The organism is Lichenibacterium minor (assembly GCF_004137685.1).
GTDB lineage: Bacteria > Pseudomonadota > Alphaproteobacteria > Rhizobiales > Beijerinckiaceae > Lichenihabitans > Lichenihabitans minor.
This window is the reverse complement of sequence record NZ_QYBB01000014.1, coordinates 1-53,231: the sequence shown is the minus strand read 5'-3', so window position 1 is coordinate 53,231 and position 53,231 is coordinate 1. Positions and strand designations below refer to the sequence as shown.

Genomic DNA, 53,231 nt, shown 5'->3' with positions numbered 1-53,231 from the left:
CGGCCACCTGCGCATGCAGGGCAAGGACGTGTTCCGCCACGCGGTCGGCCAGGTGACGGACGTCGTCGTCGACGCCTTCGCGGCGGCGGGGATCGGCCCCGACGACCTCGACTGGTTCGTGCCGCACCAGGCCAACCGCCGCATCATCGACGCGTCGGCGGCGAAGCTCGGCATCGATCCCGCGAAGGTGGTGACCACGGTGCACCTGCATGCCAACACGTCGGCGGCCTCGGTGCCGCTTGCGCTCGACGAGGCCTGCCGCGACGGGCGTATCCGCCCGGGGCACCTCGTGATGCTCGAAGCCGTGGGCGGCGGCTTCACCTGGGGGTCCGCGCTGCTGCGGTGGTGAACCGTATCGCGGTCGCAGGGCCGTCGTCGCGGCTTCCGCGCCCGCCCCGCAAGCGTTAAGCTTCCCCGCACGGCCTCCCCCGCCGGGCGGATCCAGGGAGATGATCGAGAGCGCCCATGGCCAGACCTCCCGGCACACCCGACGGCAAGACCATCACGCGGGCGGACCTGTCCGAGGCCGTGTACCAGCAGCTCGGCCTGTCGCGCAGCGAGTCGGCCGAGCTCGTCGAAATGGTGCTGCAGGAGATTTCCGGCGCCATCGCCCGGGGCGAGCCGGTGAAGCTGTCGTCCTTCGGCTCCTTCGTGGTGCGGTCCAAGGGCGAACGCATCGGCCGCAACCCGAAGACCGGCATCGAGGTCCCCATCACGCCGCGCCGCGTGATGGTGTTCAAGCCGTCGAACATCCTGAAAAGCCGCATCAACGGCGCGCCGCTGCCGCAGGATGATTGAGCGGCCCGTCTCGCAGAAGAGCGCCGACGCCTATCGCACCATCGGCGAGGTGGCGGAGGAGCTGCGGCTGCCGCAGCACGTGCTTCGGTTCTGGGAAACGCGGTTTCCGCAGGTCAAGCCGCTCAAGCGGGCGGGCGGGCGGCGGTTCTACCGGCCCGAGGACGTGGCGCTGCTGCGGGCCGTGCAGGCCCTGCTCTACGGCGAGGGCTACACCATCAAGGGCGTGCAGCGTTTGCTGGCCGAGTTCGGGGCGCGACACGTCGCCGACGCCCTGGCCCGATCGCGGGCCACGCCCGCGCCGGCAGCGCCCGAGCCGGGACACGACGGGGACGCCGCGGCCGGCCCGGACCGAGGCGAGCACAGCGGAGCCACGATGCCGAGTGATCAGCCGCCCACCCGCCGCGACCCCGTGCTGGCGGTCCCGCAGGCCCCGGTCAGGGCCGCCCCGCGGCGTCAGGAGGGGCGCGCCGCGCCCGGGTCCGACATCCCCGGCGGCATGGCCGACCGCCTCGCCGACGTGGCCGCCGACCTCGCCGAATGCGCGCGGCTGCTCTCGTCCGTCGGCCGCACGTGAAGGCCGCCGTCCTCGCGTCGACGACGGACTTCGCCGCGACGCCTCACCTTCGGGCTTGCAGGCTTCTTCCGAACGTCCTATACGGCCTTACCGCATCGCGGTGTCGGAGTGTAGCGCAGCCCGGTTAGCGCACTAGTCTGGGGGACTAGGGGTCGTAGGTTCGAATCCTATCACTCCGACCATTCATTCAGCCGTTTGTCGGCTTTCCCGTCAGCAGATATATTTGGTTTTCGGTTTTCGTTCCGAGGTTTGTTCCGGATCGATCGCTGTCGAGCATCCTGCGCGACGGCGGAGCGATGGCTTCCGAACGCCGCGATCTCCCGAGCCGGGACCTTCCGTCTTCCCCAACATCGTGACGGCCGTCCCGCTCGTGTCGCGGAAGCCGCGTCCTCCCATGGCCGGCCCGAATCGTCGACGACGTCGTTTCCGAGAAGGCGTCGAGCCTGTTGTCCTGTGCCGACGGGCCGGGGCAGGGACGCGGGTGCCGCCTTTGCCCATGCTTCAGCGTGAGATCGCCCGCCTCGCAGACGAGGGAGCCCGCTCGACTTGGCGGGCGGTCGGGGGCCGTCGGCGTCCTCGTCGCTCCTCGAAAGGACGGGTGAGACGATTCGCATAGAAATCGGGACGCTGAGGCATGGCGTCTTCTACCGGCGAAGGGCAGTTCTCCATCAGTCATGGCAGATGGAGGCGGCCTTGGAGCCTGTCGATTTTCACGCGAAGCGCAGCCAGCATCGTCGATCCGGCCGAGCCGCCAAGCAGCCGAGCGCCATCCAGGAGAAGCTAGCGAAAGTCCTCTACGATCACGACGCGATGCATGCGAGCGTGACGTGGCTTCCCTGGGAGCATGCGGTGCAGCCCAAGCGCCTACGCTATCTCGCCCGGGCGGCAGCCGTGCTGATGGCGCTCATGATCGGCGACGCATGTGAAAGGCGGGCCGGCTGACGGGACGCCCGGCCCAGTCTCCACCCGACCATTTCGGGATCGGCGCCCTCCCGCCGGGAGCGATGCGGGAGGGCTCGGACCGCGACCGGGCTCCGGGAGGGCCTTTGTGCTGTCAGCCGGTCTTTCGCATGCTGCCGAGCCCGATGCTCTTCGCCAGCTCAGACCGCTTCCGGGCGTAGACGGGGGCCACCATCGGGTAGTCGGGCGGCAAGCCCCACTTGGTCCGGTACTCGTCCGGCGTGAGGCCGCGGCCGGCGAGGTGGCGCTTCAGGCTCTGGTAGTGGCGTCCGTCCTCCAGGCTGACCAGGTAGTCGTCGGTCAGCGATTTCTTGATCGATACGGGCGGCACCAGTTTGGCGGGCTCGGGCGCCGCTTCGGGCGCATGCGCCAGGCGGGCCAGCGCGTCGTGCACCGTCGAGATCAGGTTCGGCACGTCGGACGCTTGAACGTGGTTGCGGGTCACGTAGGCGGCGACGACTTCGGCCGTCATCTCGGCGAGTGCGGTGGGATCGAGGTCGGACATCGGTTCTGTCTCCGAAAACTTCAGTTGGAACGAGGTGGAGCCGGGAGAGGACCCTCGCCCGGGGTGACGCTTTTTTAAGACATCGCTGGTGGCATTAACGTCTCCTTAACCACACTTGCACGATGGTTCAGTTGTGGCTTGCGAGGAGGTTACCGTGAACGAAGGTGGCACGACGCAGCGGGAAGCGCGGCAGGACAGCGGAGTTCTCGACCTCGCCAACTTGGCAGAAGTGGGGGAGTTCATGAGCCGTGTCTTCAGCAAGCCGGAAGCTCAAGATCGTTTCCCCGTGCAATCTGCAAACCTCCAGCGTCATCTGGAGGAAGCTGTAGAGCCTGAATGCGCGGAAGTCGATATGCTGCTGAGCAAGGCGGCTAAGGCGATCGAGTTCCTGTCCTCCCGGTGCCAGATCCTGGAGCATGAGCTTTCCGACCGGGCCGAGCAGCTGGTTGAACACGAGCGGGCGTCCACACAATGGATGCAGTTCTCGACGAGGCTGCAGGCGCAGGCGGCGGCAGATCAGAACAGGCTCGCCGAACTGGCCGCCCGGGCCGAGGCCGCCGAAGCGCGCGTGATGGCGTTGGAATCGGACGCGTCCGAAGCCAACGAGCGGTCCGTCGCCGCGGACGCGAGGTCGACGGTCCTGCATGGGAAGGTCCTGGCCGCGTTCGGCCGTAAATCCTCCATCCATTCGGTGCTGCAGGCGGTGTCGCTTCAGGAAGCGGCCGAGTAGAGACGCGGGCAGGTCGAACGGCCGGCGACGCCGGTCCCGTCGGCGCCCACGCGCCGCGACCAGCCGAACAGCGGGAGCCGCTCGCAGCCGGTCCGTCCGTACCGGAAACAGCTTCTATAGCGCGGCCGCGAGGCTTGCCGGGGCGCCGCGACAGGCGCAAACCTAGCCCGCATGCGCCTGATCCTCTGCTTCATCGCGGCCCTCGCGGCTGCCTCGCCCGCCTGCGCGGCGCCGTCGCTCGCCATCCCGCCCGAGCTTCGGCGATCGGCGATGCTGTGCCTCGGCGAGGCGCTTCGCCTGTGCCCCGACGCCCTCGCCGCCAAGGACCACGGCGTGTCCTGCATCCTGGGCAAGCGTCGCCTGCTCAGCGCCCCCTGCCGCAGCGTCTACGACCGCGGCGTGCGCCTGCTCGGAGGCGGGGACCTCCACCTTCGGCTGAGGCCGCCGAGGACGCCCTGATGCGCCGCACCGCCGTGTCGGCCGGGAACGGGCGGAGCCTGCCCGGCGGTCAGACCGGTTCGGGCGCTCCGTCGGGATCGGGGAAGCTCGCCGCGAAGGCGGGCCACCAGCTGCGGCGGGCCGCGAGGGCGAAGCGGGCCGCGTCGCCGTAGGTGGCGACCCCTCGCGCGGGCGCCGTCCCCCGGCCGCGCAGCAGGGCGCGCACCGTGTCCGGCGGGACGCGGCCGTCGTCGTCCAGCAGCGCCGTCGAGACGCGCTCGAACAACGCCATCAGATCGCCGGCCCGCGCCATGCCCCGGATGCCGCTGGCGCCGTCCCATCTCACCAGGGCGTCGAACGCGTCCCGGATGTCCTCCGGTTGGCCTCGGGCGAGATCGGCCTCGATGTCGTCGCGATCGAGCATGCTCCACCTCCTCGGGCCCGCGGTCGTCCGGTCGGGCGCGGCCCGCGCCATCCTGCCGAACCGCGCGCCGAGGCAAAGCGGATTTTCGCGGGCCGGTCCACGAGCGCCCGACAGGGACCGATCGGTCGGGGACCCCGTCGCCGCAGCGCGGCGAACGGGCCGGCGCCTTACACCCCTCGTTAACCATCCAAGGCCGAAAAACGCCGCTCCCAGGCAGGCCGGGGCAGGAGACAGCGCGACATGATGATGACCTTCGCCACCGAACTGGTCAGGTTCCACGATCAGGCCGCGGCGGACGACGAGACAGCGAAGCCGGCCAAGATCAAAGGGTTGCGGGCGAATACGGAAGCCTTGCGCGAAACCATGCTCGACAAGATCGAGCCGGACTGGAAGGTCGAGGAAGCGTTCGGCAAGCTGCAGGACGCAGCGGCCCTCTACAGCCGCACCGCGCCGTCCAACCCGGCGCAGCGGGAAACGCGCTTCGCCGCCTTCAACGCGGCGCTGGCGGCCTTCGCGGCGGCGCTCGACGGCGCGGAAGCCGACCGGTCCCAGCCCGCCGGGCAGGCCTTCTGCGCCGACCAGGTGCCCAACCCGCTCGCCGACCTGCTGTGACGCCGGCGCCGCCCGGCGGCGCCGTGCGGCACGGCCCGGGGACCGACGACGCTCCGCGCCCGGCCGCCCGCGACCCGTCGGCGGGGCCGCACGGCGGCCCGGAGCGGGACGCGCGTCCCGGGCCCGTCGCTTGACGCCGCTGGCCCGGCGCGGTTTCTCCGCCGGGACCGCATCGGCGAGGCCAGGGCATTCGGCGCCGGCCGCGACCGGGCCCACGAACGAGCCCATGCTCCCATCATTCTCCGCCTGGATGCCCCGCACGACGCCGATCAGCGCCAAGGAGCGGTTCCGGTCCGCGGTCGGCGCGCTCCTCGGCGTCCTGGCGACGGGGAGCCTGTGCCGGCTCGCCGTCGGCGACGGCGGGACGCTGCCGACCCTCATCGCCCCGATCGGGGCTTCCGCGGTCCTGCTCTTCGCCGTCCCGTCGAGCCCGCTGGCCCAGCCCTGGTCCATCCTCGGCGGCAACGTCGTGGCGGCTCTTGTCGGCGTCACCGCGGCGACGCTGGTGCCCGAGCCCCTCGTCGCGGCCGCGCTGGCGGTCGGTCTGGCGATCGGCCTCATGGCGAGCCTGCGCTGCATCCACCCGCCCAGCGGCGCGGTGGCGCTGACGGCGGTGCTCGGCGGCCCGGCGGTGCGCCACCTCGGCTACGGCTTCGTGCTGTGGCCCGTGGCGGCCAACAGCGTGCTGCTGCTGGCGGTGGCGCTGCTGTTCAACAACCTGCTCGGCCGCTCCTACCCGCACCGCACGATCGGCCCGGCGGCGGAGCGCGACGCGCGTCGCCCCGCGCCGGCGGCGGGCCTGGGCTTCAGCTCCGCCGACATCGACGCCGTGCTGGCCGAGAACGATCAACTGCTCGACGTCGACCGCCGAGACCTCGAAGCGATCCTCCGGCAGGCGGAGATCCGCTCCTACCGCCGCCGCGCCGGGCTGGCCACCTGCTCGGCCGTGATGCGGCGCGACGCCGTCGCTGTCGCACCCGGCGCCCCGATCGCCGAAGCCCTGCGGCTGATGCGCGACCGCGCCGCGGACGCGCTGCCGGTGACGGACGAGCGCGCGCGCGTGCTCGGCATGGTCACCCGGGCGGACCTGCTCGACAAGCCGGCGTGGGACCGGGCGGGCCCGCGGCTCGGCATCCTGCGCCGGCTGCGCCTGACGGTCGAGCGCGGGCGGGCGCCGCAGGGCAACGTCGAGGACATCATGACGGCGCCGGTCGCACGGCTGTTCCCCGAAGCCCCGCTCGCCGACGCCGTCCGGCTGATGGCGAGCACGGGCCTGCACAACCTGCCGGTGGTCGGTCCCGACGGCCGCCTCATCGGCCTCGTGTCGCAGCCGGACCTGCTCGTGGCGCTGCTGGCCGAGACCGCCGATTCGCGCCGCGCCGGCGGAGCCGGCGCGGCCTGATCGGCGCGTCCGCCGGCGGCCCGGCCCGCGCCGGCGATCATCCAGCGATGGAATGCCGCGCGACCCGCGACCCCTGTGGCGAACCCGCCCGCGTCGGGCTTTCGCCTTGCGCAGTGCAGTGCGGTACATTAGGTCTCCTCCAAGCTGGCCGGGGTCGAACAGGCCCCGGGCACGATGCTGTGAGGGTCCGGTTCGGCGGCCCCGTGGAGGCGCGATGCCGGGGCTTCTCGACCAATACCTGCCGCTGGTGATCTTCATCGCGGTGTCGGCGGTGATCGCCGGGGCGCTGCTCGTCGTCCCCTTCATCGTCGCGTTCCAGGCGCCCGATCCCGAGAAGCTGTCGGCCTACGAGTGCGGCTTCAACGCCTTCGACGACGCCCGCATGAAGTTCGACGTCCGGTTCTACCTGGTCGCTCTGCTTTTCATCATCTTCGACCTCGAAGTCGCCTTCCTGTTCCCCTGGGCGGTGGCGTTTCACGAGGTCGGGATCTTCGGCTTCTGGTCGATGATGCTGTTCCTCGGCGTGCTGACGATCGGCTTCATCTACGAATGGAACAAGGGCGCCCTCGAATGGGATTGATCCTCGACTCGAAACCCGAGAGCCGGCCCGGCATGGCGGACGCGGCCTCGACCGGCGGGACGCTGGTCACGGCGCAGCCGCCGAAGGGCGGCCAGCCCCTCATCGACCCGCGCACGGGCCGCGCCATCCAGAGCGACGACGCCTTCGTCGCCGGCATGAGCGACCAACTCGCCGACAAGGGCTTCATCCTCACCTCGACGGACGACGTCATCAACTGGGCCCGCACGGGCTCGCTGATGTGGATGACCTTCGGCCTCGCCTGCTGCGCGGTCGAGATGATGCAGTTCTCCATGCCGCGCTACGATTCCGAGCGGTTCGGATTCGCCCCGCGGGCGAGCCCGCGCCAATCCGACGTGATGATCGTCGCCGGCACGCTGACCAACAAGATGGCCCCGGCGCTGCGCAAGGTCTACGACCAGATGCCGGAGCCGCGCTACGTCATCTCCATGGGATCCTGCGCCAACGGCGGCGGCTATTATCATTACTCTTATTCGGTGGTGCGCGGCTGCGACCGCATCATCCCGGTCGACATCTACGTTCCGGGATGCCCCCCCACCGCCGAAGCGCTGCTCTACGGCTTCCTGATGCTGCAGCGCAAGATCCGTCGCACCGGCACGATCGAGCGCTGAGCCCCGGCCCCGCGCGACGCGCGGGGCTATTCCGACACGACGACCCGAGGTGCGACCCGATGAACGACAGCCGAACGCCGACGGACGAGGACCTCGGGGCCGCCATCGCGGCGTCCTTCGGCGGCGGCGCCGTCACGGTCGTGGTGGCCAACGACGAGCTGACCCTGCTCGCGCAGGCGTCCGACATCGTGCCGCTGGTGACCTTTCTGCGCGACGACGAGCGCTGTCGCTTCGTCGCCTTCGTCGACCTGTGCGGCGTGGACTATCCGACGCGCGCGTCGCGCTTCGACGTCGTCGTCCACCTGATGTCGCCCAAGCACAACCGGCGCGTCCGCGTGAAGGTGCAGGCGGACGAGGACACCGCCGTGCCGTCGCTCACCGGCGTGTTCCCTTCCGCCAACTGGTACGAGCGGGAAGCCTACGACCTTTACGGCATCCTGTTCACCGGCCACCCGGACCTGCGCCGGCTCCTCACCGACTACGGCTTCGAGGGCCATCCCCTGCGCAAGGACTTCCCCCAGACCGGCTTCGTCGAGTCCTGGTGGAACGACGCCGAGAAGCGCGTCGTCAACCAACCCGTGCGGCTGACGCAGGACTACCGCGACTGGGACTTCCTGTCCCCCTGGGAAGCGATGGACATCGCGTCCCTCCCCGGCGACGAGAAGGCCAAGCGCTTCGGCGCCGACGGCGAGAAAGCGTCATGAACGACCAGACGATCCGCAACTTCTCCATCAACTTCGGGCCGCAGCATCCTGCCGCCCACGGCGTGCTCCGCCTCGTGCTGGAGCTCGACGGCGAGGTGGTCGAGCGCGTCGACCCCCACATCGGCCTGCTGCACCGCGGCACCGAGAAGCTGATGGAGCAGCGCACTTACGTCCAGAACATCCCGTATTTCGATCGGCTCGACTACGTGTCGCCGATGAATCAGGAACATGGCTTCGTCCTGGCCATCGAGAAGCTGCTCAAGATCGAGGTGCCGCGCCGCGCCCAACTGATCCGCGTGCTCTACTGCGAGATCGGCCGCATCCTGTCCCACCTGCTCAACGTCACCACGCAGGCGCTCGACGTCGGCGCCCTGACGCCGCCGCTGTGGGGCTTCGAGGAGCGCGAGAAGCTGATGGGCTTCTACGAGCGGGCCTGCGGGGCGCGGCTCCACGCCAATTATTTCCGGCCGGGCGGCGTCCACGCCGACCTTCCGCCGGCGCTGATCGACGACATCGACGCCTTCTGCGACCCCTTCCTCAAGGTCGTCGACGACCTCGAAGCGCTGTTCATCGACAACCGCATCTTCAAGCAGCGCAACGTCGACATCGGCATCGTGACGCTCGACGAATGCTGGGCGTGGGGCTTCTCGGGCGTGATGGTGCGCGGCTCCGGCGCCGCCTGGGACCTGCGCCGCTCGCAGCCCTACGAGTGCTACGACGAGATGGAGTTCGAGATCCCCGTCGGGAAGCACGGCGACAACTACGATCGCCAGGTGATCCGCATGGAGGAGATGCGCCAGTCCGTCCGCATCATGCGGCAATGCTGCGCCAAGCTGCGGCAGCCGGACGGGCAGGGGCCCGTGACCACCCGCCAGGGCAAGGTTGCGCCGCCGCCGCGCGCCGAGATGAAGCGCTCGATGGAAGCGCTGATCCACCACTTCAAGCTTTACACCGAGGGCTTCCACGTGCCGGCGGGCGAAGTCTACGCCTGCGTCGAGGCGCCCAAGGGCGAGTTCGGCGTGTATCTGGTGTCGGACGGCAGCGACAAGCCGTACCGCTGCAAGATCCGCGCGCCCGGCTATGCCCACCTCCAGGCGATGGACTTCATGTGCCGCGAACACCTGCTCGCCGACGTGTCGGCCGTGCTGGGCTCGCTCGACATCGTGTTCGGCGAGGTCGACCGCTGATGCGGCGGCTCGTCGCCGGGGTTCTGTTGGCGTCCGCGGCGGCGTCCGCCGCCGCCGCCCAGGCGGCGACCTCGGTGGCGAAGCTGCTGTCCGACGGCTACGAGATCAAGACCGCCTTCGCCGACACGAGCGGCGGGGCCTACATCATCCTGCAGCGGGGCACCTCGGCCTATCTGTGCCACAGCGCGCCCCGTCAGACCTGCGAAAAGATGAACTGATGACCGTTCGGCGCCTCGCTGAAATCCAGCCCGACAGCTTCGACTTCACCCCCGAGAACCGGGCCTGGGTGGACCGCCAGATCCGGAAATACCCGGAAGGCCGCCAGGCTTCCGCCGTGATGGCGCTGCTGCGGCGCGCCCAGCAGCAGAACGAGGGTTGGGTGTCGAAGCCCGCCATCGAGCGCATCGCCGACATCCTCGGCATGCCGTACATCCGCGTGCTCGAGGTCGCGACCTTCTACACGATGTACAACCTGAAGCCCGTCGGGAAGCACTTCATCCAGTTCTGCGGCACGACGCCCTGCGTGCTGCGCGGCGCCAACGACATCAAGGCGGTGCTGGAGCGGCGCGTCGGCCCGATGGACGGCATCTCGGCCGACGGCAACTTCTCCTGGCTCGAGGTCGAGTGCCTGGGCGCCTGCTGCAACGCGCCGATGGTGCAGATCAACGACGACTACTACGAGGACCTGACTCCGGAAAACTTCGACAAGCTGTTGGACGACCTCGCCGCCGGCCGGCCCGTCCAGCGCGGGTCGCAGACCGGCCGCCGCACCTCCGAGCCCGCGGGCGGGCTCACGTCGCTGACGACGTGGTACGGCGCCGACGGGACGGAGGACCGGTTCGCGACCCTGCACGAGCAGGACAATGAGGCCGTGCTGACGGCGGCCGATCGCGACCCGGCCCTCACCGACGCGCTCGAAGCGCGCGACACGCAGTCCGAGCCGAACCACGGCCGTGCCGCGGCCGAGAAGGCGGGTCAGGACAGGACGCAGGCCGACATGGGGCACGGCGGCCTCGACGGTCAGCACGCGCCCGCCGGCGGCAACGCCCGCCCCGAAGGCTCCGTGGCCGATACCGGGACCCGCACGGACGACCCGGTGGGCACGAACCAGATCGAGTCCGGCGCCGTCCACGCGTCCGATCCCGCATCCGATTCCGACCGGCAGGAGCAGCCGCCGAAGCCGTCCGCCGAGGCCGACCGCGGCGAAACCGGCCCCGGTTCGCCGAAGGCCGGCCCCGACGCCGCCGACAAGACCGCCTGAGGAGAAGCGCCATGCTCGACGACAAGGACCGCATCTTCCTCAACCTCTACGGCATCGGGGATTGGCGCCTGGAAGGTGCGCGCAAGCGCGGCACCTGGGACGGCACCAAGGGGATGCTGGAGAAGGGCAAGGACTGGATCATCAACGAGATGAAGGCGTCGGGCCTGCGCGGGCGCGGCGGCGCCGGCTTCCCGACCGGCCTGAAGTGGTCCTTCATGCCCAAGCCTGACCCGGCGCGTCCGGCCTACCTCGTCATCAACGCCGACGAGTCGGAGCCCGGGACCTGCAAGGACCGGGAAATCATGCGCAACGATCCGCACATGCTGATCGAGGGTGCGATGATCGCCTCCTTCGCCATGCACGCCAACGCCTGCTACATCTACATCCGCGGCGAATACGTGCTCGAGGCCGACCGGCTCGACGCCGCCATCGACGAGGCCTACGAGGCCAACCTCGTCGGGCCCAACAACAGCCACGGCTACCCGTTCGACATCTACGTCCATCGCGGGGCCGGCGCCTACATCTGCGGGGAAGAGACCGCCCTGCTGGAGTCGCTCGAAGGCAAGAAGGGCATGCCGCGGCTGAAGCCGCCGTTTCCCGCCAACATGGGCCTCTACGGCTACCCGACGACGGTCAACAACGTCGAGTCCATCGCGGTGGCGCCCACCATCCTGCGCCGCGGCGGGGCCTGGTTCGCCGGCATCGGCCGCAAGAACAACACCGGCACCAAGCTGTTCTGCGTTTCGGGCAACGTCAACACGCCCTGCAACGTCGAGGAAGCGATGTCGGTGCCGTTCCGCGAGCTGATCGACCGCCATTGCGGCGGCATCCGCGGCGGGTGGGACAACCTCCTGGCGGTGATCCCGGGCGGCTCCTCGGTGCCCGTGGTGCCCGCACACGAGATCATCGACTGCCCGATGGACTTCGACGCGCTGCGCGACCTGAAGTCCGGCCTGGGCACCGCGGCCGTGATCGTCATGGACAAGTCGACCGACATCATCCGGGCCATCACCCGCATCTCGTATTTCTACAAGCACGAGAGCTGCGGCCAGTGCACGCCGTGCCGGGAAGGCACGGGCTGGCTGTGGCGCGTGATGACGCGCATGTCGGAAGGGCGCGCGCAGAAGCGCGAGATCGACGCGCTGCTGGAGGTGACGACGCAGCTCGAAGGCCATTCCATCTGCGCGCTCGGCGATGCGGCGGCCTGGCCCGTGCAGGGGCTGATCCGCCACTTCCGCCCCGAGATCGAGAAGCGCATCGACAGCTACATGGCCAACCCCCATCCAGAGCCGATCCGCATCGCGGCGGAATGAGGCGGCCGTCTCTTTGACGCATTGAGGCGCCGGGCGACCGGCGCCATTGAGAAGACGGGGGCGCCGGGCGACCGGCGCCATTGAGAAGACGGGGGCGCCGGGCGACCGGCGCCATCGATACCACGAAGGCGGGGGTGGGTGCCGCCGCGCGACGGAATGGGGTATCGATCCCCCGGGCCGTTTGGAATGATTCTCGCGAAGGCTCGGCCTTGAAGGGATACCGATGACCAAGATCGTCGTCGACGGACGGGAAGTCGACGTTCCCGCGGATTACACGCTGCTGCAGGCCTGCGAGGCCGCCGGCGCCGAGATTCCGCGCTTCTGCTTCCACGAGCGGCTGTCGATCGCCGGCAATTGCCGCATGTGCCTCGTCGAGCTGAAGGGGGCGCCGAAGCCGGTCGCGTCCTGCGCCTGGGGCGTGCGCGACTGCCGCCCCGGCCCGAACGGCGAACCCCCGCAGGTTTCCACCAAGTCGGCCGTGGTCAAGAAGGCCCGCCACGGCATCATGGAATTCCTGCTGATCAACCATCCGCTGGATTGCCCGATCTGCGACCAGGGCGGCGAATGCGACCTGCAGGACCAGGCGATGGCCTTCGGCGTCGCCGGCTCGCGCTTCCACGAGAACAAGCGCGCCGTCGAGGACAAGTACATCGGTCCGATCGTGCGGACGTCCATGAACCGCTGCATCCATTGCACGCGCTGCGTCCGCTTCACCTCCGAGGTGGCGGGCACGGGCGACATGGGCGCCATCGGCCGCGGCGAGGACATGGAGATCACGACCTACCTCGAATCCTCCATGGGATCCGAGCTCCAGGGCAACGTCGCCGACCTGTGCCCCGTCGGCGCCCTACTGCAGAAGCCGGCCGCCTTCAAGGCGCGCCCCTGGGAGATGAACAAGACCCAGGTAGTCGACGTGATGGACGCGCTCGGCTCCAACATCCGCGTCGACTCGCGCGGCCGCGAGGTGCTGCGGATCCTGCCCCGCATCAACGACGACGTGAACGAGGAGTGGATCTCCGACAAGACGCGGCACATCGTCGACGGCCTGAAGGCCCAGCGCCTCGACCGCCCCTACATCCGCCGCGACGGCCGCCTGACGCCGGCCAGCTGGGCCGAAGCCTTCGCGGCGATCGCCGCCAAGGTCGGGGCGACGGACCCGAAGCGCATGGGATTCATCGCCGGCGACCTCGTCAGCGCTGAGGACATGTTCGCCTTCAAGGCCCTGGCGGACCGTCTCGGCTCGCCCAACATCGACTGCCGGCAGGACGGCTCGCAGCTGCACCCGCGGCACGGCCGCGGCTCCTATCTGTTCAACGCCACGGTGGCGGGCATCGAGCGGGCGACGTCGCTGCTCATCGTCGGGTCGAACCCGCGCCGCGAAAGCCCGGTGCTCAACGCCCGCATCCGCAAGCGCTTCCTCAAGGGCGACTTCCCCATCCAGGTCATCGGCGAGCGCGCCGACCTGACCTACGACTACGACTACCTCGGTGCCGGCACCGACACGCTGAAGGACCTCGCCGCCACGGTCGAGAAGGCCGGCGAGCGGCCCATGGTCATCGTGGGGCAGGGGGCGCTGACGCGCCGCGACGGTGCGGCGGTCCTGGCCCTGGCGGCCAAGGTCGCCCAGGGCCTCGGCGCCGTGTCCGAAGGTTGGAACGGCTTCTCCGTGCTCCACACGGCGGCGTCGCGGGTCGCCGGCCTCGACCTCGGCCTGGTGCCGGGCGAGGGCGGCCTGGACGCGCTCGCCATGGCGGAGCCGGGCGCGCTTGATGTCGTCTACCTGCTGGGCGCCGACGAGGTGGCAATCGGGCCGGGCGCCTTCGTGGTGTACCAGGGCTCGCACGGCGATCGCGGCGCCCACCGCGCCGACGTCATCCTGCCGGGCGCCGCCTACACCGAGAAGGCGGGGCTCTACGTCAACACGGAAGGGCGCGTGCAGCAGTCGGACCGCGCCGTGTTCCCACCCGGCGAGGCCCGGGAAGACTGGGCGATCCTGCGCGCGCTGTCGGACCAGCTCGGCGCCCGGCTGCCCTTCGACAGCTACCGCGCGCTGAAGGCCGCGCTCCAGGCTGCCGTGCCGCATTTCGCCCGCGTCGAGCACGTCGTGCCGGCGACCGGCGACGCGCTGGGCGCCCTGGCGGCGGTCGGCGGCGAGGTGGAGCGCTCCGCCCTGCGCTCGCCCGTCGCGGACTTCTATCTCACCAACCCCATCGCGCGCTGCTCGGCCGTGATGGCGGAATGTTCCGTCCTGCTCGCGCAGGGCCACATGCAGCAGGCGGCGGAGTAGGCCATGACCGACGGCGCGTCCGTATCCCTCTGGCTGAAGCTGCTCGAAAGCGTCGTCTTCGCCGCCCTCGTGCTGATCTACGTCGCCTACATCCTCTACGCCGACCGCAAGATCTGGGCCGCGGTGCAGCTCCGCCGCGGGCCCAACGTCGTGGGTCCCTGGGGCCTGCTGCAGAGCTTCGCCGATTTCGCGAAGTTCGCCTTGAAGGAGCCCATCATCCCGGCGGGCGCCAACAAGGGCGTGTTCCTGCTGGCGCCCGTCGTCACCGGCACGCTGGCGATCTCGGCCTTCGCGGTGATCCCGGTCAACTTCGGTTGGGCGGTGGCGAACCTCAACGTCGGGGTCCTCTACCTGTTCGCCATCTCGTCGCTGGGCGTCTACGGCGTCATCATGGCGGGTTGGGCGTCGAACTCGAAGTACCCGTTCCTGTCGGCGCTGCGCTCCGCCGCCCAGATGGTGTCCTATGAGGTGTCGATCGGCTTCGTGCTGGTGACGGTGCTGCTCTGCGCGGGTTCGCTGAACCTCACCGACATCGTCATGGCGCAGGATTCGGGGCTCGGCCTCGTCGGCTGGTACTGGCTGCCGCTGCTGCCGATGTTCGTCATCTTCTTCATCTCGGCGCTGGCCGAGACGAACCGCTCCCCCTTCGACCTCGTCGAGGCCGAATCGGAGCTCGTCGCCGGCTTCATGACCGAATATTCGGCGACGCCCTACGTGCTCTTCATGCTCGGGGAATACGTGGCCATCGTGTCCATGTGCGCGATCATGTCGATCCTGTTCCTCGGCGGCTGGCTGTCCCCCATCCCCTTCGCGCCCTTCACCTGGGTGCCGGGCGTGATCTGGTTCGTGCTCAAGACCAGCTTCATGTTCTTCCTCATCGCCATGGTGAAGGCCTTCGTGCCGCGCTACCGCTACGACCAGCTGATGCGCCTGGGCTGGAAGGTCTTCCTGCCGATCTCGCTCGTCTACGTCGTGATCGTCGCCGGCTTCCTCGAGATCACCGGCATGGGCGGCCACCTCCATTGAGCCCCGCCCGACCCGCGCCCTCCCGCATAGGTGTCCCATGAGGCTCGACCTCGCCGCCAAGCAGCTGTTCCTGTCGGAGTTCATCGGCGCCTTCGCGCTGTCGATGCGCTACTTCTTCAAGCCGAAGCCGACGCTGAACTACCCGCACGAGAAGAACCCGCAGAGCCCCCGCTTCCGCGGCGAGCATGTGCTGAGGCGCTACCCCAACGGCGAAGAGCGCTGCATCGCCTGCAAGCTGTGCGAGGCGATCTGCCCCGCCCAGGCCATCACCATCGAGGCGGGGCCGCGCCGCAACGACGGCACGCGCCGCACCACCCGCTACGACATTGACATGGTGAAGTGCATCTACTGCGGCCTGTGCCAGGAAGCCTGCCCGGTGGATGCCATCGTGGAAGGGCCCAACATGGAGTTCGCGGTGGAGACGCGCGAGGAACTCCTCTATGACAAGGCCAAGCTGCTCGCCAACGGCGACCGTTGGGAGCGCGAGATCCAGCGCAACCTCAAGGCGGATGCGCCCTACCGTTGAGCGGTGACGCCCGCCACGCCGCCCCCCGGGGCGGCGCGGCCGGCGCGGAGATTTGAGCAGCATGGTCGCGACCGTCTTTCTTTTCTACGTCTTCTCCTTCGTGGCGATCGCCTCGGCCTTCATGGTCATCGCGGCCCGCAACCCCGTCCATTCCGTGCTGTTCCTGATCCTGGCCTTCGTCAACGCGGCCGGGCTCTTCATGCTGCTCGGGGCCGAGTTCCTGGCGATGATCCTCGTGGTCGTCTACGTCGGCGCGGTGGCGGTGCTGTTCCTCTTCGTCGTCATGATGCTGGACGTGGACTTCACGGTCCTGAAGCAGGGCTTCCTGCAATACCTGCCGCTCGGCGCCACGGTGGGCGCCATCGTGCTGATCGAGCTGATCCTGGTGGTCGGCGGCTGGACGATCGAGCCCGCGACCGTGACGCCGCGCGCGGCGCCGATCGCGTCGAACATCACCAACACGGCGGCGCTGGGGCGCATCCTCTACACGCAATACGTCTACTTCTTCCAGGCGGCGGGCTTCATCCTGCTGACCGCGATGATCGGCTCGATCGTCCTGACGCTCCGCTCGCGCCGCGGCGTGAAGCGGCAGAGCATCGATGCCCAGAACCTTCGCGACCGCAAGGTCGCCGTGCAGCTCCGCAAGGTGCCGTCGCGCGCCGGCCTGTGAGCCCGGGCGGCCGGCGCGTCTGGCGCGCCGGCCGCTATCCCTTTAAGACCATCACACGCGATTCGTCGGGCCCCAGGGCCGGGCGGGCGCGTTTGGCGCGCCGGCCGAACGGGCCGGGCGCCGGGAGAAGTCCATGGCTGTCGGCCTGACCCATTACCTGATCGTCGCGGCGATCCTGTTCACCCTCGGGGTGGCGGGCATCATCCTCAACCGCAAGAACATCATCGTCATCCTGATGTCGGTCGAGCTCATCCTGCTCGCGGTGAACGTCAACCTGGTGGCCTTCTCGGCCTTCCTGGGCGACCTCACCGGCCAGGTCTTCGCCCTGCTGGTCCTGACCGTGGCGGCCGCGGAATCCGCCATCGGCCTCGCCATCCTGGTGGTGTTCTACCGGAACAAGGGGACCATCTCGGTCGAAGACATCAACATGATGAAGGGCTGAGCGTCCCCATGATGTACGACCTCATCGTCTTCCTGCCGCTGCTCGGCGCCCTGATCGCGGGGCTCTTCGGCCGGCAGATCGGCCACCGCAATTCCGAGTACGTCACCACGACGCTGCTCAGCATCTCCTGCGCGCTGGCGTGGATCGGCTTCTTCCGCGTCGGCCTCGGCCACGGCGAGGAACACAAGTTCATCCTCGTGCCCGTCGCCAACTGGTTCTCCGTCGGCGAGCTCCAGGTGGACTGGTCGCTCCGCATCGACACGCTGACCTCGGTCATGCTCATCGTCGTGACGACGGTGTCGACCATCGTGCACAGCTATTCCTTCGGGTACATGCACGACGACCCGCATCGGTCGCGCTTCTTCAGCTACCTGTCGCTGTTCACCTTCGCCATGCTGATGCTGGTGACGTCGGACAATCTCGTGCAGATGTTCTTCGGCTGGGAAGGCGTCGGCCTCGCCTCCTACCTGCTGATCGGCTTCTGGTACCAGCGCCCCACCGCCAACGCCGCCGCCATCAAGGCCTTCGTGGTCAACCGCGTCGGCGACTTCGGCTTCTCGCTCGGCATCTTCCTCGTCTTCGCCCTGACGCATTCGGTGTCGTTCGAGGCGGTCTTCGCCGCCATGCCGGCCGTCGTCGGCCACACCTACCATGCGTTCGGGCTCGACGCCGATGCCGTGACGCTGGCCTGCCTGCTGCTGTTCATGGGCGCGATGGGCAAGTCGGCGCAGTTCCTGCTGCACACCTGGCTGCCCGACGCCATGGAAGGGCCGACGCCCGTGTCGGCGCTGATCCACGCCGCCACCATGGTGACGGCCGGCGTCTTCATGGTGGCCCGCCTGTCGCCCATCTTCGAGCTGTCTCCCGCCGCGGAAACCTTCGTCATCGTCATCGGCGGCACGACCTGCTTCTTCGCCGCCACGATCGGCCTCGTGCAGAACGACATCAAGCGCGTCATCGCCTATTCGACCTGCTCGCAGCTGGGCTACATGTTCGTGGCGCTCGGCTGCGGCGGCTACGCGGTGGGCATCTTCCACCTCTTCACCCACGCGTTCTTCAAGGCCCTGCTGTTCCTCGGCGCCGGCTCCGTCATCCATGCGGTCGGCGGCGAACAGGACATGCGCAAGATGGGCGGCCTGCGCACCAAGATCCCCTACACCTACTGGTTCATGGTGATCGGCTCGCTGGCCCTCGTCGGCTTCCCGTTCACGGCGGGCTATTATTCCAAGGACGCCATCATTGAGGTCGCCTACGCGTCGAGCCGCGGGGGCGCCGCCTATGGCTGGCTCACCACCACGATCGCGGCGGGCCTGACCTCGTTCTACTCGTTCCGCCTGCTGTTCATGACCTTCTACGGCGAGTCCCGCGCAGTGGCGGCTCACGAGGAAACCAACCACAACACCCACCACGAGCCCTCGGCCTCTCACGGGGCGGGTAGCCAGCATCCGGGCCACGAGGAAGAGACGGTTTCGGCCGACGTGCATACGGCCGGTTCCGCCGCCGCCCGTGGCCACCACGGCGACGACCATGCGGCGGGCAACCTGAACGACGGCGCGGCGGCTTCGGCCCACGACGCCCACGGCCATGACGCCCATGGCCACGGCGCGCACGGCCACGGCGGCGAGCCGCACGAGTCGCCGCCCATCATGCTCGGGCCGCTGGTGCCGCTCGCCTTCGGCGCCATCTTCGCGGGCCTGCTGTTCCACCACCTGTTCATCGGCAGCGGGATGGAGTCCTTCTGGGGCGAGTCGCTGTTCTACGGCGCCGCCAACCACGTCATCGAGGACCGCGAGAACGACCCCTGGTTCGTCGGCCAGCTGCCGCTGCTGATGCTGATCGCGGGCTTCGTCGTCGCCTACTATCTCTACATCGCCCGCCCGGGAACGGCGGAGCGCTGGGCCGAGGCCAACCGGCCGCTCTACAGGTTCCTGCTCAACAAGTGGTACTTCGACGAGCTCTACGACCTGGTCTTCGTCCGCCCCGCCTTCTGGCTCGGACGGCTGTTCTGGCACGGCGGCGACGAGGCGATCATCAATCGCTTCGGGCCCGACGGTGTGGCGAGTTCCGTCCTGGTGACCACTGACCGCGTGGTGAAGTTACAGTCGGGCTACGTGTATCAGTACGCCTTCGTCATGATGATGGGGATCGCCGTCATCATCACCTACTTCCTCGTGTGGGGCGCTCGCTGATGTTCGGCTTCGGGATCCTGTCGGGCCTCATCGCCATACCGCTGCTCGGCGTCCTCTTCATCCTGGTGCTGCAGGGCGACGACGAGGCCACGCTGGACAACGCCCGCTGGGCGGCGCTGATCGCCAGCGTCGTCACCTTCGTGCTGTCGCTCGTGGCCTGGGGGCGCTTCGACGTCGGCACGGCGGACTTCCAGCTGCTGGAAAGCCGCGCCTGGCTCGGCGGCGGCCTCGGCTACAAGCTCGGCGTCGACGGCGCTTCCATGCCGTTCATCCTGCTCACCACCTTCCTCATGCCGTTCTGCCTCGCTTCCGCGTGGCGGGCGATCCACACGCGGGTGAAGGAGTTCCTCATCTGCTTCCTGGTGCTGGAAGCGGCCCTCATCGGCATCTTCTCCGCGCTCGACGTGGTTCTGTTCTACCTGTTCTTCGAGGGCAGCCTCATCCCGATGTTCCTCATCATCGGCATCTGGGGCGGGCAGCGGCGCATCTACGCGTCGATGAAGTTCTTCCTCTACACGCTGCTCGGCTCGCTGCTGATGCTGCTCGCCATCATGAAGATGTACGGCGTGGCGGGCACGACCGACATCCCGACGCTGCTCCACACCCGTTTCCCGGTGTCGATGCAATATTGGCTGTGGCTGGCCTTCTTCGCCTCCTTCGCGGTGAAGATGCCGATGTGGCCGGTCCACACCTGGCTGCCGGATGCCCACGTCGAGGCGCCCACCGCAGGCTCCGTCGTGCTGGCCGGCATCCTGCTGAAGCTCGGGGGTTACGGGTTCATCCGCTTCTCACTGCCGATGTTCCCGGAAGCGTCGCATTACTTCGCGCCGCTGGTGTTCGCCCTGTCGGTCATCGCCATCGTCTACACGTCGCTGGTGGCGCTCGTGCAGACCGACATGAAGAAGCTGATCGCCTATTCGTCGGTGGCCCACATGGGCTTCGTCACCATGGGGCTCTTCACCCTCACGGTTCAGGGGATCCAGGGTGCCATCTTCCTGATGATCAGCCATGGGCTGGTGTCGGGTGCGCTCTTCCTCTGCGTGGGGGTGGTCTACGACCGCATGCACACCCGCGAGATCGCCGCCTACGGCGGCCTCGTCGAGCGCATGCCGAAATACGCCGCGGTGATGCTGTTCTTCACCATGGCCAACATCGGCCTGCCGGGCACGTCGGGCTTCGTCGGCGAGTTCCTCACCATGCTGGCGGCTTTCCAGGTCAACACCTGGGTGGCGCTGCTCGCCACGCTCGGGACCATCCTGTCGGCCGCCTACGCGCTGTACCTGTACCGCCGCGTGGTGTTCGGCATGCTCGAGAAGGCTTCGCTGCGCTCCATCCTGGACCTCAACGCGCGCGAGATCGCCATCCTGGCCCCGCTGGTGATCCTGACGCTGTATTACGGCGTCCACCCGCAGCCGATCCTCGATGCCTCGCAGGCGACCGTGGACGGCATGATGAAGACCCTCACGGCCGCGGCGCCCCACGCCGCGACCCTCAAGGCCGCTTCGGCGGCCGTGGCTCCCTGAGACGAAGCGTCATGCCGGTCGACTATTCCATCTCGCTGATCCTGCCCGAGATCATCCTCGGGTTCGGGGCCCTGGCGCTCCTGATGGTCGGTGCCTTCCGGGGCGAGAAGTCCGCCGGGCTCGTCACCGGGCTCGCCGTGGCCGTCATCGCCTTCGCGCTGCTCGGCGTCTGCTTCGCCCACCATGGCGACACGCTGTTCGGCTACGACGGCGCGGTTATCCAGGACAATTTCGGGCGGTTCATGTCGGCCCTCGCGCTGATCGGCTCGCTGGGAACGCTGGTGATGGCCATCCCCTTCCTGAAGCGGGAAGGCATCCACAAGTTCGAGTTCCCCATCCTCATCCTGCTGTCCACCATGGGCATGCTGGTGCTGATCTCGGCCGGCAACCTGATCACGCTGTATCTCGGCTTCGAGATGATGAGCCTCGCCCTCTACGTCATCGCGGCCTTCCACCGCGACGACGTGCGCGCGTCCGAGGCGGGCCTGAAGTATTTCGTGCTCGGCGCCCTGTCGTCGGGCCTGCTGCTCTACGGCGCGTCGCTGATCTACGGCTTCGCCGGCACGGTGGCGTTCCGCGGCATCGCCAACGCGCTGGTCGGCCACCAGGGCATCGGCGTCATCTTCGGCCTGGTGTTCCTCACGGCCGGCCTCGCCTTCAAGATGTCGACGGTGCCGTTCCACATGTGGACGCCGGACGTCTACGAGGGAGCGCCGACTCCCGTCACCGCCTTCTTCGCCACCGCGCCCAAGATGGCGGCCGTGGCGATCGCGGTGCGGGTCATCATCACGGCCTTCCCGGGCATCCAGCTCGAATGGCAGCAGATCATCATCTTCATCTCGATCTGCTCCATGCTGCTCGGCTCCTTCGCGGCGATCGGGCAGACGAACTTCAAGCGCCTGATGGCCTATTCGGCCATCGGCAACATGGGCTTCGCCCTCACCGGCCTTGCCGCCGGCACCGAGGGCGGCGTCTACGGCGTGCTGATCTACATGTCGGCCTACCTCGTCATGACGCTCGGCGTCTTCGCCGCCATGCTGTCGATGCAGCGCGACGGCCGCGCGATCGAGACGGTGGCCGACCTGTCCGGCCTCGGGCAGACCAACCCCGTCATGGCCTTCTTCCTCGCCATGATCATGTTCTCGCTGGCCGGCGTGCCGCCGCTCGCGGGCTTCTTCGCCAAGTTCTACGTGTTCCAGGCCGCCATCCAGGCGAACCTCTACACACTGGCTGTCGTCGGCGTGCTGGCTTCCGTGGTGGCCGCCTACTACTACCTGCGCATCGTCAAGATGATGTATTTCGATCCCTCGGCCCAGGTCTTCGACCGGCAGGGCCCGGCGGTCCGCGCCGTTCTGGCCATCTCGGGCCTGGTGATGCTGTTCTTCTGGGTCTATCCGGCTCCGGTCGTCGGCGCCGCCACCGCGGCCGCGCATTCCCTGTTCTGAACGGTGCTGCATCCGGCCGCGCGCGAGCGCGGGTACCGCCTCCACCACCACGCCAGCATCGGCTCCACCAACGAGGAGGCGCTGGAGCGGGGCCGGGCCGGCGATCCCGGGCGGCTCTGGGTGCTGGCCGACCGGCAGACGGCCGGCCGAGGCCGCATCGGCCGTGCCTGGGACTCGCCGGCCGGCAATCATCACGCTTCGCTGCTGCTCGTCGACCCGTGCCCGCAGAGGTTGGCGCCGCAGCTCGCCTTCGTGGCGGGCGTGGCGGTGGTGAAGGCGCTGGTTGCTGTGGCCGGCGAGGGCATGGGCATCGCCCTGAAATGGCCCAACGACGTGCTCTGCGGCGGTGCGAAGCTCGCCGGGCTCCTGGTGGAAGGCACGTCGGGCGGGCGAAGCGCGCATTCGTCCGGCTTTTCGGCCGTCCTCGGCTTCGGGGTCAATTGCGCGTCGCACCCGACGCACCTAAGTTACCCGACGACGCATCTCGGCCTGCTGGCCGGGGAGGCCGGCACGCGCGACGCCCTGTTCGCGGCGCTGTCGGCTTCGGCCATCGATGCCCTGGACCTTTGGGACCGGGGCCGGAATTTCGCCGGCATCCGCCGGGCGTGGCTCGACCACGCGCTCCCGCCGGGCACCCCGCTCGCGGTGGCGCGGCCGGACGCCACGCATGTGGGGACCTTCAAGACCGTCGACGACGACGGCAGGCTGATTCTCGAGACGGGTTCGGGTTGTTTGACCGTGGAAGCGGGCGATGTGTTTTTGGCGGATATGACCGCCGCATCGTAATGGGAACGAAGGTGAACAATGGACGGCGGCGAAGAACTGGTCTTCTGCGCGCTCGGTGGCTTGGGCGAAATCGGCATGAACGCCGCGCTCTACGGCTTCGGGCCGCCCGCGAGACGCAAATACATCATGATCGACCTGGGGCTGTCCTTCGCTGGACCTGACCTCCCGGGGATCGACCTACTCCTGCCCGACCTCACCTTCGTGGAGTCGATCCGCAAGGACCTGCTGGGCCTGATCATCACCCACGCGCACGAGGACCACATCGGCGCCGTGGCCGACCAGTGGCCGCGGCTGGGGTGCCGGGTCTTCGCGACGCGCTTCGCCGCGGGCCTGCTCAACGCCAAGCACGCCAACGACATGAGCCTGTCGAAGCTCGAAATCGAGACCGTGCAGATCGGCGGCCGCATCAAGCTTGGGCCGTTCGAGATCGAGTTCGTGCCGGTGGCCCACTCGATCCCCGAATCCTGCGCGCTGGCCATCCGCACGCCGCTCGGCACCGTGGTGCATTCCGGCGACTGGAAGATCGACCCGACCCCCACCATGGGGCCCCCGACCGACGCCGAACGCCTCACCGCCATCGGCGACGAGGGGGTGCTGGCGCTGGTCTGCGACTCGACCAACATCATGCGCGAGGGCGAGAGCCCGTCCGAGAAGGAAGTGGCGGAAAACCTCCTCCAGCTCATCGCCGACGCGCCGGGCCGGGTGGTCGTCACCACCTTCGCGTCCAACGTCAGCCGGCTCCGCGCCGTGGCGGACGCCGCCCAGGCGACGGGGCGCAGCGTCGTCATCGGCGGCCGCGCCATGGAGCGCACCATCGGCGTCGCGCGCGAATGCGGCTACCTCGACGGCGTGCCCCCCTTCTTCTCGACCGAGCGCTATTCTCAGCTCGACCGCAAGAACACCGTGCTGCTCGCCACCGGCAGCCAGGGCGAGCCCCGCGCCGCCCTGGCCCGCATGGCGCAGGACGATTACGGCGACGTCCGCCTGGCGGCGGGCGACCGCGTGATCTTCTCGTCGCGCACCATCCCGGGCAACGAGCGCGAGGTCGGCAAGATCATCAACGGGCTCGTGGCCCAGGGCGTCGAGGTCATCACCGACCGGACCCACATGGTCCACGTGTCGGGACATCCGCGCCGCGCCGAGGTCGCCAAGTTCTACGGCTGGGTCCGGCCCCAGATCGCCGTTCCGGCCCACGGCGAGCCGCTGCACCTCGCCGAACACGCCGCCTTCGCCAAGTCGCTCGGCGTTCCCGAAGTCGTGAAGGCCCGCAACGGCGACATGGTGGTGCTGGCGCCCGGCCAGCCCGGCATCGCCGACCAGGTGAAGCACGGCCAGCTCGCCAAGGACGGTCACGTCGTGGTGGCGGCGAACGATCCCGCCATCGCGGCGCGCACCAAGCTGGCCTTCGCGGGCGTGATCTCGATCGCGGTGTGCTTCAACGCGCGCGGCGAGGTGCAGGGCGACCCGGACGTGCTGATGAGCGGCCTGCCGGGCCGCACGCGCGACGGCAAGGGCATGGACGTCGTGGTCGACGAGGCGATCTTCAACACGATCGACAACCTCGGCCGCGGCAAGCGGCGCGACCCCGACGCCGCCGCCAACGCCATCGAGCGTTCGGTGCGGGGCGCGGTCGGCCATGCCTGGGGCAAGAAGCCCCTCGTCCACGTCCTGATCGTCGAGGCGTGACGATGTCGTCGGCGCGTGGGATGGGCTGAGCATGCCGATCCCCGTGCCGATGGCGGTCGCGATCTACTTCACCACCTGGTGGATCGTGCTCTTCGCGGTGCTGCCGTTCGGGGTGCGGTCGCAGGAGGAGTCGCGCGAGGTCGTGCCCGGCACCGACCCCGGCGCGCCGATGCTGCCGCGTCTCGCCGTCAAGGCGCTGTGGACGACGGGCCTGTCGGCCCTCGTGTTCCTGCTGATCCTGGCGATGTTCGCCTATCTGTGACCGCGGCCCGGGAGGATGGCGCATCCGCCGCCCCCGCGGGCTCTGCCGCCCCGTCAGGCGCCGTCCCGAGCCCGACTCCGGCGGCGAAGCTTGGATCGTCCGCCTGGGACGACGTCGCGGGATTCTACGTTCGGAAGTCCCGCGCCGCCGCGCGCGTCAGGCCGCCTTCTTCATCGGCTCTTCGCTGTCCTCCATGGCCTGCATGTAGAGGTCGAGCAGCGATTCCTGCTCGTCGCGCTGGTCCTTGTCCTGCTTGCGGATCTTCAGGATCTCCTTCAGCACCTTGACGTCGAAGCCTTCGCCCTTGGCTTCGAGGAAGACCTCCTTCTTGCCCTCGGTGAGGGCCTTCAGCTCCTCCTCGATCTGCTCGACGCGCTCGATGAAGGAGCGGATCCGCTCCCCCGCGATCCCGACCGATCCGCCCATGCCGTGCTCCGTTGCTCTGGTCCGATGAGAACAGAACCTAAACGGATGACGGTCAATGAAAGGTTAACCGCGGCCCTCGCGTGCCCGTCGCATCTTCGCTAGGCTGCCTTCGGCGGGCGCGAAGACCCGCCTGACGATCGCGGGGGGAGGGCGCCATGAGGACGGCGATCATCGGGGCGGGCCTGGTCGGCCGCGCCTGGGCCATCAGCTTCGCGCGGGCGGGCCACGAGGTGCGGCTGTGGGACCGCGATCCCGCCGCGCTGTCCGCCGCGCTCGCCTTCGCCGACGGCGTCCTGCCCGCCCTCGCCGCCCAGGGCCTGCTGCGCGGATCCGAGCCTTCCGCGGTGCGGGCCCTGATGTCCCCGCACCAGGACCTCGCCGAAGCCCTGTCCGGCGTCGGGCATGCGCAGGAATCGGCGCCGGAGCGCGTCGACCTGAAGCGCGCCCTGTTTTCGGAGCTCGACCGGTCGGCCCCGCCGTCCGCCACGCTGGCGTCCTCGACCTCGGCTCTGCTGCCCTCGTCCTTCCAGGAGCACCTGCAGGGTCGCGCCCGCTGCCTGGTCTGCCACCCCATCAACCCGCCCTACCTCGTGCCGGCCATCGAAGTCGTGCCTTCGCCCTGGACGTCACCGGAAACGGTCGAGCGCGCGGCCGGCTTCATGCGCGGCTGCGGCCAGAACCCGCTGACGATGAAGCGCGAGATCGACGGCTTCATCATGAACCGCCTGCAGGCGGCGCTGCTGGAGGAATGTTTCCGCCTCGTCGCGGACGGCTACGCGTCGGCCGAGGACGTCGACATCGGCGTCCGCGACGGGCTGGCGCTGCGCTGGAGCTTCATGGGGCCGTTCGAAACCATCGATCTCAACGCGCCGGGCGGCGTGCGCGACTACGCCGAGCGCTATCAGGCCATGTGCGCAGGGCTGTCCGCCCAGATGGACCGCCGCGTCGACTGGTCCGGCCCCGTGATGGACGCCATCGAGGCGGACCGCGCCGGGCGGCTGCCCCGCGGCGACCTCGCGGAGCGTCAAGTGTGGCGGGACCGGCGCCTGATGGCGCTGCTGGCCCACAAGCGCGCGGCCGCCGCCGCGATCGGCGACTGAGAGACGGCGCCAATGGGCAAGGTCATCATCACCTGCGCGGTCACGGGCGCGATCCACACGCCTTCGATGTCGCCCCACCTGCCCGTCACGCCGGAGCAGATCGCCCACGCGGCGGTGGGCGCCGCCGAGGCGGGCGCCGCGATCCTCCACCTCCATGCCCGCGATCCCGCGACGGGCCGCCCGGACCAGAGCGTGGAGGCCTTCATGCGTTTCCTGCCGTCCATCCGCCAGCGCACCGATGCCGTGGTGAACCTCACCACGGGCGGCGCGCCCTCGATGACCCTGGAAGAGCGGCTCCGTCCCGCCGCGACGCTGAAGCCCGAGGTGGCGTCGCTCAACATGGGTTCGATGAACTTCGGCCTGTTCCCCATGCTGAACCGCTACGCGGCCTTCCAGCACGATTGGGAGCGGGCCGCGCTGGAGAACAGCCGCGACCTCGTGTTCCGCAACACCTTCGCCGACATCGAGCACGTGCTGCACACCTGCGCCGAGAACGGCACGCGCTTCGAGTTCGAATGCTACGACACGGCCCACCTGTACAACCTCGCGCATGTGCTCGACCGCGGGCTCGTCACGCCGCCGCTGTTCGTGCAGACGGTGTTCGGCATCCTCGGCGGCATCGGCACCCACGCCGAGGACGTGCTGCACCTGAGGCGCACCGCCGACCGCCTGTTCGGTGATGCCTACCGCTGGTCCGTCCTCGGTGCCGGCGCCGCCCAGATGCGGGTCGCCGCGCAGGCGGCCAGCATGGGGGCAACGTCCGCGTCGGCTTGGAGGATTCGCTGTGGGACGGGCCGGGCGTGCTCGCCCGCACCAACGCCGCCCAGGTGCGGCGCGTCCGCTCCATCCTCGAAGGGCTCGGCCTCGCGGTGGCGACCCCCGACGAGGCGCGTGCGATCCTGGCAATGAAAGGGGCCCGCGACGTCGGCTTCTGAACCGCCCGCCACGGATCGGGCCGTCGCGAGTCTGGCAGACCCTCGGCGTCGACAGGTCGGACGGTGGTGGTGCAGGCCCCGGGTGGTGAGCGCGCCGGGGCTCGAACCCGGGACATCCTGATTAAAAGTCCTGTTGTCTATCTGAGCATAGCTGATTGGGAAGCTGCGCAGCGTCAAAAGCCCCTTGCTAAACAGGCGATACAGCCTGATTAATGGGATCAGAAGCGCGCATGACAGCGCGCAAGGGTGCTTCCCAATTGCTTCCCAAAATCGAGGGTCGACCGCCGTGCGCCTCACAAAGGGGAACCTCGCCAGGATCTCGATCCCGCCCGGCAAGGCCGAGACGATCGTTTTCGACGACGATCTGCCCGGCTTCGGCCTGAGGCTGCGCGCCGGCGGGAAGCGAACCTGGCTGGCGCAGTACCGCGTCGGCACGAAACAGCGCCGGCTCACGCTGGGCACGGTCGAGACGGTCGACCCGGATGAAGCTCGGAAGCGCGCCAAGGCCGCCCTAGCCCGCGTGTCGCTTGGCGAAGATCCGGCCTTCGCCAAGGCCGAGAAGGTCAAGGCACAGTCCGTCACCATTCGCTCGACCCTGCAGAACTTCCTGACCCATGCCCAGGCCCGCCAGCGCCCGAGCACCTACGATGGGACGCGCCGGTACATGGATGTCCACTGGGCCCCCTTGTTGGATATGCCGCTCGCCTCCGTTGACCGGCCCCGCGTCGCGGCACGCCTTCTGGAAATCGCACGAGAGAACGGGCCCGTGGCCGGCAACCGGTCCCGCGCGGCCCTGTCGTCCTACTTCACATGGGCGATCGGCGAGGGACTGGCCAACGCCAACCCTACTGCAGGGACGAACAAGCCTGGCGCCGAGGTGGCGCGCGACCGCGTGCTATCGGCTGACGAGCTGCGCCTCGCCTGGCAGTGCGCGGGAGACGGTGACTTCGGCGCCATTGTCCGGCTGCTCATTCTGACCGCAGCGCGCCGCGACGAAATCGCCGCTCTGTCGTGGAGCGAGATCTCCGGCTCGACTCTCGCCATCCCCGGCGCGCGCACGAAGTCGAAGACGCCCCTGCTGCTGGACCTGCCACCGCTCGCCGTCTCAATCCTCGCAGGTGTCGAACAGCGGGAAGGGCGCGACCTCCTATTCGGCCGCTCCGGGCCGTTCTCTGGGTTCGGAAAGGCGCGTGAGGCCCATGCCCGCCGCATGCTCGATGCGTTGCGGGCCGAGCGCGGTCCGAAGGCGGTTCTCCCGCCGTTTCGCCTTCACGACCTGCGACGGACCGCAGCGACAGGCATGGCCGACCTCGGGGTGCAGCCGCACGTCGTCGAAGCGGTGCTGAACCACATCAGCGGCAGCAAGGCGGGGGTGGCTGGAATCTACAACCGCGCCGCGTATCGCGATGAGAAGCGGGCCGCGCTGGCGCTGTGGGCGGGGCGGGTCGAGCGGCTTTGTGGGTTTTCAGGAACTTGTGGAGAACCTAACAAGTGAGCAAGCTTAACCACAAACCTCGATTTGAAGGTGCCCTTGCAAAATCTATTCCCGGCGCATCCTTTGTTTTTGCTATGGAGCAGCTAGAGGCCAATTTTAACAAGGAAAATCAGGAAAAACTTGAGCGAGCGTGGCGAGAGGTTGAGTTAGAGCAGTATATCAAGATACCACTTTTGCTTGATCACTACGGCATCGATAAAAGTTTATCCGAGGAAATCAGAAATCACTTGCTCGTTTTTGCCTTAGCTCAGGATGTTGTTCCTGGATTTATGGTCGATCGAAAGCTCAACGAACGGCCTGGAAGGGGACGGCCAAAAAAAATACCTGCAAAGATGTTGTACGATTTCGCGAAGCTTCGACGAGCGGGGATAGGTCCGTCTGAAGCCGTACGAAAACTTAACGCGAAAGGTCCGTGGAAGAACGCGGTGCCTCATGGGATCAACGCTAGATACAGCGAGCATGATCGGCAGGGTAGCTTAGACGAGCTATTCCGAAAGGTTGAAGAGGACGAGCGTACGAAATAGGACGCTGCGCTTTTCGTACGATACGAAAAGAATAGCGTATTTCCGTATGGTACGAAAATGACGAGCCAGTTTTTTCGTACAACGCAATGATCATTATTGCCCTCAGCCGCTCATTCAGCAGCGGCCGAGGAGCATAGAATGCCCCAGGCACAAGACATCGGAAAGAAAGCGGCCACGCTGCCCGCGTTTCTCGACCGGAACCGCATCCTGAACGTCGAACAGATGGCCGAAGGCCTCGGCTTCAGCGTCGCTCACTTCCGTCGACTTTACCGGACAGGCAAGGTTCCGAAGCCCGTCCAGATCGGCGGCCGCAAGCTCGGCTGGCCCGCGGGCACGCTGATCGACCTGACCACCGTGGCGCCCGACGCCGGAAAGGTGGCGGCGTGAGATGGCTCTGAAAAGCAGAAGGGGCGGCCCTCGCGAAGCCGCCCCCCTGAAGAATGCTTTCCTGGCCGGAAGCGACCTTCAGAATAGCGCCTCCCCCGGAAAAATCCAGACGCCCCGCGCGGTTCTTTGGCTCGCGCGCCGCACCGGCATGTCGATGTCGATGGCCGCTGCCGTCGCCAGCGCCAACAGCTTCGGGAGGGCCGCATGAGCGGCGCCTTTCACTTCGTCGGCGGCGAGGTCCCGCGGCACCGCCTGGATTTCGCGGTCGAGCACGGACCGCTCCACCTCCGCGGCGTCTATCGCTGCGTCCGGGACGGCGGTATCGGGTTCGCCACCGTGCCCCAGCGCGCCGGCCGCTTCGACATGCCGACTACCCGACCGCACGTCGTCATTTTGGGCGACGACAGGAGCCAGGCGCTCGGGCCCTCGGCGTTCCACCGCAAGAGCGTCCGGCGCTTCGCCGCCCGGTGCCGGACAGCTTCCATCGTGGCGTGCGAGGCACTGCCGATCCTCTACACGGGGCCCGCTCTGGCCGCGATGGGGATGCGTTGGGACGGCCTGATCGTCGAGACGCTGCCGCGGTGGGAAGCCTCATGGGCCGACCTCATCCGCGAGGCGAACCCCTCCATCGCCCTGATGATCGGCACCGTGAAGCCGGAAGGCGGTGTCCAGTGATGGCCGCCGCGATACCCCCGGCCGTGCTGCCCCGCATCGGCGCACTGCTGCGGATGATGGCGAGCCCGGTCGACGGCGAAGCCTTGAACGCCGCTCGCGCGCTCGGGCGGACGCTGCAGGGCGCCGGGGTCGACTGGCACGCGCTGGCGGACGCGGTCGAGCACCCCACCTCGTCGCCGACGCCACTTCGTCGCCCCCGCAGGTCGAAGCCCGACCACGGGCACATCGATTGGACGCCGGCCTATCGACGCGAGGTGCGGGGGACGCTGGAGCGCGGGCTTTTCCGGCTCAGCCTCACCCCGTGGGAGCGCCAGTTCACCACCGACATCATCGCGCGCCTGCGCGACCCGCGCGGACGTCTGACATTTCGCCAAGCCGAGGTCGTTGATCGCCTCGTCGCTAAGATCGAGGGCCGTCGCTGATGGCAGAAGCTGAGACCTATGTCGTCACTCGCGACATCAAGGCGGCCGTACAGGGACGCGAAACAGACGTGCTCGACGCCCTCAACATCGATTGGCGGCGCTGCACAAAGTCGAGCCACATCGCGTGCCCCTATCCGGATCACCAGAGCAACGGCGATAACTGGCGTTGGGACGCCCGGAAGGCCAAGGCATTCTGCTCCTGCCTGTCAGATGGTCACGCGGACTCCATCCTCGACGTCGTGATGAAATGCGATGGGGTCGACATCGAAGGCGCCAAGATCCGAGCGGCCGAGGCGATCGGACGGTCTGACCTCATCAAGACGAAGGGTGGCGGCAAGGGCGGCCAGCGTATGGACGCCACGTCGCTGCTAAACCCGCCGGCCGGGTCGGCGGACGCGGGCCTGCCTGTCGCCTACCTGGCGCACCGCCTCGGGATCGCGCCGGGCGACGTGCTGATGCCGTCCACCGCGGCTGTAGGCTGGATGGCTCTGACGTACTGGGAAGCGCCGTCCAAGCCGGGCGGCAAGCCTGTCGACGTGGGGCAGTTCCCGGCGGTGGCCTTCAGCACCGTGGCGGCGGACGGCGGGCTGCACTGTCATCGCATCTACGTGGCTCCGGGCGGGGCCGGAAAGGCCGACCTCGGGACAGGGCCGAACGGGAGGGCCCGCGACCCGAAGAAGTCGGCCAAGGCGCCTGCAGATGGCGCCAGCACGGCGGGCCGCAGCGTCATGTGGGGCAGTGCCGGCAAAGCGCCTCATGTCATCGTGACAGAGGGGATCGAAACGGGCGCCGCGGTGGCGCACGCCTTCCGGCGCGAGGTCGAGGTCGGCGAGATCGCGGTGGCGGCGGCCATCTCGACGGCGGGCGTGGCGGCTTGGCAACCCTGGCCCGCAACGCGTCAGGTGACGATCGCCGCCGACCGCGACGAAGCCCCGAAGGACGGTAGGGCGCAGCCGACCAAGGCCGGCGAGCGCGCCGCTCGCGAATTAGGGATGCGGCGCCACGATGAGGGCTCGGCCATTGAGACCCGTATCGTCCTGCCCGGCACTCCTGGGACGGCGACAGATTGGCTGGACACGCTGCGTGCGGACGGCGTTGATGCCGTGCGCGGCGGCATCGAGCGCGCGGCGCGGTTTGTGCCGACCGCGGCCGAGCTACGCGAGAGGGCGGAGAAGGTTGGGCGGCAAGCGGAGTTGGAGCGGATCGCGACGCTGTATCCGGTTCCGATCCTGAACGGACGGACCCTGTTCTACGACTTTGCTAGCGATGGTCGGATCTGGCTCCATAAGGAGTTCACGAAGGGCTCGGGCGAGAATGCGGTGGTGCTTCGCGCGCCGATCGCGAGCCCCTTCGGGATCACAGCCCGGCTTCGCGTGGTCGACGACGCTGATGCCTACGGCCTGCGCCTCCTGCTGGAAGACATGGATGGGCACCCGCGTGCGGTGGACATCGAGCGCAAGAACCTCGCTGCGATGGGTGGTGCGGAAGCTCGCGGGCTGTTTCTCGAAGCCGGAGTGAGATTTCAGGACGATGGCGAACTCGTCGCAGTCGCCGCGCTGAAGGCGGCCCATCCCGATCAGGAGATTCGTATCGTTCGTCATCCCGGGTGGCACGACGCCGGTGGAGCCCGGTTCTATGTTGCGCCCGGTGGGGAGGTCATCGGTCTGCCGGAAGGCCAGAGCGTCGAATTAGCGGCCGGGTCGGTAATGCCGGAAACGGTGGCCCGCGGTGGAACGCTCGACGGATGGAAGGCCGGTGCTGCTGCCGCAGTAAACGCGTCGGGTTGCCCCCATTTCACGCTCGGGTTGGCGGCCGGGTTCGCGGGAGTGCTGGTCGATCTCTGCGGGCTGGACAGCGTCGGCATCAATCTGTCTGGCCAGACCAGCGCCGGGAAGACCACGGCGCAGCGCCTTGCGGCCTCGGTCTGGTCGGTGCCGGACTCGACGCGGCCAGGGCTGTTCCAGGTCGCAAAGACCACCGTCAACGGCTTCGAGTTTCTGGCGGCCAAGGCCAACGGCAGCGTCTTCGCACTGGACGAGTTGGCTCACCTCAGCGGGAAGGAGACGGCGCGCGTCGTCTACACTCTCGCGAGCGGCGTCGGCAAAGCCCGCATGACAGCCAACGCCACGGCCCGCGATCCCCACCGCTGGAAAACTTTCGCCATCTTATCGAGCGAGACGAGCCTCGAGGCCAAAATCACGGCGGACGGGGAGAGTTGGACAGGTGGACAGGCGGTCCGCATCGCCGATGTCGACGTCACCGGCATCAATCGGATGCTCGACGCGGGTACGTTTGCAAAGATCGCCAGCGTGTCGCGTCACCATGGACACGCCGGTCCAACCTTCGTGCGGGCGCTGGTGGCTGCAGGGACTCATGAGCGGGCTGCGGAGGTCAGAGACAAGATCAACGAAGGCGCACGCCGGCTAGCCGGGCCAGGGGCCGACGCGGCCACCATCCGGGCAGCACTGCCCTTGGCCATCCTCGCCGCGGCTGGCAGCTTCGCTCAGGCTTTTGGGCTGCTGCCGGCAGGAACAGCTGTCAACGACGCCGTGCGATGGGCCTGGGCGGGCTTCAAGGCATCGAGCGATGCCCAGGCGCTTGACCCGGCGGAACAGGCCATCGGTAATCTGAGGCAGTGGATTGCGGAGCGGTGGAACACCTCCATTCATTGGCTCGATGCCGAAATGCGCCCGACGCGGGACGCCCTCGGCTGGTGGGACGACCGAGCGATCTATCTCACGCCCGACAGGCTCATCGAAGGGTCTGGCGGCACGCTGAAGGAGGGGTTGGTCGCCAAGGCCCTCAGCGGCGCCGGGATGCTGGCGAAAACCAAAGATGCCGAACACCTCTGCATCTCCTTCGTGCCGAAGGTCGGACGCCTGAAAGCCTACGCGCTTTCCCGCAACCACTTCGGCCGGGATCAGCAGGACGAGCCATTCAAAGCCTACGCGGGAGGCCGCGCATGATTGATCCCGTCGCCCTGCTCGATGATGTGTTCTCCGGCCTGGATGGGTCCGCAACCCGTCCAATTCCCGGTTCTGAGGGGTCAGTTCCCGGTGCAGTTCCCGGTAGCTTCGATGTCCATCCTATTGAAATGGCTTACAGTTCCCGGACTTCCCGGTGTTCCCGGTCCGAAAACGGAGTTCTTGGAAAAAGTGATCGCGAGCCAGCGCGCAACGATGTTGCGCCGCTCGGAAAAGTCGCGCGCACGAGATCTCATGTTGTAGCACCGGGAACACCGGGAACACCGGGAATTGGGGGAAAAAGCCTTGCAGTATCAACGTTCCCCCAGTTCCCGGTAAAAGATGTAGAACCGGGAACACCGGGAACTGAAAGCGGCCTCTGCGAGCGGATCGGCCCTCCCCCTGGCGACCCCCTCCCGATCTCTCCGGCCGACGTCCGCGCCGGTGTCGAGCGTGAGCTTCGTGCCCTGGCTGAAGACGGTCGCGAGGGGCCCGCCGCTCTGCGGGACGCGGTCGAGATTACCCGGGCGAAAGTCCGCAACTCGGAAGCTCTAGCGGAGCGCCAAGCCCACGGCGGTCGGTGCCACGTCTGCGATGGGCCGCTCGACGACTCCGCGCCGGTGGTGGCTGTGCTGAGCGGGAGACGCGGGGCTCCGCTGTTCATGCACGCCGCGTGCTGCCCCGCCTACACGACGCGCCGGACGGTGCTGGTCGACAAAATCATTGTGGCAGCCGGGTACGGCGCCGAAGCGGAAGGGGAAGCAGCATGAGCGCACTCGTGATCGGAATAGACCCTGGCCTTAGCGGCGCGCTGGCGCTGCTGACCTCGGACGCGGTTCTCGTCGACATCGACGACATGCCGACGCTGCAGGACGGCGCGGCAGGCCGGAGAGCCATCAACGCGCCGCTGCTCGCCGCCCGGGTGCGGGCCTGGGGTGCCGGGCAGGCCTATTGCGAGCTGGTCGGGCCTCGTCCCGGCGAGGGTCCGGTGGGGGCGTTCGGGTTCGGTCGGAGCCGGGGCATCATCGAGGGCACCCTCGGGGCGCTGGGCGTCCCTGTCGTCATGTTGGCGCCGGCGTGGTGGAAACGGCGCGTGGACATCGGGCCCGGGGCGGACAGGAAGGACGAAGCGCGATCTAAGGCCATCGCGCGGTGGCCCAGCATGGCGCAGCGGTTCGCGCGGAAGAAGGACGATGGTCGCGCCGAGGCCGCACTGATCGCGGTGGCCGGCTTGGCGCGGGAGACGGGCCGATGAGCCGGCGCCGCACCTCCGCAGCCCTCGCGCCCGTCCCGGTGCAGTCCACCTCGCCCCGGTTCGTGCTGCGGCGCTACGCGGAAGATCCCACCCCGCCCGACCTCGTCGCCAGCATCGAAGATGCGCTCGGGAACGGGCTGGCCGTCACGTTCTTCATCTGCCGCGACGACGGCACGCCGCTTTTCGAGCTGCGGCCCTTTCGGGGCGTGGTTCACGTCATGGGATGGCGCGGCGATCATTTGGCGACGTGCGCGATGGTCGAGACGGCGCTGAGCCGAGCGTGGGAATACGCGGACCCGGTTCGGCCGAAGGCGGCGACCCGGTCGAAGAGGAGGGTATGACCATGGCGAAGGCACGTTCAGAACAGCGCGACAACAGCGCAGGACGCACCGTCGGCCGTCCCTTCACCAAGGGGGCGAGCGGCAACCCTGGCGGCCGTCCGAAGCTGCCACCGGAACTGCGCGAGCGGGCGCAGTCCTACTCGGTCGAGGCAATCGACACACTGCGGGCGCTCATGGTCGACGACGGCCAGCCCGGCTCAGTGCGGGTGGCATCGGCTTCAGCGATCCTGGACCGCGGGCACGGGAAGCCGGTGGCGACGGTCGACGTGCGGCCGAAGCGGTCGCTGGCGGACTACACGACGGACGAGCTCCTGGCCCTGGCGATGCTGGCCGGTGAGGACGGCGATGCCGGCTTAGCGAACTAAGGGAAAGCATCATGAACGGCGAGATCACCGCATCAAGCGAGACGACCCCCGCCACCGCGCCGGAGGGCCGGGACGTCATCCGGGAAGCCACGGGATCGAGGAACGCGAAGTGGGGCTCAAGCCTATTGAACCGCACGCTCGGCACGCTGTCGGACGTGAGGAAGGCAGAGGACAAAGAGGCTCGCGCTGCCCTGGTCGGGCTGACGATGGACAGCCTTGCGGCCTTCGCGCCGAAGAACCCTGTGGAAGGGATGATCGCGGCGCAGGCCGTGGCGCTGCATCAGGCCAGCATGGAATGCCTCCGCCGCGCGATGATTCCGGAACAGCCAGCGGAGGTCGCGGCCAAGCTGCGGAAGGACGGCGCCAACCTGGGCCGCGGCTTCACCGACATGCTGGATGCTCTGGCTCGGCATCGGGGCAAGGGTCCTCAGGTCGTCCGGGTCGAGCGCGTCGTGGTGCAGGACGGCGGCCAAGCCATCGTCGGGGCGGTTGCTACGGGGAGGGCCGGGGGTGAGTGACGAAAACCGCACACTGAACCCCATGGCGCCCCGCCCCGGCGGTATCTGCGGTGCGAAAACCCGTCAGGGTGGATCCTGCGGTCAGTCCGCTATGCCGAACGGCCGGTGCCGCTTCCACGGTGGGCTGTCGACGGGGCCGCGGACCCCTGAAGGTTTGGAGCGACTGCGGGCGGCGAGGACGGTTCATGGGTCACGAGGCCGCAAGGGGCGCGAGCTGCGGGCGCTCGTCCAGGCGCTGCGGGCCGAGGCGAGGCGGGTGTGCGAGGCGGTGTGATTCCGAGCCGCCTTGAGGTCACAGATGCCAAGGCGTACATTTTGCGGTGGGCATCCTTGATGCCAATCAACGCGGATCACGGTGGAGCCTTCATGGCCAATCACAGCATCACCGCCGTCTTTGACACGCGCAGCCACGCCGATCAGGCCGTGGCGGAACTTAAGTCCTCCGGCGTCCCCGCGTCTGACATCACCCTGCTGCCCGCAGAAGGTGAGGCGCTGGGCTCAGCCGCGACCGGTGGCGTAAGCTTCTGGGGCTCGCTGGAGCAGCTCTTCAGCGGCACCGAGGACCGCGCCACCTACGCGGAAAGCATCCGCCGCGGCGGCATCACACTGACAGTGCGGGCCGACGAAGACCGCCTCGACGGAATTGTCGACGTCCTGGAGCGGCATGGCTCCGTGGACCTCGACGAGCGAGAGCGGAGTTGGCGTAGCGAGGGCTGGACGGGCGCCGCGGAGAACGCAGCCGGCATGACAGTGGCTGGAAGAACTCCGCTCGCGCCGATGTCGCGGCTCTCGACCAGGGCGGCCGAGCGCGGCGATGAGGACGTCGTGCAGGTCGTTGAGGAGCGCCTCGACGTTGACAAGCGCGTCGTTAGCCGCGGCAAGGTCCGTCTGCACAGCTACGTCGTCGAGAGTCAGGTGTCCGAGGACGTCACCCTGCGTGTCGAGACGGTCAGCATTGACCGGTACTCCATCGACCGCCCCGTGGCGGCGCTCGGCGCCGAAGCGTTCTGGGAGCGCACGATCGAGCTCGAAGAGTTCGCCGAGGAGGCGGTCGTGGCCAAGTCGGCCCGGGTGGTCGAGGAGATTGGCATCCACAAGGAGGCTGCCGATCGCATCGAGACTATCAACGAGACGCTGCGCAAGACGGTGGTGGACATCGACGACGCCCGCACGGGCGGGACCGTGACGGGCGCCTTGGGGCGCTTCGCCGCCGAAATCCGCAACGGCATGGAGGTCGTCGGTTCCGACGGGATCCACGTCGGTACCGTGGACTACATGAACGGCGGCCGCATCAAGCTGAAGAAGGCCGATGTCGCGGTGGGTGGCGAACACCACTACCTGACCCACGACATAGTGCAGTCGGTTGCCGGCAAGGTGATGCTGGCCGTCACCGCCGCCAAGGCCGAAGCGCGTCTAGAACCTTCCTATGACTCGAACCAATCTGATGTAGCGCCGGCCATAGCTCTACACGACGAGCCCATCTTCGACTTCGCTGCAGAAGCGAAGCGCCTCGACGTAGCCTTAGGAACGGCTACTTCTAGAGAGGACGCAATGCGTACACTGCAGCGAATTGCGGCTGACGCTACAGATATATTTTCCGAAAAATCTGAGGCACTTTCATTTCTGACCGAGAAGCCTCTGGATGAGGAGGGTAGAGATGGAGTCACTCTCCTTATGGAACGGGGTTTACCATCGATTATTTCACGACTGGATGATATCCGATTTGGATTTCAGGGATGATAGTCGATGCTGAACACCTAGGATTGGTTTATCGCGCCGCCCAACTTAAGTATATCCGCACGGCCATCGGAGGAACTGGCGCTCGTCGGAGGGCTGGTCGGTTTAACAGACCGGACCATTTGGCTGTTTATGTATCAACGGACGTTCAAACTGCGTTTGCCGAGTACCAACAGAATAATCCGAATCGACCAAGGCCGTGCGGAATTGTAAGCATCGATTTACAAGTTAGGGGCTTATTAGACTTGCGCAGCATTTCCGTTGGCGATCCTGCTGATTTTAATCACTGGCGAGCGGATTGGAAAGCTGCACGAGACGCATTCTATAGAGGGGACAGCACTGCTGATTGCCCAAGCTGGAGATGTTATGATGTAGCACTACGAGAAAAGTGCTCCGGGATCATTTATCCTTCAACGCGATCGGGTGGAACAAACATTGTCTATTACCAAGAGTATGCATCTTTTTCAGATCTCAGGATCGACCCCATTGATCCAGCGAACGAAATTCGCGATCTAGTTAAAAACGGTGTAGCCTAAGATCCTCCGCCGCTTCGCTAAACGCCAATGCTGCTCGTGTTGGCCGTGAGCATGGCCGCTATTTCCCCAGAGCTGATGGGCTCGTGCGCGGATGGCGGCTTCGCGTTCTTGCATCGTGTCGTCGTCCTGTCGTGCCGGCCTGCAGCGTCTTGCCTCGGGGCGCTCATAGCCGCTTCCCCGCGCTATGGGCAAGCCAAGAGCGGCTTGAGGGATCTCAGGAGGCGGCTTGCCCTGTGACTGCTAGCTCGATCGCGCTGCCTTTTCGCATGAAGAGCAGGTGCCGTCTAAGCGGCTCGGGAAGACGAACAACCTATGGTCGCCTAAGATCACTCATGATTATTGAGACGTCGTGTTACATTGCGAAGCTGAAAGACGTCTGATCAGGCGAGTTGCTTTCTTTCTGTCGATGGTAGGTCTATCCTGTAAGGCATATCGTATCCCTGGCCGGGAGCCTTCCATGATCCTCTACATTGTCACTCCCCTGCCGACCTTGCGGGAGACCTGATCATGCCCGACTTCGACATCCTCGGCACGAACGCGAATATCTACGGGGCGCAGCCCGGTTCGTTCGGCTCGGGTCTCTATCAGGCGCTCGGGTCCCAGCAGGGCGGCGGGCAGGGGCAGAATGGCCGGGTCTTCAACTCCGTCCCGCTCGCCGGGCAGCCTCAGCCGCAGGCTCAACCGGGCGCCCCGATCAGCGGACTCGTCGCCGGCGCCCTCGGGCTGCCGACCGTGGCCGGGGCGGACCCCGGGACCGCCTACCTCGCGCAACAGCAGCAGCAGCAGGCCAACGGCGGGCAGGGGCAGCAGCCACAGCAGATGTCCGGCCTCATGGCGGGCATTCTCGGCATGCCGCAGCCCGGACAGGCTGCTGGGCAGCAAGGGCAGCAGCAGCCCAACGGCGCCCAGCCGCAGAACAACATGGGCTCGAACATCGGCGGCCTGCTGCGGGCCATGATCTACAACGGCCAGAGCCAGGACGCGTGACGATGCCCTACGCCGACACACTCAACGCGCTGGGCTCGGACGCGCTGGCGCCCCCGCCCGGCGCCATGGCGCCTCCCGCTGATAATCCGGCTCCTGACGCAGTACCGGCCCCGCGGAGCCCGTCCGCCTACCAGGGCACGCTCGACGCGCTGAACGCGGCGCTGGCCCCGGACCGCGGGTCCGCTCCCGGCGGCGACGGCGCCCCCTCGACCCTGACCGCCGAACAGGGCTCGACCTACGGCCACACGCTGGTGGCGCTCAACATGGCGCTGAGCGCGCCCGCCGGAACCCGCATCGTCATGGGCGCGGCGCCGCCCGTATCGGCCGGCCTGACGCCGCGCGGCGCGACACAGCCCGACCCCGATAGCGTTCCGCCTTCGGCCCGCCTGGGCGGCGGCGCCGCGCGCGATGCCTTCGACCTGCAGGCGCCGGACGCCGACGCCTCGGGCGGGGCTCGCCCCCTCACGATCCGCGCCGGCCAGGCCGACGCACCGAACCCGGACGGCCAGTTGGCGAACGCGCCCGGCGACGGATGGGCGGCCGGGGCTGCGAAGGGGGCAGCGACGGGCGTGATCAAGGGTGCCGGCGACGCGGTGGGCTTCGTGGGTGGCCTCGGCGGCCTGGCCGACTACCTGATCGCCCGGGGCGAATCCGCCATCACCGGAAAGCCCGTCGACCAGGTCCAGGCCGCGCACGCCGCGCGCCGGAAGGCCGTCGAGGCCGACATGGATTCGACGCCGCTCGGCCGGCTGGCCGTGGCGACCGACCCGACAAACCTCCTCCCGGCGCCCGACGACGTGTCCGGCCCCATCCTGGCAAAGACAGGCGCCTACACGCCGACGTCGGAGCCCGGGCGCCTGGCTCAGGCCGGCGTCGAGGCGGCCGTGGGCGCCTTCGGACCGGGCGGCGGCATGGTTTCACCCGGCACCGCTGGGAGAGCTGTCGCCGGTGCGCTGGCGCGGCAGGCCCCCGCGATGGCGGCAGCCGGCGCGGCGTCTCAGGGCGCGGTGGACGCCACGGGCAGCCCGCTTGCCGGCCTCGCCGCCGGCCTCGTCGTTCCCGCTGCTGGGGAGGCTGTTGGGGCCGGTGTCCGCGGTGCCGCGAAGCTCGCTGGTCCCGTGGCCGGCGGCTCCAAGTTGCTGAACGCCGCTCCCGTCGTCGGTCCCGCGCTGCAGGCTGGGCGGGAAGCGGCGGTGGCGGGCAAGATCCTCGGGCAGTCGAGCGACCCGGCCGCGTTGCGGGCCTGGGCGGCAGGACACCCCGACGCGCCCGAGGTCCCCAACTCGCCCCGCACCCTGGCGGGCTCGGTCGGCAACGACCCCGGCCTGTTCCAGGCGGAGAAGGACGCCCGCAACGTCAACAACGCCCGCCCCACGGCCACCGTCACGGTGGACGGGCAGAGCTACGGCGGACAGAGCTTCAACGGGATCGACCGGGCTCAGTCCGATGCCCAGGTCGGGGCGCTGCAGGGCGGTCGGCAGGACGCCGACGTGTTCCGCCCCGGCGCGATGATCCGCCAGCGAATGGACGCGATCGACGCCGCGGCACAGCAGGCCGAGGACCGGCTCAACGCCGCCCACGCCGACGCCGTGTCGGGCGTCCAGTTCGCCGGGCAGGGCTTCGCGGCAGACCAGCAATCCGGCTTGGCGCAGCGCACCGCCGACCGTCAGCAGGCCAGCGCCGACTTCGCGGACCAGACCCGAGCCGGGCTCGCCGACCGCACCGCGGATCGCGTCCAGGGTGCCGCCGACGACAAGGCGCAGGCCCAGAGCGACCGCGACGACGCGCATCAGCAGCTCGTCCAGAGCTTCGCCGACGCCCGCGACCGCCAGCTCGGGGTGGCGCAGTCGGCCGCGGCGCCCCTCGGCGAGCCGGTGAACGGGGAGGATCTGGGCTCGACGCTGCGCGGCGCGGTGGAACAGGTCCGATCCGGCGCGAAGGACCTCCACCGCGACCTCTACAAGGCCGTGGACCCGGACGGGACGCTGGCCCTCGTGGCGACGCCCGTGGGCGACAAGGCCGGCGCCATCATGGACGGCCTCCGGGCCAACGGCGCCGAGCTGTCGCCCGCGGAGGCGCCGCTGTTCCGCCGCGCCGCGGCCCTGCCCGACGTCGCGACCTACGGCACGCTGCACGCGCTCGACACGGACCTGTCTGCCGCGATGTCGACGGAGCGCCGCACGGCCGGCGAGACGTCGGCCTGGGGGCGGCTCTCGGCCTTGAAGGGCAGCGTCAAAAGCGCGATGACCAACGCCGCCAACAATAAAGCCGCCCACGAGGCGCGCATGGTGGCGGCAGGGCGGATGGCGCCCGAGGACACCATCGCGGCGCGGCTTAGGGCGGATACAGATGAGTGGGACACCGCCGCCCAGCAACCCACCTCCAGGGCAGCGACTGGCACAGGAGATTCAACGTCTTCCGGCACAGGAGCACTCGGCTTTTCTAGATCACTTGGAGCGGAAGTATCGAACGGCGGGGGACCTCGGAATGCTGCGCGAGATCCGGGCCTATCGGGCCCTCGCGGCGACGCCCCCGCCCCGACCGAAGTAGGCATCGGCCCTCGACCCGACGCCCCCGGCTTCGACCCGGATGGGATGCGCGCTCCGCCCCGGCCGGACGTGCCCCGCCCCCAGGATCTCCGCGCCTTCGTGAAGTCCCGAGGCGGAATGCGCGACGACGGCGGCGACCTCGCGTCGATGGGGCTGCACGAGCTGATCGGGCGCGGCGCGCGGGCCGTGAGCCCGGACCGCATGCGGGAAGCTGCTGCCGAAGCGGGGTATCTCGGGGCGGACACCGTTCGCGCCATGCGCGAGACGCACCCGAACGACCTCCTCGACGCCCTGTCGGGCGACCGGCCGGTGCATTCGGTCAGCGACGAGGACGCCGCGGCGGCGTGGCAAGCCCACGACGAGGCGCGGGAGCGCTACGACGCGGCCCGGGGCGAATTCGGCACGCGCTCGAAGTTCGGGGTGGTGCCGGAGCGGACGCCGATGTCGGCCTATTCCCGCGACGACGTCGAGGGGCCGAGCGGCATGCCGCTGCAGAGCCCGGCCAACTCCGGTCTCCAGCCCAACTTCGGGCCCGAAGCGGCCGGCCGGCTGAGGGCGGCGAATGCGGCCTATGCCGAATATGCGAAGACCTACAAGAACCCGACGGTGGGGCCGGGCCTGCGGACGGTAGGCTACTCGGGCCAGTACCAGCGCGGCGACGCGGCCTTCATCAAGGGCGCGGTGAAGCCGGGCCCCGAGGGATACGAGAACGCCCGGGCCTACCTGCGGGCAGCGCAGAACGACCCCGACGCGGTCGAGGCGATGCACGACGCCGTCCTGAACCCGCTGCGCCGCGCCGCGCTCGGGCCGGGCTTCCTGCCGCCGGCCGCGTTGGCGAACTGGAAATCGAGCTACGGGCCGGCGCTGCGGGCGCTGGACGAGGTGACGCCGGGCTTCTCGCGGCGCTTCGACGACGCCGGCAAGGCGACCCAGGAACTGCTCGACATGGGGGCGGAGCACAAGACGGCCATCGCCACGGCGCGGGGGGAGGCGGCCCGGCAGGCCATCGTCGACAACGCGGCCCGCAAGGCGCAGCTCGGGCAGGCCAACGCCACCGACAAGGTGACCGTGGCCGACCTCCTGGCGGAGCGCGCCGCCAACGACAAGGCGGCGACCCAGGCCGACAAGGCTTCGACCGCGGGTGCCCTGTCCGATCGGGCCGCATCCGACCGGGCCGCCGTCGCGGGTTCCCGCGACGGCCGTGATGCCGGGATCTCGGCAGCCCGCGGGATCGTGCGCGACGCCAAGGCGACGCCCGCGGCACAGTTCGCCAAGGGCGGCGGGACGGGCGTGGCCTCGACGGAGGTCGAGAACGCCGTCGGGTCCTTCCTCAAGACGGGGACCACGGGCGCGACCCGGCTGCGTGGCCTCGTCCAGAGCGTGCAGAGCGATCCCGAGGCGCTGGCGGGCCTGCAGAAGGCCGGCACGGACTGGATCGTCCGCAATCACACCAACGCCGACGGCACGCTGTCGGGGGCGAAGCTGATCTCCTTCGTCAAGCAGAACGGGGACAGCCTGCGCGAGCTGTACCCGCACGACCAGGTGTCGATGATGGGGGCCGTCGCCCGTGATGCCGAGGCCGGCGCGCGCTGGCGAACCACGACCGCCATCAAAGGCGGGTCGGATAGCGTGAAGAACCTTCTGGCCGCCGCTTCAGAGAACGGGCAGGGGCACCATACCACGCTCGGGATGGTGGCGGTGGAAGCCGTCGCACAGGGGTTCGAGCACGGCGGGCTACAGGGCGCCGCCTACGGCGGGATGGGCGCCGCGGCCCTCTACATGATGAACGCCATGCGCCAGGCCGGCATCCGGCGGACGTCAGACCTCTACATTGCGGCCCTGGCCGACCCGGAGGTGGCCCGCACGCTCATTTCGAAGATGCCAACCAAGGCGAACCGCGGGGCCATGATCGGCTTCTCGCGGGCGCTGAAGCGAAGCCTCATCCTGGGACCGATGGCGGTGGGCGAGGCGAGGGCGTCCCGCGTGGGGGCGGCACGGTGAACGCCTGCCTCGCCGGCGGCCTCCTTCCCGCCCTCGCCGCAGCCCTCTGCATCGGGTCGGTGGCGTGGGGAGCGCCGCAGGTGATCATGCCGGCGCAGTCGGGCGTGGTGACGATCCCAAACGCGATCGTGGTGGGCGGGACGGCGATCAAGGCCGCCGCCGCCGGGATCACGGTCGACGTAGTGGCGGTCGGGTATTGAGGCCTCATTCACATGAGGCTTCCGCTGCCCTGATTGTGGCGGGTGGGACACAGGCGTTAACGTCGTCTTGATCAAGGCCTGGGCCCAAGTTGAGGCTGGGGTCACATTCAACCCCGCAGGCCCGCTGCATTTAAGGGTCTGCATCCTTCCGGAAGGGGACCACGGCTTCGCCTTTCGGCGGGGGCAGCTTCGGGGCGAAGCCGTGGGACAGTCTTCACCTCCAGGGGAAGGTGAGCCGCCGCTCATTCTGTCGCATCGGGCTCTGTCACATTCAAGACGACTGAGGCCGCAGCCCCGGCCCGCGTTCGATCAAGCCGAAGCCCCGGCGCAAGCGACTCGTGCGAGACTGCCTTGCACGGCCATCCGGCCGTTGACGCGGTGAGGCGATAGGATGGATCAGGCGAACGGAACATCCATCGCGTCCTCGTCAACCAGCAAGGGAGACGCCCTCCTCATCCTGGAGCAGATGCTCAGGCATGGGGGAGGGCCCGCCGTCTCGCCCAAGATCAAGTTTCTCGCCATGCTGGCGATCTACAAGCCCGCGAGTTTGAGCCAACACGACGTCGAGCAGTTGGCGGAAGCGATGATCGATTGGGGACGCCGGCGCTTCACCACCGATAACAACCCTTCTCGGATGTGATCCAGGGCGACATCATTGCCCCAGCATCGGATCCCAGTCTTCGCCCATCCCACGCCTGATAGCGCAGCAATCCGAGCAGAACCGCATGGTCGGGGTGCTCCCGTCGACCATCTCGCCGTTAGGCAGCTCGAAATCCGAAGCCGGACCGTCGCCGCAAACGCCACACACGTCGTCACGTTTGGACAGGCTAAGGATCTGAGCCGTGTGTGCGGCCTTCTCCAGATCATCTCGGATGAGAGCTTCGAACCATTTGGTTGAATGCGGGATGTGTCGGTGCGCCATCCGCGCAGCCTACCGCAATCGCTGATCGCCGCAAGGCGCCATCCCTTTCCACCCCGTCGCCAGCCGGCCCGGTTGTCGTCGACGTCATGGGCTCGGACCCGTCCAACACCCCCGCATCAGCAAGGGCATCGACGACATGCGCAAAACCATGACCATCGTGGCGAGGCGTGCCGACCGATGATCACCGCCGACCGCCTGACCCGCAACCTCACCGCGCCGCGCTTCCTGCGCTGGATCGTCTTCCCGCACATCGTGTTCTTCGCCGTCGCTTGGCTCACGGACGCGCCGCCGCTCATTGCGGTCCTCAACTCCGTCGACATCGCGCTCAGCGTCGCGGTGTGCATCGCCTTCCTTCCGTCGCTGGTCGACGGGATCTGGGGGGACCGCCCGGTCGACTCCGCGCTCTTCATGGTGGCCGGCGTCTTCCTCGGGTGGGAGGCCAATGCGCTCCGCTCGGCGTGGTCGCTGATCTGGCGCGCGATGGGCGCCCCGGACTGGCTCGCCAACACCGACTTCACCAGCTACTTCCTGTTCATCCTGGGCTATGGCGCCGTCTGCCATCTGCTCGCGCCCGGCGCGATCGGCGAGAGCGTGCCGCGCGCTCGGTGGGTCAAGGTCGGTTGCTGGGTCGGCGTCGGCGTGTTCGCCGCCATCAGCTTCTCCTACCGCGAGGACATCGCGGCGGCGCTGCAATGGCTCCACCCACCGCACGACCGGAGCGTGGTTCCGAAACCGCCGCCCAAACGCTGATCCCGCCCGCGCCGCCGACGATCCGCCCCGCTGCCCGAGAGGGTGGCGGGGCTTTTCGCGTCTGAGAAGATCATGGCGAGTTAAAGCCGAGGGAGTGTGATCCCATGCGCGATGAGGTAGCTCGATCTCGCCTTCGCGGCCGCTGCGGCGAGATTGTCTCTCGCGACGGCGTAGTCGCTGACAGCCTCGACAAAGCTCTTGCCCGTCAAAGGGCCAGTCAGCCGATCCGAGGCCTGCTTGAGCTTGACCAATGATGCAGTGTAGTCGCTGACCAGCGGCGCTAGCGATGGGATCGCGCTCTTCAAGGCATCGGCCTTGGCGTCAGCTTTGTTGAGAGCCGACGTGAAGTCGAGTTTGTCGTCCTTTTGAAACGATCCGCGCCCCAGAGCCACATTGGAGAACTTGACTAACGATTGCCCAATGCCCTCGTTAGCCTCCGCGACTTGGCTGACGAAGGCAGCGTTCCCTTCGAAGAGCTTGTCGTGGAAGCTGAAAAAGTTAGTTGCCAGAAGGGTGATCGCGCCACCGACGAACGGGCCGAGAGCGGCCAAGACAGCCAGAGACGGTCCTTTCCTTCTCTTATGGCTCGCGCGACCGATTGCCATGGCGATGTGCTCCCCTCCTCATGGACGTACGTGGGTCGGGCCGTTCAGCCCGGTGTGCTGAGCGGCCCTTTTCGCCTTTTCGCAAGCCACTGCCCACCGGTCTAGTCCGAGAAGCTGAATCTGCCGTATGGCTTGCTCCCGGACTTCAGCCACGCAGGCGTCACCTGCCGGAGCTGACGCGCTCCCTATCCGCAGTGTTCCATCCTGCGCCGCTGCAAAAGCGGCGGGCCCAATGTGGATCGCTGCAGCCAACATTACAACCGCGACGAGGGGTGTGACCTTCCTTGACGATATGCTCAGGAAGCCGGGGGAGTGGATCTCCGCGCGCAGGTCAGGGGTGAAGTCGCCCGACTCCATGAACGCACCGCGCTCGAAAGAGGCAACCTCCTTGCCCTCAGAGACGGCCTGCGTGTTGGCCGCCACGAAGTTGATAAAGGCCTGGATAAGCAGGTCGTCGAACGAGCTGAACGTTTCGTCGGTCACCTCGAGGCGAGCGGTGAACGAGTCCTCAATCGAATACGCAGAGTACGCCAGATCATAGAGGCCCGCGCGCACAGACCGCGGCAGCAGCACGAAGGCATTGGGCTTGGCTACAATGTCGAGGATGTCGCTAGCGAGTTCGCGTTTGGGGATCTTGGCCAGCCACTCGACACGACGTCCGACGAGTGGGTCGTCCCCATAGACGCTCGGAGCCCGGAACGACGCATACTGGTCGCCGTCCTCTGCGAACTCTCCGATGAATGCGGGATCGCTGAAGGCGCTCGGCACGACGAGGACCATGTCGCCCCGCTTGGCTTTGGAGAAGTAGCCGTCGACCACACCCCTGAACTGCGCATCACGGATGCCGCTCGCGACGTCGTCATAGTCGTTTAGATCACGGCTAGGTTCGTCTGCGATACGGCCCGATCGGTGCCATCCACGCAGCTTCCGAGCACGATGGATCCGGCTCATCACTCGATCCTGCCGATCGAGCGGCACGCCATCGGCAAGGTCGAGGGCGGGAAGGTCCGGCACTACGACCTTCTGCTCCGTCACCTCCCGATAGAGCCGGTACTGAATGCCCGGCCGAGCGAAAAAGACTTGGTGGTCAGCGGGAAGGACGCGCAGTGCGAGGTCGATTTCGGGCATAAGACAACTCAGAGGCGTTGCGCCGCTTTATCGATGATTCGGCGATCTGCCAACTGCGGCGCGAACCTGCGCGCTGGCTTCTTCCCCGCTCGCCCTCACCGGCGAGCGGGGCGATTTCGCGTTTCCACCCCTTGCGGATCACGCGGGCGGCATGGTCCCTTGCCGTCCGGCGGCGGTCGAACACGTCGCCACCACGGCCTCGCCGCGCGGGGCGCCGATGGCGGCGGGGTCGTGGTTCGGGCGCCCGCCTGGCGACCCCAGCGCGGGTGTTTTCCTTTTACCGCTCCACCACCATCCCCGGCTGGCCCACCACCGTCTCCGCCTCGGCCCTCGCCACCTCCAGCGCGTCGGCGAGCCGGTCGAGCCCTGCAGCCCTGGCCTCGTCGATCATGTGCGGCAGGCTGCGGGAGATCCAGCGCGAGACTTCAGCCGGGCGGGCGGCTTGCGGCGTCGCTTCTGACCGGGCCCGAGGCGCGGTGCGTTCGTAGACGTGCGGACGGCGCACCGTCAGGGCGTCCCATCGGGTGTGGCCGGCTGCTCTCCGTCGGGATCCGCGAGCAGGTCGGCGAGCGAGAGAAGGTGCTTCATCACGGTCGGGTTTCTCACGCGCTGAATGCGTTGGCCCATTTTCACGACTTCCCGCACGTCCGCGACCCTGCTCGACGGCAATACCGACACCTCATCGTCGAAGAAGGCTCCGGGGTGGACACCAAGGACAACAGCGATTGCCTGCAGTGTACTGGCGGTGACGCGGTCCTTGCCGGACTCGTATTTCTGAACCTGCTGGAAGCTGATGCCGATCGCCTCGCCGATGGTGCCCTGGCTCACGCGAGCCGCAACGCGCAGGGCCCGGATGCGAGCACCGAGCGCGGCCTCAAACTCGGGATTGCGCCCTGTACGCCTGATCCGTTCGGGCTTGGCGGAAGGCGAACCACCCGTCGCGTCCTTCGGCATGCGAGGTACCCGCATCAGCCCTTTCTCCGTGAATTACCTAAGCCGTAGCTCTTCGCCAGTTCGCTCCGCTTCCGTGCGTAGGCGGGGGCCACCATGGGGTAGTCGGCCGGCAGGCCCCACTTGGTCCGGTACTCCGCCGGAGTGAGGCCGCGTTTCGAAAGGTGGCGCTTGAGGGACTGGTACTGCTTCCCGTCCTCAAGGCTGATGAGGTAGTCGTCGGTCACCGATTTCTTGATCGACACGGGCGGGACCAGCTTGGCGGCCTCGGGCGCCGCCTCGGGCGCATGCGCCAGGCGGGCCAGCGCGTCATGCACCGTCGAGATCAGGCTCGGCAGCTCGGCGGCCCTAACGTGATTCCTGGTGACGTAGGCGGCCACGAGTTCGGTGGTCATCTCGGCGAGTGTAGTGGGATCGGTCGCCGGATCGGTCGCCGGCTCGGTCGTTGAGGTCTCGTCAGACATCTGGGCTCCTGTCGGGGTGTGTTGCCTTGATGGAGGTCGGTTTCATCTTCTGCAGGCTGACGCCGCCACCAGCGGTGAGCCGAACGCCTGATCGCGTCAGCGCTTCCTCGATGGCCCGCAGTGAGAATGTGTCGACGGAACCGATCTCCGCATCGAGCTGCGCCTTCAGCACGACGCTGAAGCCGACGCCTGCCTGTGCTGACAGGGTGGCCGACGATCGCCGCAGCAGCCGGCGGCCCCCGCGGATCTGTGCAGCTGTGATGGTCACGGCTCAACCTTCCGCAGCCGAGGACCTTCAGGGGTGAACTCGACACCGAGTTCCTCCAGCTTCCGCTGGATCGCTTTGCGATGGCTGTCCGCGATCGGCGGCATTGCATCAGCCTCGGCGCGCTTCACTGTCGCCGTTGTTACAGCCCTGACCTTATCTGCCAGCTTGCTCGGCGACAGACCCAAGAGGGTGCGAGCTTCGCGGATTTGAGGGCCTGTCAGCATCACCTTTCCACCCTCCGCCGCCCCTCGCTCGTGATCAAGAACCCCCTCGCCGGCGGAACGAGACGCATGTCCTGCCGGCTCGTGATGTGCCGCAGGCTCTCCAGGTGCACCAAGCGGGACCGGGCGTCGCCCGGCGTCATGCGGCGCCGACCTCGACAGCGGATGCGATGCCGCGGTGCTGGAGTAGGGCAAAGACCGCGGCCTCGGGGGAGTTGGGACAGATCATCGTGGCGCGTTTACCGACAGGCCAGCGGCCACAGAAACGCATTTGAACCGGATCGGCGCGAGCATCCCCTGATGCATCTGTCCGACGATCTGAACGGCGGCGTTCCGGCACTGCGCTTCGGTTGAAAACTGCCTATCGTTAATCCGGGATGTCCCTAAGCTCCATGGGCCGTTCCAGTCTACCGCGTTAGGTGGGGCCGCGTAGAAGTTCAGCACCAGAAGCCAGATCATCGCTCTCCGTCCTTCTGCTCGACCTTGCGACCCCGCGCGATCCTGGTTCTGATGTTGGCGGGTGGATCACGTCGAAGGCGCGTCCCGGCCAGCCCCCCATTTTCGGGCAGAAACACCACGCCATCCGCCTCAAGCGCCCGCTGGAGCGCGTCGAGCGTTTTGCTGTTGGCGGACAGCAGGCCGTCCATGCGCTCAAGGCGCTTGATCGTCTCGACCGACACACCTGACAGCTCGGAAAGCTCGCCTTGCTCGACCTTCAGCATAGCCCGAGCTGCCCGGAGTTGTTCGCCCGTCAGCATACCGCTTGCCCTCAACGTGTAAAAATTTGCTCGATGGGTGTTGACACGCTTACCGGATGCGCGCCATAAATTGCACGTTAGCGGGCAACGTCTGACCCGTCAACGAACGAGGCAAAGGGCCATGCCGAACCCCACTCCCCTTCGCTCATTACCTCCCGCCGCGCGGTCAACCCGCACCCCACCCCGCCCGCATCTCCTCACCGCAGCCGGCCGCTGCGACTCCGGCGCCGTGATGCGCCTCGCCCACGACCTGGCGCGCGACGACGTCGCCGACGCCGCCCGCCGCGGCCGGGTCCGCCGCTACAAGATCGCGCTCCGTGACGCCCTCCGGTCGGCGTGGTCGACGGCGCAGACGCAGCGCTGGTGCCACGAGCGCGACGCCACCATGGCCGCGCTGCCTGCCGCCCATTCCGCCATCCTGGCCGAGCGCACCTCCGCGCTGATGATCGACAGCACCCGCCGCATGGTGGTCGAGCTGTCCGCCATCGACGCCCGTGCCGCCGCCATGGGGCTGCGGCTGTGAGCGCCGCTCAACGCGTCCGCCTCGTCGCCGGCCTGGAGCCTTGGGCGTCCGCCCGGCCGCAGTACCGGCTCAAGCTGGGCTCGAGCCCGATCCCCTTCGACGTGCTGAGCGACGAGGCCCTGCGCGAGTTGCGCGGCCGCATCGCTCACGACGTCCGCCGCGAGCGTCACCGCCGCGCGGCCTGAACCTTTTCGGCGCCGGGTTGGCGCCTGCCTCTGGAGCCCACCCCTATGCCCTTCGACCCTGACATCACCCGCTGCGCCGTCGCTGCGGCCCTGGCCTGCCTCACCGCGGTATGGCTGCGCACGTCGCCCTTCTGGGCGCTGAACACCGCCCGTCCCTTCGTCCTCGCCCGCGTGCGCCCGGACGGCCCGAGCCGGTTCCGCTTCGCCGCCTACTGACCTTCGCCGCAGCCCAAGGGCGCGGCCCGACCACCATCCCCGACATCGCTGGAGTTCTTCGACATGCCCCTGACGCGTGAACGACCCCGCACGCCCGTTTTCCCGCCACCGGCGCCGCTGCCGTCGCTGTCCGACGCCCTGGCGCGCCGGGCCGCGGTGTTCGGCCCTTTCGACCTCGACGACGCCCCTGTGGCTCCGCGCGGGTCGTGGCAGGCCGTTGGCCGCGCCGCCCGCCGCGTCGCCGACCTACTCGACCCCGTCGGCCGCTGAGCGACCTCGCGCCCCTGATCCCCTTCGCCGCTGCCTGACCGGCGCAGCCACCCCTTCCACCACCACTAGGAAATCCGAACATGCAGAAGCGCGAAGGGCGGAGCTTTGCCCCGCCGCCATCCTCTCCGCCCCGTCCCGACCTCGGGCGCACCGGCCGCAAGCGCTGGACCCGCCCCGACATGCCGCGGCCCGCCGTCCCCGTGCGGGTTCTGCTGCCGACGCTGGACACGGCGTTGCCGGACGTCGAGCCGCCCGAACCGCTGACGGCGCTCGACCATCTGGCCCTGCTGCCCCGCGAGGCGCGGCAGGACATCGTGCGGGGCGCGCTGTGAGCCCCGCCGTCACGCGCCGCCAAGCGCTGGCAACCTCCGCAGCCACGGCGCTGGGGCTCGGGGCCGGCACCGCTGCCGTCCAAGCCGCGCCCGCCCTGTCGGCCAAAGATCGGCGTCTCGTCGCCATCGCGGCCGAGATACAGGCGACCGACGACAGGCTGAGCGTCCTGTCCGCCACGCACGAACAGGCGGAGGACCTGCCCGAGTGGGACGCCCTCATCGAGCGCTTCACGCCACTCGAAGAGGAGATGGTGGAGACGCCGGCCGATACGCTGGCGGGCGTGCTCGCCAAGGCGCGCGCAGCCCAGGTGCAACCGGTGGCCAACTGCGTCAACGGCATCGCCGACAGCCTCACGGCCGACCTCGTGCGGCTATTCGGGGGAGGCGCGGATGCGTGACCTCTTCCCCCTCCTGTCGGCGCTGGTGCTGCCGCCGGTCGGCATCTCATCGGCGCCCGGGTCGCTGGCGGCCGACGTGCCCGGCCTCGTGTCGGACATCGAGCGGCGCTTTGCGGCCCTCGAAAGCTACTGCCACGACCTGGGCGACGTGCCGCCGCACGACACCGAGTTCAATCGGCTCGACGATCTCGTGACGGAGGCCATCCACGCCCTGGCCGACGCGCCGTCCCGAGATTTGGCCGGGATGCTGGCGAAGGCCGGCGCCCTCCTGCGGGCCCCGATCGAGGAAGACTTCGACCATTGCGACCGCATCGGCATCTCGCTCGCTCGCGACGTGCTGCGCCTCCTCGGCGCGGCCTCAACCCTCACCGGAGGTCATCATGCTTGAACGACGCTCGTTCCTTCGCGGTCTCGCGTCCCTCCCGCTGATCGGCGGGTCGATCGCCCTCATCGGCGCGCCGACCAAGGCGGCCGTTCCCGTGACCCGCCCGATGCTGGTGGAGTACGCCGACTGGCTGCTGTTCGAGCACCACATGGTGAAGCACGAGATCTACGACCGGCCCACCACCGACACCCGGTATGCGGATCTGCCGCTGTTCGACACGCGGCGGTCGTGGGGCGACCTTGTCAACACGGCGCCATCGACCCGGGCCGCCGTCATTCTGTCGGCCGCCGGCGTGCCGCTGGTGGGAGGTCAGGCGTGAACGCCCCCGTCACGCGCCGCGCCCTGCTGGGCGCCACCGCGGCCGTTGGCGCCGTGGTCGCCCTGCCGATGGGTGCATCGGCCCTGGCGGGATCAGATCACCCCGACGCCGCGCTGTTCGCCTTGCTCGACGTATGGGGTCCGGCCCGGGCCGCGGCCGAT

The 53,231-nt window shown here is 68.3% G+C and carries 68 protein-coding genes, 1 tRNA gene and 1 pseudogene (1 of these 70 running past the window's edge); 56 read left to right on the top strand and 14 right to left on the bottom strand.

The window, feature by feature from the left end; all coding sequences use genetic code 11:
- From D3273_RS13660 to D3273_RS13640, 5 genes are all read left to right on the top strand, one after another.
- A protein-coding gene (locus D3273_RS13660) for a beta-ketoacyl-ACP synthase III (RefSeq protein WP_245501154.1) crosses the window boundary here: on the top strand, positions 1–349 show its 3' end. The gene continues 638 nt to the left of window position 1, outside the view; the window shows 349 of its 987 coding nt (coding positions 639–987); its start codon lies beyond the left edge, outside the window; the stop codon is at positions 347–349.
- Between the two features lie 116 nt (positions 350–465).
- Positions 466–798: an integration host factor subunit alpha gene (locus tag D3273_RS13655; RefSeq protein WP_129227442.1), complete on the top strand. Its 333-nt coding sequence runs from the start codon at positions 466–468 to the stop codon at positions 796–798.
- A complete protein-coding gene (locus D3273_RS13650) occupies positions 791–1,372 on the top strand; it encodes a MerR family transcriptional regulator (protein WP_129227440.1) in 582 nt (193 codons plus the stop codon). Before D3273_RS13655 ends, D3273_RS13650 begins: the two co-directional genes overlap by 8 nt.
- Positions 1,373–1,476: 104 nt before the next feature.
- Positions 1,477–1,554, top strand: a tRNA-Pro gene (locus D3273_RS13645).
- 511 nt (positions 1,555–2,065) lie between these two features.
- On the top strand, positions 2,066–2,314 hold the full coding sequence (locus tag D3273_RS13640; RefSeq protein WP_129227438.1) for a hypothetical protein: 249 nt from the start codon (positions 2,066–2,068) through the stop codon (positions 2,312–2,314).
- Positions 2,315–2,426: 112 nt separating this feature from the next.
- Here D3273_RS13640 and D3273_RS13635 read toward each other — a convergent pair whose 3' ends face one another.
- Complete coding sequence (locus D3273_RS13635) at positions 2,427–2,837, bottom strand: Ros/MucR family transcriptional regulator (protein WP_129227437.1); 411 nt, start codon at positions 2,835–2,837, stop codon at positions 2,427–2,429.
- Positions 2,838–2,991: 154 nt separating this feature from the next.
- Between D3273_RS13635 and D3273_RS13630 the strand changes: the two genes are divergently transcribed.
- Positions 2,992–3,567: a hypothetical protein gene (locus D3273_RS13630; RefSeq protein WP_129227435.1), complete on the top strand. Its 576-nt coding sequence runs from the start codon at positions 2,992–2,994 to the stop codon at positions 3,565–3,567.
- Between the two features lie 171 nt (positions 3,568–3,738).
- Positions 3,739–4,026, top strand: coding sequence for a hypothetical protein (locus tag D3273_RS13625; protein ID WP_129227433.1), 288 nt, complete (start codon positions 3,739–3,741; stop codon positions 4,024–4,026).
- A 49-nt stretch (positions 4,027–4,075) separates the two neighbouring features.
- Here the strand turns inward: D3273_RS13625 and D3273_RS13620 are convergent, their stop codons facing one another.
- Positions 4,076–4,429, bottom strand: a complete 354-nt coding sequence (locus D3273_RS13620; RefSeq protein WP_129227431.1) for a hypothetical protein — start codon at positions 4,427–4,429, stop codon at positions 4,076–4,078.
- A 240-nt stretch (positions 4,430–4,669) separates the two neighbouring features.
- Here D3273_RS13620 and D3273_RS13615 point away from each other — a divergent pair, with 240 nt between their 5' ends.
- The 20 genes from D3273_RS13615 to D3273_RS13520 all read left to right on the top strand — a co-directional run bounded on the left by D3273_RS13615 (position 4,670) and on the right by D3273_RS13520 (position 24,959).
- Positions 4,670–5,041, top strand: coding sequence for a hypothetical protein (locus D3273_RS13615; RefSeq protein WP_129227429.1), 372 nt, complete (start codon positions 4,670–4,672; stop codon positions 5,039–5,041).
- 226 nt (positions 5,042–5,267) lie between these two features.
- Positions 5,268–6,443 (top strand): HPP family protein, encoded by a 1,176-nt coding sequence (locus D3273_RS13610; protein WP_129227427.1) that lies wholly within the window; start codon positions 5,268–5,270, stop codon positions 6,441–6,443.
- A gap of 214 nt (positions 6,444–6,657) precedes the next feature.
- Positions 6,658–7,023 (top strand): NADH-quinone oxidoreductase subunit A, encoded by a 366-nt coding sequence (locus D3273_RS13605; RefSeq protein ID WP_129227425.1) that lies wholly within the window; start codon positions 6,658–6,660, stop codon positions 7,021–7,023.
- A gap of 32 nt (positions 7,024–7,055) precedes the next feature.
- The gene (locus D3273_RS13600) at positions 7,056–7,652 is read left to right on the top strand and encodes a NuoB/complex I 20 kDa subunit family protein (protein ID WP_129227511.1); all 597 of its coding nucleotides are present in this window, start codon (positions 7,056–7,058) and stop codon (positions 7,650–7,652) included.
- A 59-nt stretch (positions 7,653–7,711) separates the two neighbouring features.
- Entirely contained in the window at positions 7,712–8,356 is a 645-nt protein-coding gene (locus tag D3273_RS13595) for an NADH-quinone oxidoreductase subunit C (protein ID WP_129227423.1), read from the top strand.
- Positions 8,353–9,543 (top strand): NADH-quinone oxidoreductase subunit D, encoded by a 1,191-nt coding sequence (locus tag D3273_RS13590; RefSeq protein WP_129227421.1) that lies wholly within the window; start codon positions 8,353–8,355, stop codon positions 9,541–9,543. The genes D3273_RS13595 and D3273_RS13590 overlap by 4 nt, the downstream gene beginning before the upstream one ends.
- Positions 9,543–9,761 carry a hypothetical protein gene (locus D3273_RS13585; protein ID WP_129227419.1) on the top strand — a complete coding sequence of 73 codons (219 nt, stop codon included), beginning with the start codon at positions 9,543–9,545 and terminating at the stop codon, positions 9,759–9,761. Before D3273_RS13590 ends, D3273_RS13585 begins: the two co-directional genes overlap by 1 nt.
- On the top strand, positions 9,761–10,804 hold the full coding sequence (gene nuoE, locus D3273_RS13580; RefSeq protein WP_207210777.1) for an NADH-quinone oxidoreductase subunit NuoE: 1,044 nt from the start codon (positions 9,761–9,763) through the stop codon (positions 10,802–10,804). Before D3273_RS13585 ends, nuoE begins: the two co-directional genes overlap by 1 nt.
- An 11-nt stretch (positions 10,805–10,815) precedes the next feature.
- On the top strand, positions 10,816–12,117 hold the full coding sequence (gene nuoF, locus D3273_RS13575) for an NADH-quinone oxidoreductase subunit NuoF (protein WP_129227417.1): 1,302 nt from the start codon (positions 10,816–10,818) through the stop codon (positions 12,115–12,117).
- Positions 12,118–12,340: 223 nt separating this feature from the next.
- Entirely contained in the window at positions 12,341–14,404 is a 2,064-nt protein-coding gene (gene nuoG / locus D3273_RS13570) for an NADH-quinone oxidoreductase subunit NuoG (protein ID WP_129227415.1), read from the top strand.
- Between the two features lie 3 nt (positions 14,405–14,407).
- Positions 14,408–15,430: an NADH-quinone oxidoreductase subunit NuoH gene (nuoH, locus tag D3273_RS13565; protein ID WP_129227413.1), complete on the top strand. Its 1,023-nt coding sequence runs from the start codon at positions 14,408–14,410 to the stop codon at positions 15,428–15,430.
- A gap of 37 nt (positions 15,431–15,467) precedes the next feature.
- Complete coding sequence (gene nuoI / locus D3273_RS13560) at positions 15,468–15,956, top strand: NADH-quinone oxidoreductase subunit NuoI (RefSeq protein ID WP_129227411.1); 489 nt, start codon at positions 15,468–15,470, stop codon at positions 15,954–15,956.
- 61 nt (positions 15,957–16,017) lie between these two features.
- Complete coding sequence (locus D3273_RS13555; RefSeq protein WP_129227409.1) at positions 16,018–16,626, top strand: NADH-quinone oxidoreductase subunit J; 609 nt, start codon at positions 16,018–16,020, stop codon at positions 16,624–16,626.
- Positions 16,627–16,759: 133 nt separating this feature from the next.
- Positions 16,760–17,068 (top strand): NADH-quinone oxidoreductase subunit NuoK, encoded by a 309-nt coding sequence (gene nuoK / locus D3273_RS13550; RefSeq protein ID WP_129227407.1) that lies wholly within the window; start codon positions 16,760–16,762, stop codon positions 17,066–17,068.
- 11 nt (positions 17,069–17,079) lie between these two features.
- Positions 17,080–19,257 (top strand): NADH-quinone oxidoreductase subunit L, encoded by a 2,178-nt coding sequence (gene nuoL / locus D3273_RS13545; protein ID WP_129227510.1) that lies wholly within the window; start codon positions 17,080–17,082, stop codon positions 19,255–19,257.
- Positions 19,257–20,780, top strand: a complete 1,524-nt coding sequence (locus D3273_RS13540) for an NADH-quinone oxidoreductase subunit M (protein ID WP_129227405.1) — start codon at positions 19,257–19,259, stop codon at positions 20,778–20,780. The genes nuoL and D3273_RS13540 overlap by 1 nt, the downstream gene beginning before the upstream one ends.
- Positions 20,781–20,791: 11 nt before the next feature.
- Positions 20,792–22,225, top strand: a complete 1,434-nt coding sequence (gene nuoN / locus D3273_RS13535) for an NADH-quinone oxidoreductase subunit NuoN (RefSeq protein ID WP_129227403.1) — start codon at positions 20,792–20,794, stop codon at positions 22,223–22,225.
- Positions 22,226–22,228: 3 nt separating this feature from the next.
- Entirely contained in the window at positions 22,229–23,011 is a 783-nt protein-coding gene (locus D3273_RS13530; RefSeq protein WP_129227401.1) for a biotin--[acetyl-CoA-carboxylase] ligase, read from the top strand.
- An 18-nt stretch (positions 23,012–23,029) separates the two neighbouring features.
- Positions 23,030–24,697, top strand: a complete 1,668-nt coding sequence (locus D3273_RS13525; RefSeq protein WP_129227399.1) for a ribonuclease J — start codon at positions 23,030–23,032, stop codon at positions 24,695–24,697.
- Positions 24,698–24,728: 31 nt separating this feature from the next.
- Positions 24,729–24,959: a DUF1467 family protein gene (locus D3273_RS13520; protein ID WP_129227397.1), complete on the top strand. Its 231-nt coding sequence runs from the start codon at positions 24,729–24,731 to the stop codon at positions 24,957–24,959.
- 156 nt (positions 24,960–25,115) lie between these two features.
- Here D3273_RS13520 and D3273_RS13515 read toward each other — a convergent pair whose 3' ends face one another.
- Positions 25,116–25,385, bottom strand: a complete 270-nt coding sequence (locus D3273_RS13515) for a DUF2312 domain-containing protein (RefSeq protein WP_129227395.1) — start codon at positions 25,383–25,385, stop codon at positions 25,116–25,118.
- A gap of 155 nt (positions 25,386–25,540) precedes the next feature.
- Between D3273_RS13515 and D3273_RS13510 the strand changes: the two genes are divergently transcribed.
- From D3273_RS13510 to D3273_RS13490, 5 genes and pseudogenes are all read left to right on the top strand, one after another.
- Positions 25,541–26,485, top strand: coding sequence for a 3-hydroxyacyl-CoA dehydrogenase (locus tag D3273_RS13510; protein WP_129227393.1), 945 nt, complete (start codon positions 25,541–25,543; stop codon positions 26,483–26,485).
- A gap of 12 nt (positions 26,486–26,497) precedes the next feature.
- Positions 26,498–27,420, top strand: a pseudogene (gene kce / locus D3273_RS13505) (3,5-dioxohexanoate:acetyl-CoA acetone transferase).
- 286 nt (positions 27,421–27,706) lie between these two features.
- Positions 27,707–28,915, top strand: coding sequence for a tyrosine-type recombinase/integrase (locus tag D3273_RS13500; protein WP_129227391.1), 1,209 nt, complete (start codon positions 27,707–27,709; stop codon positions 28,913–28,915).
- Positions 28,912–29,439 carry a hypothetical protein gene (locus D3273_RS13495; protein WP_129227389.1) on the top strand — a complete coding sequence of 176 codons (528 nt, stop codon included), beginning with the start codon at positions 28,912–28,914 and terminating at the stop codon, positions 29,437–29,439. The genes D3273_RS13500 and D3273_RS13495 overlap by 4 nt, the downstream gene beginning before the upstream one ends.
- 138 nt (positions 29,440–29,577) lie before the next feature.
- Positions 29,578–29,826 carry a helix-turn-helix transcriptional regulator gene (locus D3273_RS13490; protein ID WP_129227387.1) on the top strand — a complete coding sequence of 83 codons (249 nt, stop codon included), beginning with the start codon at positions 29,578–29,580 and terminating at the stop codon, positions 29,824–29,826.
- A gap of 78 nt (positions 29,827–29,904) precedes the next feature.
- Here D3273_RS13490 and D3273_RS13485 read toward each other — a convergent pair whose 3' ends face one another.
- Positions 29,905–30,099, bottom strand: coding sequence for a hypothetical protein (locus D3273_RS13485; RefSeq protein ID WP_129227385.1), 195 nt, complete (start codon positions 30,097–30,099; stop codon positions 29,905–29,907).
- Between the two features lie 63 nt (positions 30,100–30,162).
- On the opposite strand from D3273_RS13485, the gene D3273_RS13480 reads away from it, so the two are divergent.
- The 11 genes from D3273_RS13480 to D3273_RS29950 all read left to right on the top strand — a co-directional run bounded on the left by D3273_RS13480 (position 30,163) and on the right by D3273_RS29950 (position 38,638).
- Positions 30,163–30,501 carry a hypothetical protein gene (locus D3273_RS13480; protein WP_129227384.1) on the top strand — a complete coding sequence of 113 codons (339 nt, stop codon included), beginning with the start codon at positions 30,163–30,165 and terminating at the stop codon, positions 30,499–30,501.
- Positions 30,501–30,923 carry a hypothetical protein gene (locus D3273_RS13475; protein WP_129227382.1) on the top strand — a complete coding sequence of 141 codons (423 nt, stop codon included), beginning with the start codon at positions 30,501–30,503 and terminating at the stop codon, positions 30,921–30,923. The genes D3273_RS13480 and D3273_RS13475 overlap by 1 nt, the downstream gene beginning before the upstream one ends.
- Entirely contained in the window at positions 30,923–33,889 is a 2,967-nt protein-coding gene (locus tag D3273_RS13470; RefSeq protein ID WP_129227380.1) for a DUF927 domain-containing protein, read from the top strand. The genes D3273_RS13475 and D3273_RS13470 overlap by 1 nt, the downstream gene beginning before the upstream one ends.
- Positions 33,886–34,656 (top strand): hypothetical protein, encoded by a 771-nt coding sequence (locus D3273_RS13465; protein ID WP_129227378.1) that lies wholly within the window; start codon positions 33,886–33,888, stop codon positions 34,654–34,656. The genes D3273_RS13470 and D3273_RS13465 overlap by 4 nt, the downstream gene beginning before the upstream one ends.
- The gene (locus tag D3273_RS13460; protein WP_129227376.1) at positions 34,653–35,141 is read left to right on the top strand and encodes a RuvC family protein; all 489 of its coding nucleotides are present in this window, start codon (positions 34,653–34,655) and stop codon (positions 35,139–35,141) included. Before D3273_RS13465 ends, D3273_RS13460 begins: the two co-directional genes overlap by 4 nt.
- A complete protein-coding gene (locus D3273_RS13455) occupies positions 35,138–35,482 on the top strand; it encodes a hypothetical protein (protein WP_129227374.1) in 345 nt (114 codons plus the stop codon). The genes D3273_RS13460 and D3273_RS13455 overlap by 4 nt, the downstream gene beginning before the upstream one ends.
- The gene (locus tag D3273_RS13450; protein ID WP_129227372.1) at positions 35,479–35,847 is read left to right on the top strand and encodes a hypothetical protein; all 369 of its coding nucleotides are present in this window, start codon (positions 35,479–35,481) and stop codon (positions 35,845–35,847) included. Before D3273_RS13455 ends, D3273_RS13450 begins: the two co-directional genes overlap by 4 nt.
- Before the next feature lie 11 nt (positions 35,848–35,858).
- Entirely contained in the window at positions 35,859–36,365 is a 507-nt protein-coding gene (locus D3273_RS13445; protein WP_129227370.1) for a hypothetical protein, read from the top strand.
- Between the two features lie 22 nt (positions 36,366–36,387).
- Complete coding sequence (locus D3273_RS29955; protein ID WP_129227509.1) at positions 36,388–36,639, top strand: HGGxSTG domain-containing protein; 252 nt, start codon at positions 36,388–36,390, stop codon at positions 36,637–36,639.
- Between the two features lie 92 nt (positions 36,640–36,731).
- Positions 36,732–38,105: a DUF2382 domain-containing protein gene (locus tag D3273_RS29805; RefSeq protein WP_129227369.1), complete on the top strand. Its 1,374-nt coding sequence runs from the start codon at positions 36,732–36,734 to the stop codon at positions 38,103–38,105.
- Positions 38,102–38,638: an RES family NAD+ phosphorylase gene (locus tag D3273_RS29950; protein WP_129227367.1), complete on the top strand. Its 537-nt coding sequence runs from the start codon at positions 38,102–38,104 to the stop codon at positions 38,636–38,638. The genes D3273_RS29805 and D3273_RS29950 overlap by 4 nt, the downstream gene beginning before the upstream one ends.
- On the opposite strand, the gene D3273_RS29945 is transcribed toward D3273_RS29950, so the two are convergent.
- Positions 38,615–38,752: a DUF2934 domain-containing protein gene (locus tag D3273_RS29945; RefSeq protein ID WP_129227365.1), complete on the bottom strand. Its 138-nt coding sequence runs from the start codon at positions 38,750–38,752 to the stop codon at positions 38,615–38,617. The two genes, D3273_RS29950 and D3273_RS29945, sit on opposite strands and share 24 nt — an antisense overlap.
- A gap of 393 nt (positions 38,753–39,145) precedes the next feature.
- On the opposite strand from D3273_RS29945, the gene D3273_RS13420 reads away from it, so the two are divergent.
- From D3273_RS13420 to D3273_RS13400, 5 genes are all read left to right on the top strand, one after another.
- A complete protein-coding gene (locus D3273_RS13420) occupies positions 39,146–39,625 on the top strand; it encodes a hypothetical protein (RefSeq protein ID WP_129227363.1) in 480 nt (159 codons plus the stop codon).
- A 2-nt stretch (positions 39,626–39,627) separates the two neighbouring features.
- Positions 39,628–44,175 carry a hypothetical protein gene (locus tag D3273_RS13415; protein ID WP_129227361.1) on the top strand — a complete coding sequence of 1,516 codons (4,548 nt, stop codon included), beginning with the start codon at positions 39,628–39,630 and terminating at the stop codon, positions 44,173–44,175.
- Complete coding sequence (locus D3273_RS13410; protein WP_129227359.1) at positions 44,172–44,375, top strand: hypothetical protein; 204 nt, start codon at positions 44,172–44,174, stop codon at positions 44,373–44,375. Before D3273_RS13415 ends, D3273_RS13410 begins: the two co-directional genes overlap by 4 nt.
- A gap of 391 nt (positions 44,376–44,766) precedes the next feature.
- Entirely contained in the window at positions 44,767–45,015 is a 249-nt protein-coding gene (locus D3273_RS13405) for a hypothetical protein (protein WP_129227357.1), read from the top strand.
- Positions 45,016–45,474: 459 nt separating this feature from the next.
- Positions 45,475–46,047: a hypothetical protein gene (locus D3273_RS13400; RefSeq protein ID WP_129227355.1), complete on the top strand. Its 573-nt coding sequence runs from the start codon at positions 45,475–45,477 to the stop codon at positions 46,045–46,047.
- An 80-nt stretch (positions 46,048–46,127) separates the two neighbouring features.
- On the opposite strand, the gene D3273_RS13395 is transcribed toward D3273_RS13400, so the two are convergent.
- The 9 genes from D3273_RS13395 to D3273_RS13355 form a co-directional block, all read right to left on the bottom strand.
- On the bottom strand, positions 46,128–46,652 hold the full coding sequence (locus D3273_RS13395; RefSeq protein WP_129227353.1) for a hypothetical protein: 525 nt from the start codon (positions 46,650–46,652) through the stop codon (positions 46,128–46,130).
- An 18-nt stretch (positions 46,653–46,670) separates the two neighbouring features.
- Complete coding sequence (locus tag D3273_RS13390; protein WP_129227351.1) at positions 46,671–47,780, bottom strand: hypothetical protein; 1,110 nt, start codon at positions 47,778–47,780, stop codon at positions 46,671–46,673.
- Positions 47,781–48,057: 277 nt separating this feature from the next.
- Entirely contained in the window at positions 48,058–48,285 is a 228-nt protein-coding gene (locus D3273_RS13385; RefSeq protein ID WP_129227349.1) for a hypothetical protein, read from the bottom strand.
- Positions 48,286–48,287: 2 nt separating this feature from the next.
- Positions 48,288–48,734, bottom strand: coding sequence for a helix-turn-helix domain-containing protein (locus D3273_RS13380; RefSeq protein ID WP_165359485.1), 447 nt, complete (start codon positions 48,732–48,734; stop codon positions 48,288–48,290).
- A 14-nt stretch (positions 48,735–48,748) separates the two neighbouring features.
- Positions 48,749–49,126 (bottom strand): Ros/MucR family transcriptional regulator, encoded by a 378-nt coding sequence (locus tag D3273_RS13375; protein WP_281011288.1) that lies wholly within the window; start codon positions 49,124–49,126, stop codon positions 48,749–48,751.
- 61 nt (positions 49,127–49,187) lie between these two features.
- Entirely contained in the window at positions 49,188–49,463 is a 276-nt protein-coding gene (locus tag D3273_RS13370) for a hypothetical protein (protein ID WP_129227343.1), read from the bottom strand.
- Positions 49,460–49,687 carry a helix-turn-helix domain-containing protein gene (locus D3273_RS13365; protein WP_129227341.1) on the bottom strand — a complete coding sequence of 76 codons (228 nt, stop codon included), beginning with the start codon at positions 49,685–49,687 and terminating at the stop codon, positions 49,460–49,462. Before D3273_RS13365 ends, D3273_RS13370 begins: the two co-directional genes overlap by 4 nt.
- A 222-nt stretch (positions 49,688–49,909) precedes the next feature.
- The gene (locus D3273_RS13360; RefSeq protein WP_129227339.1) at positions 49,910–50,143 is read right to left on the bottom strand and encodes a hypothetical protein; all 234 of its coding nucleotides are present in this window, start codon (positions 50,141–50,143) and stop codon (positions 49,910–49,912) included.
- The gene (locus D3273_RS13355; RefSeq protein ID WP_245501153.1) at positions 50,140–50,406 is read right to left on the bottom strand and encodes an XRE family transcriptional regulator; all 267 of its coding nucleotides are present in this window, start codon (positions 50,404–50,406) and stop codon (positions 50,140–50,142) included. The genes D3273_RS13360 and D3273_RS13355 overlap by 4 nt, the downstream gene beginning before the upstream one ends.
- A gap of 268 nt (positions 50,407–50,674) precedes the next feature.
- Here D3273_RS13355 and D3273_RS13350 point away from each other — a divergent pair, with 268 nt between their 5' ends.
- From D3273_RS13350 to D3273_RS13320, 8 genes are all read left to right on the top strand, one after another.
- Complete coding sequence (locus D3273_RS13350; RefSeq protein WP_129227335.1) at positions 50,675–50,965, top strand: hypothetical protein; 291 nt, start codon at positions 50,675–50,677, stop codon at positions 50,963–50,965.
- Positions 50,962–51,150 carry a hypothetical protein gene (locus D3273_RS13345; protein WP_129227333.1) on the top strand — a complete coding sequence of 63 codons (189 nt, stop codon included), beginning with the start codon at positions 50,962–50,964 and terminating at the stop codon, positions 51,148–51,150. Before D3273_RS13350 ends, D3273_RS13345 begins: the two co-directional genes overlap by 4 nt.
- 45 nt (positions 51,151–51,195) lie before the next feature.
- The gene (locus D3273_RS28250) at positions 51,196–51,366 is read left to right on the top strand and encodes a hypothetical protein (protein WP_165359484.1); all 171 of its coding nucleotides are present in this window, start codon (positions 51,196–51,198) and stop codon (positions 51,364–51,366) included.
- Positions 51,367–51,429: 63 nt separating this feature from the next.
- Positions 51,430–51,636: a hypothetical protein gene (locus D3273_RS13340; protein WP_129227331.1), complete on the top strand. Its 207-nt coding sequence runs from the start codon at positions 51,430–51,432 to the stop codon at positions 51,634–51,636.
- Positions 51,637–51,716: 80 nt separating this feature from the next.
- Positions 51,717–51,968 carry a hypothetical protein gene (locus tag D3273_RS13335; RefSeq protein WP_129227329.1) on the top strand — a complete coding sequence of 84 codons (252 nt, stop codon included), beginning with the start codon at positions 51,717–51,719 and terminating at the stop codon, positions 51,966–51,968.
- Positions 51,965–52,366 (top strand): hypothetical protein, encoded by a 402-nt coding sequence (locus tag D3273_RS13330; RefSeq protein ID WP_129227327.1) that lies wholly within the window; start codon positions 51,965–51,967, stop codon positions 52,364–52,366. The genes D3273_RS13335 and D3273_RS13330 overlap by 4 nt, the downstream gene beginning before the upstream one ends.
- Positions 52,359–52,754: a hypothetical protein gene (locus tag D3273_RS13325; protein WP_129227325.1), complete on the top strand. Its 396-nt coding sequence runs from the start codon at positions 52,359–52,361 to the stop codon at positions 52,752–52,754. Before D3273_RS13330 ends, D3273_RS13325 begins: the two co-directional genes overlap by 8 nt.
- Positions 52,747–53,070 (top strand): hypothetical protein, encoded by a 324-nt coding sequence (locus tag D3273_RS13320; RefSeq protein WP_129227323.1) that lies wholly within the window; start codon positions 52,747–52,749, stop codon positions 53,068–53,070. The genes D3273_RS13325 and D3273_RS13320 overlap by 8 nt, the downstream gene beginning before the upstream one ends.
- Positions 53,071–53,231: the final 161 nt, after the last annotated feature.

Bases quoted from the DNA above. Each gene is read 5' to 3' on its own strand.
- D3273_RS13655 (WP_129227442.1), top strand. From the start codon at position 466: ATGGCCAGACCTCCCGGCACACCCGACGGCAAGACCATCACGCGGGCG.
- D3273_RS13650 (WP_129227440.1), top strand. From the start codon at position 791: ATGATTGAGCGGCCCGTCTCGCAGAAGAGCGCCGACGCCTATCGCACC.
- D3273_RS13635 (WP_129227437.1), bottom strand. From the start codon at position 2,837: ATGTCCGACCTCGATCCCACCGCACTCGCCGAGATGACGGCCGAAGTC.
- D3273_RS13625 (WP_129227433.1), top strand. From the start codon at position 3,739: ATGCGCCTGATCCTCTGCTTCATCGCGGCCCTCGCGGCTGCCTCGCCC.
- D3273_RS13620 (WP_129227431.1), bottom strand. From the start codon at position 4,429: ATGCTCGATCGCGACGACATCGAGGCCGATCTCGCCCGAGGCCAACCG.
- D3273_RS13615 (WP_129227429.1), top strand. From the start codon at position 4,670: ATGATGATGACCTTCGCCACCGAACTGGTCAGGTTCCACGATCAGGCC.
- D3273_RS13610 (WP_129227427.1), top strand. From the start codon at position 5,268: ATGCTCCCATCATTCTCCGCCTGGATGCCCCGCACGACGCCGATCAGC.
- D3273_RS13605 (WP_129227425.1), top strand. From the start codon at position 6,658: ATGCCGGGGCTTCTCGACCAATACCTGCCGCTGGTGATCTTCATCGCG.
- D3273_RS13600 (WP_129227511.1), top strand. From the start codon at position 7,056: ATGGCGGACGCGGCCTCGACCGGCGGGACGCTGGTCACGGCGCAGCCG.
- D3273_RS13595 (WP_129227423.1), top strand. From the start codon at position 7,712: ATGAACGACAGCCGAACGCCGACGGACGAGGACCTCGGGGCCGCCATC.
- D3273_RS13590 (WP_129227421.1), top strand. From the start codon at position 8,353: ATGAACGACCAGACGATCCGCAACTTCTCCATCAACTTCGGGCCGCAG.
- D3273_RS13585 (WP_129227419.1), top strand. From the start codon at position 9,543: ATGCGGCGGCTCGTCGCCGGGGTTCTGTTGGCGTCCGCGGCGGCGTCC.
- nuoE (WP_207210777.1), top strand. From the start codon at position 9,761: ATGACCGTTCGGCGCCTCGCTGAAATCCAGCCCGACAGCTTCGACTTC.
- nuoF (WP_129227417.1), top strand. From the start codon at position 10,816: ATGCTCGACGACAAGGACCGCATCTTCCTCAACCTCTACGGCATCGGG.
- nuoG (WP_129227415.1), top strand. From the start codon at position 12,341: ATGACCAAGATCGTCGTCGACGGACGGGAAGTCGACGTTCCCGCGGAT.
- nuoH (WP_129227413.1), top strand. From the start codon at position 14,408: ATGACCGACGGCGCGTCCGTATCCCTCTGGCTGAAGCTGCTCGAAAGC.
- nuoI (WP_129227411.1), top strand. From the start codon at position 15,468: ATGAGGCTCGACCTCGCCGCCAAGCAGCTGTTCCTGTCGGAGTTCATC.
- D3273_RS13555 (WP_129227409.1), top strand. From the start codon at position 16,018: ATGGTCGCGACCGTCTTTCTTTTCTACGTCTTCTCCTTCGTGGCGATC.
- nuoK (WP_129227407.1), top strand. From the start codon at position 16,760: ATGGCTGTCGGCCTGACCCATTACCTGATCGTCGCGGCGATCCTGTTC.
- nuoL (WP_129227510.1), top strand. From the start codon at position 17,080: ATGTACGACCTCATCGTCTTCCTGCCGCTGCTCGGCGCCCTGATCGCG.
- D3273_RS13540 (WP_129227405.1), top strand. From the start codon at position 19,257: ATGTTCGGCTTCGGGATCCTGTCGGGCCTCATCGCCATACCGCTGCTC.
- nuoN (WP_129227403.1), top strand. From the start codon at position 20,792: ATGCCGGTCGACTATTCCATCTCGCTGATCCTGCCCGAGATCATCCTC.
- D3273_RS13525 (WP_129227399.1), top strand. From the start codon at position 23,030: ATGGACGGCGGCGAAGAACTGGTCTTCTGCGCGCTCGGTGGCTTGGGC.
- D3273_RS13520 (WP_129227397.1), top strand. From the start codon at position 24,729: ATGCCGATCCCCGTGCCGATGGCGGTCGCGATCTACTTCACCACCTGG.
- D3273_RS13515 (WP_129227395.1), bottom strand. From the start codon at position 25,385: ATGGGCGGATCGGTCGGGATCGCGGGGGAGCGGATCCGCTCCTTCATC.
- D3273_RS13510 (WP_129227393.1), top strand. From the start codon at position 25,541: ATGAGGACGGCGATCATCGGGGCGGGCCTGGTCGGCCGCGCCTGGGCC.
- D3273_RS13490 (WP_129227387.1), top strand. From the start codon at position 29,578: ATGCCCCAGGCACAAGACATCGGAAAGAAAGCGGCCACGCTGCCCGCG.
- D3273_RS13475 (WP_129227382.1), top strand. From the start codon at position 30,501: ATGGCCGCCGCGATACCCCCGGCCGTGCTGCCCCGCATCGGCGCACTG.
- D3273_RS13470 (WP_129227380.1), top strand. From the start codon at position 30,923: ATGGCAGAAGCTGAGACCTATGTCGTCACTCGCGACATCAAGGCGGCC.
- D3273_RS13465 (WP_129227378.1), top strand. From the start codon at position 33,886: ATGATTGATCCCGTCGCCCTGCTCGATGATGTGTTCTCCGGCCTGGAT.
- D3273_RS13460 (WP_129227376.1), top strand. From the start codon at position 34,653: ATGAGCGCACTCGTGATCGGAATAGACCCTGGCCTTAGCGGCGCGCTG.
- D3273_RS13455 (WP_129227374.1), top strand. From the start codon at position 35,138: ATGAGCCGGCGCCGCACCTCCGCAGCCCTCGCGCCCGTCCCGGTGCAG.
- D3273_RS13450 (WP_129227372.1), top strand. From the start codon at position 35,479: ATGACCATGGCGAAGGCACGTTCAGAACAGCGCGACAACAGCGCAGGA.
- D3273_RS13445 (WP_129227370.1), top strand. From the start codon at position 35,859: ATGAACGGCGAGATCACCGCATCAAGCGAGACGACCCCCGCCACCGCG.
- D3273_RS29955 (WP_129227509.1), top strand. From the start codon at position 36,388: ATGGCGCCCCGCCCCGGCGGTATCTGCGGTGCGAAAACCCGTCAGGGT.
- D3273_RS29805 (WP_129227369.1), top strand. From the start codon at position 36,732: ATGGCCAATCACAGCATCACCGCCGTCTTTGACACGCGCAGCCACGCC.
- D3273_RS29950 (WP_129227367.1), top strand. From the start codon at position 38,102: ATGATAGTCGATGCTGAACACCTAGGATTGGTTTATCGCGCCGCCCAA.
- D3273_RS29945 (WP_129227365.1), bottom strand. From the start codon at position 38,752: ATGCAAGAACGCGAAGCCGCCATCCGCGCACGAGCCCATCAGCTCTGG.
- D3273_RS13420 (WP_129227363.1), top strand. From the start codon at position 39,146: ATGCCCGACTTCGACATCCTCGGCACGAACGCGAATATCTACGGGGCG.
- D3273_RS13415 (WP_129227361.1), top strand. From the start codon at position 39,628: ATGCCCTACGCCGACACACTCAACGCGCTGGGCTCGGACGCGCTGGCG.
- D3273_RS13405 (WP_129227357.1), top strand. From the start codon at position 44,767: ATGGATCAGGCGAACGGAACATCCATCGCGTCCTCGTCAACCAGCAAG.
- D3273_RS13400 (WP_129227355.1), top strand. From the start codon at position 45,475: ATGATCACCGCCGACCGCCTGACCCGCAACCTCACCGCGCCGCGCTTC.
- D3273_RS13395 (WP_129227353.1), bottom strand. From the start codon at position 46,652: ATGGCAATCGGTCGCGCGAGCCATAAGAGAAGGAAAGGACCGTCTCTG.
- D3273_RS13390 (WP_129227351.1), bottom strand. From the start codon at position 47,780: ATGCCCGAAATCGACCTCGCACTGCGCGTCCTTCCCGCTGACCACCAA.
- D3273_RS13380 (WP_165359485.1), bottom strand. From the start codon at position 48,734: ATGCCGAAGGACGCGACGGGTGGTTCGCCTTCCGCCAAGCCCGAACGG.
- D3273_RS13375 (WP_281011288.1), bottom strand. From the start codon at position 49,126: ATGACCACCGAACTCGTGGCCGCCTACGTCACCAGGAATCACGTTAGG.
- D3273_RS13365 (WP_129227341.1), bottom strand. From the start codon at position 49,687: ATGCTGACAGGCCCTCAAATCCGCGAAGCTCGCACCCTCTTGGGTCTG.
- D3273_RS13360 (WP_129227339.1), bottom strand. From the start codon at position 50,143: ATGATCTGGCTTCTGGTGCTGAACTTCTACGCGGCCCCACCTAACGCG.
- D3273_RS13355 (WP_245501153.1), bottom strand. From the start codon at position 50,406: ATGCTGAAGGTCGAGCAAGGCGAGCTTTCCGAGCTGTCAGGTGTGTCG.
- D3273_RS13350 (WP_129227335.1), top strand. From the start codon at position 50,675: ATGCGCCTCGCCCACGACCTGGCGCGCGACGACGTCGCCGACGCCGCC.
- D3273_RS28250 (WP_165359484.1), top strand. From the start codon at position 51,196: ATGCCCTTCGACCCTGACATCACCCGCTGCGCCGTCGCTGCGGCCCTG.
- D3273_RS13340 (WP_129227331.1), top strand. From the start codon at position 51,430: ATGCCCCTGACGCGTGAACGACCCCGCACGCCCGTTTTCCCGCCACCG.
- D3273_RS13335 (WP_129227329.1), top strand. From the start codon at position 51,717: ATGCAGAAGCGCGAAGGGCGGAGCTTTGCCCCGCCGCCATCCTCTCCG.
- D3273_RS13325 (WP_129227325.1), top strand. From the start codon at position 52,359: ATGCGTGACCTCTTCCCCCTCCTGTCGGCGCTGGTGCTGCCGCCGGTC.
- D3273_RS13320 (WP_129227323.1), top strand. From the start codon at position 52,747: ATGCTTGAACGACGCTCGTTCCTTCGCGGTCTCGCGTCCCTCCCGCTG.